General features: G+C 64.5%; 52 protein-coding genes and 2 pseudogenes (2 of these 54 cut by a window edge). 24 read left to right on the forward strand and 30 right to left on the reverse strand.

What is annotated here, in order from left to right; all coding sequences use genetic code 11:
* The 3 genes from FJW10_RS13955 to FJW10_RS13965 all read left to right on the forward strand — a co-directional run.
* On the forward strand, window positions 1–194 hold the 3' portion of the coding sequence (locus FJW10_RS13955) for a DUF6456 domain-containing protein (RefSeq protein WP_140900540.1). Its footprint begins 403 nt before the window's first position; 194 of the gene's 597 nt are visible here — the last part of the coding sequence; the start codon falls outside the window, past its left edge; it ends in the stop codon at window positions 192–194.
* A gap of 88 nt (window positions 195–282) precedes the next feature.
* The gene (locus FJW10_RS13960) at window positions 283–1,233 is read left to right on the forward strand and encodes a site-specific DNA-methyltransferase (RefSeq protein WP_246674255.1); all 951 of its coding nucleotides are present in this window, start codon (window positions 283–285) and stop codon (window positions 1,231–1,233) included.
* Window positions 1,234–1,245: 12 nt separating this feature from the next.
* Window positions 1,246–3,006, forward strand: coding sequence for a DGQHR domain-containing protein (locus tag FJW10_RS13965; protein ID WP_181177527.1), 1,761 nt, complete (start codon window positions 1,246–1,248; stop codon window positions 3,004–3,006).
* Between the two features lie 25 nt (window positions 3,007–3,031).
* Here FJW10_RS13965 and FJW10_RS13970 read toward each other — a convergent pair whose 3' ends face one another.
* From FJW10_RS13970 to FJW10_RS13985, 4 genes are all read right to left on the reverse strand, one after another.
* Window positions 3,032–4,297: a DUF763 domain-containing protein gene (locus FJW10_RS13970; protein ID WP_140900542.1), complete on the reverse strand. Its 1,266-nt coding sequence runs from the start codon at window positions 4,295–4,297 to the stop codon at window positions 3,032–3,034.
* A gap of 106 nt (window positions 4,298–4,403) precedes the next feature.
* Entirely contained in the window at window positions 4,404–4,730 is a 327-nt protein-coding gene (locus tag FJW10_RS13975) for a hypothetical protein (protein ID WP_140900543.1), read from the reverse strand.
* 124 nt (window positions 4,731–4,854) lie between these two features.
* Complete coding sequence (locus tag FJW10_RS13980; RefSeq protein WP_140831756.1) at window positions 4,855–5,199, reverse strand: hypothetical protein; 345 nt, start codon at window positions 5,197–5,199, stop codon at window positions 4,855–4,857.
* 171 nt (window positions 5,200–5,370) lie between these two features.
* On the reverse strand, window positions 5,371–5,688 hold the full coding sequence (locus FJW10_RS13985) for a hypothetical protein (RefSeq protein WP_140900544.1): 318 nt from the start codon (window positions 5,686–5,688) through the stop codon (window positions 5,371–5,373).
* 259 nt (window positions 5,689–5,947) lie between these two features.
* Between FJW10_RS13985 and FJW10_RS13990 the strand changes: the two genes are divergently transcribed.
* Window positions 5,948–7,954: an AI-2E family transporter gene (locus FJW10_RS13990; protein ID WP_140900545.1), complete on the forward strand. Its 2,007-nt coding sequence runs from the start codon at window positions 5,948–5,950 to the stop codon at window positions 7,952–7,954.
* A 365-nt stretch (window positions 7,955–8,319) separates the two neighbouring features.
* Window positions 8,320–8,673 carry a cupin domain-containing protein gene (locus tag FJW10_RS13995; RefSeq protein ID WP_140900546.1) on the forward strand — a complete coding sequence of 118 codons (354 nt, stop codon included), beginning with the start codon at window positions 8,320–8,322 and terminating at the stop codon, window positions 8,671–8,673.
* 147 nt (window positions 8,674–8,820) lie between these two features.
* Here the strand turns inward: FJW10_RS13995 and FJW10_RS14000 are convergent, their stop codons facing one another.
* The 4 genes from FJW10_RS14000 to FJW10_RS30430 form a co-directional block, all read right to left on the reverse strand.
* A complete protein-coding gene (locus FJW10_RS14000; RefSeq protein WP_140900547.1) occupies window positions 8,821–10,782 on the reverse strand; it encodes an acyltransferase family protein in 1,962 nt (653 codons plus the stop codon).
* Window positions 10,783–10,921: 139 nt separating this feature from the next.
* Window positions 10,922–11,143 carry an alkylphosphonate utilization protein gene (locus FJW10_RS14005; protein ID WP_040980560.1) on the reverse strand — a complete coding sequence of 74 codons (222 nt, stop codon included), beginning with the start codon at window positions 11,141–11,143 and terminating at the stop codon, window positions 10,922–10,924.
* An 85-nt stretch (window positions 11,144–11,228) separates the two neighbouring features.
* Window positions 11,229–11,714 carry a RidA family protein gene (locus FJW10_RS14010; protein ID WP_140900598.1) on the reverse strand — a complete coding sequence of 162 codons (486 nt, stop codon included), beginning with the start codon at window positions 11,712–11,714 and terminating at the stop codon, window positions 11,229–11,231.
* Window positions 11,715–11,996: 282 nt separating this feature from the next.
* Entirely contained in the window at window positions 11,997–12,449 is a 453-nt protein-coding gene (locus FJW10_RS30430; protein WP_181177528.1) for a hypothetical protein, read from the reverse strand.
* A 283-nt stretch (window positions 12,450–12,732) separates the two neighbouring features.
* Here FJW10_RS30430 and FJW10_RS30950 point away from each other — a divergent pair, with 283 nt between their 5' ends.
* A complete protein-coding gene (locus tag FJW10_RS30950) occupies window positions 12,733–12,855 on the forward strand; it encodes a hypothetical protein (protein WP_263497842.1) in 123 nt (40 codons plus the stop codon).
* Between the two features lie 166 nt (window positions 12,856–13,021).
* Here the strand turns inward: FJW10_RS30950 and FJW10_RS14020 are convergent, their stop codons facing one another.
* Window positions 13,022–13,249: a hypothetical protein gene (locus FJW10_RS14020; RefSeq protein WP_140831764.1), complete on the reverse strand. Its 228-nt coding sequence runs from the start codon at window positions 13,247–13,249 to the stop codon at window positions 13,022–13,024.
* 508 nt (window positions 13,250–13,757) lie between these two features.
* The gene (locus FJW10_RS14025; RefSeq protein ID WP_140900548.1) at window positions 13,758–14,657 is read right to left on the reverse strand and encodes a LysR family transcriptional regulator; all 900 of its coding nucleotides are present in this window, start codon (window positions 14,655–14,657) and stop codon (window positions 13,758–13,760) included.
* A 134-nt stretch (window positions 14,658–14,791) separates the two neighbouring features.
* Between FJW10_RS14025 and FJW10_RS14030 the strand changes: the two genes are divergently transcribed.
* Entirely contained in the window at window positions 14,792–16,291 is a 1,500-nt protein-coding gene (locus FJW10_RS14030) for an MFS transporter (protein ID WP_140900549.1), read from the forward strand.
* 445 nt (window positions 16,292–16,736) lie between these two features.
* On the opposite strand, the gene FJW10_RS14040 is transcribed toward FJW10_RS14030, so the two are convergent.
* Window positions 16,737–16,988, reverse strand: a complete 252-nt coding sequence (locus tag FJW10_RS14040; protein WP_140831769.1) for a hypothetical protein — start codon at window positions 16,986–16,988, stop codon at window positions 16,737–16,739.
* A 736-nt stretch (window positions 16,989–17,724) separates the two neighbouring features.
* Here FJW10_RS14040 and FJW10_RS14045 point away from each other — a divergent pair.
* Window positions 17,725–17,919 (forward strand): hypothetical protein, encoded by a 195-nt coding sequence (locus FJW10_RS14045; RefSeq protein WP_140900551.1) that lies wholly within the window; start codon window positions 17,725–17,727, stop codon window positions 17,917–17,919.
* A 127-nt stretch (window positions 17,920–18,046) separates the two neighbouring features.
* On the forward strand, window positions 18,047–18,358 hold the full coding sequence (locus FJW10_RS14050) for a hypothetical protein (protein ID WP_140831773.1): 312 nt from the start codon (window positions 18,047–18,049) through the stop codon (window positions 18,356–18,358).
* A gap of 99 nt (window positions 18,359–18,457) precedes the next feature.
* On the opposite strand, the gene FJW10_RS14055 is transcribed toward FJW10_RS14050, so the two are convergent.
* Together FJW10_RS14055 and FJW10_RS14060 are read right to left on the reverse strand one after the other, a co-directional pair.
* Window positions 18,458–19,300 (reverse strand): slipin family protein, encoded by an 843-nt coding sequence (locus FJW10_RS14055; RefSeq protein ID WP_140900552.1) that lies wholly within the window; start codon window positions 19,298–19,300, stop codon window positions 18,458–18,460.
* A gap of 482 nt (window positions 19,301–19,782) precedes the next feature.
* Complete coding sequence (locus FJW10_RS14060; RefSeq protein WP_246674256.1) at window positions 19,783–20,259, reverse strand: hypothetical protein; 477 nt, start codon at window positions 20,257–20,259, stop codon at window positions 19,783–19,785.
* A 130-nt stretch (window positions 20,260–20,389) separates the two neighbouring features.
* On the opposite strand from FJW10_RS14060, the pseudogene FJW10_RS31045 reads away from it, so the two are divergent.
* The 4 genes and pseudogenes from FJW10_RS31045 to FJW10_RS14080 form a co-directional block, all read left to right on the forward strand.
* Window positions 20,390–20,753: pseudogene (locus FJW10_RS31045) on the forward strand (zinc-binding dehydrogenase); the annotation flags it as partial.
* A 330-nt stretch (window positions 20,754–21,083) separates the two neighbouring features.
* Window positions 21,084–22,043, forward strand: a complete 960-nt coding sequence (locus FJW10_RS14070; protein WP_140900553.1) for an AraC family transcriptional regulator — start codon at window positions 21,084–21,086, stop codon at window positions 22,041–22,043.
* A 350-nt stretch (window positions 22,044–22,393) separates the two neighbouring features.
* On the forward strand, window positions 22,394–23,089 hold the full coding sequence (locus FJW10_RS14075) for an outer membrane protein (RefSeq protein WP_181177529.1): 696 nt from the start codon (window positions 22,394–22,396) through the stop codon (window positions 23,087–23,089).
* Between the two features lie 245 nt (window positions 23,090–23,334).
* A complete protein-coding gene (locus FJW10_RS14080; protein ID WP_140900554.1) occupies window positions 23,335–24,168 on the forward strand; it encodes a hypothetical protein in 834 nt (277 codons plus the stop codon).
* A gap of 58 nt (window positions 24,169–24,226) precedes the next feature.
* Here FJW10_RS14080 and FJW10_RS30780 read toward each other — a convergent pair.
* From FJW10_RS30780 to FJW10_RS14100, 4 genes and pseudogenes are all read right to left on the reverse strand, one after another.
* Window positions 24,227–24,457, reverse strand: a pseudogene (locus tag FJW10_RS30780) (VOC family protein); the annotation flags it as partial.
* A 134-nt stretch (window positions 24,458–24,591) separates the two neighbouring features.
* Window positions 24,592–26,889 (reverse strand): xanthine dehydrogenase family protein molybdopterin-binding subunit, encoded by a 2,298-nt coding sequence (locus FJW10_RS14090; RefSeq protein ID WP_140900555.1) that lies wholly within the window; start codon window positions 26,887–26,889, stop codon window positions 24,592–24,594.
* On the reverse strand, window positions 26,886–27,869 hold the full coding sequence (locus FJW10_RS14095) for a xanthine dehydrogenase family protein subunit M (protein WP_140900556.1): 984 nt from the start codon (window positions 27,867–27,869) through the stop codon (window positions 26,886–26,888). Before FJW10_RS14095 ends, FJW10_RS14090 begins: the two co-directional genes overlap by 4 nt.
* Window positions 27,866–28,405 (reverse strand): (2Fe-2S)-binding protein, encoded by a 540-nt coding sequence (locus tag FJW10_RS14100; RefSeq protein ID WP_140900557.1) that lies wholly within the window; start codon window positions 28,403–28,405, stop codon window positions 27,866–27,868. Before FJW10_RS14100 ends, FJW10_RS14095 begins: the two co-directional genes overlap by 4 nt.
* Before the next feature lie 482 nt (window positions 28,406–28,887).
* Here FJW10_RS14100 and FJW10_RS14110 point away from each other — a divergent pair, with 482 nt between their 5' ends.
* Entirely contained in the window at window positions 28,888–29,484 is a 597-nt protein-coding gene (locus FJW10_RS14110) for a TetR/AcrR family transcriptional regulator (protein ID WP_140900599.1), read from the forward strand.
* Window positions 29,485–29,583: 99 nt separating this feature from the next.
* Entirely contained in the window at window positions 29,584–30,414 is an 831-nt protein-coding gene (locus FJW10_RS14115; RefSeq protein ID WP_140900559.1) for an aldo/keto reductase, read from the forward strand.
* Window positions 30,415–30,501: 87 nt separating this feature from the next.
* Here FJW10_RS14115 and FJW10_RS14120 read toward each other — a convergent pair whose 3' ends face one another.
* The 4 genes from FJW10_RS14120 to FJW10_RS14135 all read right to left on the reverse strand — a co-directional run bounded on the left by FJW10_RS14120 (window position 30,502) and on the right by FJW10_RS14135 (window position 34,153).
* The gene (locus tag FJW10_RS14120; protein ID WP_246674257.1) at window positions 30,502–32,097 is read right to left on the reverse strand and encodes an alpha/beta fold hydrolase; all 1,596 of its coding nucleotides are present in this window, start codon (window positions 32,095–32,097) and stop codon (window positions 30,502–30,504) included.
* Window positions 32,098–32,649: 552 nt separating this feature from the next.
* Window positions 32,650–32,949 carry a hypothetical protein gene (locus FJW10_RS14125; RefSeq protein WP_140831796.1) on the reverse strand — a complete coding sequence of 100 codons (300 nt, stop codon included), beginning with the start codon at window positions 32,947–32,949 and terminating at the stop codon, window positions 32,650–32,652.
* Between the two features lie 106 nt (window positions 32,950–33,055).
* A complete protein-coding gene (locus FJW10_RS14130; protein ID WP_140900561.1) occupies window positions 33,056–33,826 on the reverse strand; it encodes a DUF2270 domain-containing protein in 771 nt (256 codons plus the stop codon).
* Window positions 33,827–33,934: 108 nt separating this feature from the next.
* Entirely contained in the window at window positions 33,935–34,153 is a 219-nt protein-coding gene (locus FJW10_RS14135; protein ID WP_140831799.1) for a hypothetical protein, read from the reverse strand.
* Window positions 34,154–34,416: 263 nt separating this feature from the next.
* On the opposite strand from FJW10_RS14135, the gene FJW10_RS14140 reads away from it, so the two are divergent.
* Window positions 34,417–36,648 carry a cation:proton antiporter gene (locus FJW10_RS14140; protein WP_140831916.1) on the forward strand — a complete coding sequence of 744 codons (2,232 nt, stop codon included), beginning with the start codon at window positions 34,417–34,419 and terminating at the stop codon, window positions 36,646–36,648.
* Window positions 36,649–36,933: 285 nt separating this feature from the next.
* On the opposite strand, the gene FJW10_RS14145 is transcribed toward FJW10_RS14140, so the two are convergent.
* On the reverse strand, window positions 36,934–38,142 hold the full coding sequence (locus FJW10_RS14145; protein ID WP_140900562.1) for an MFS transporter: 1,209 nt from the start codon (window positions 38,140–38,142) through the stop codon (window positions 36,934–36,936).
* A gap of 389 nt (window positions 38,143–38,531) precedes the next feature.
* On the opposite strand from FJW10_RS14145, the gene FJW10_RS14150 reads away from it, so the two are divergent.
* On the forward strand, window positions 38,532–38,960 hold the full coding sequence (locus FJW10_RS14150) for a VOC family protein (RefSeq protein WP_140900600.1): 429 nt from the start codon (window positions 38,532–38,534) through the stop codon (window positions 38,958–38,960).
* Between the two features lie 9 nt (window positions 38,961–38,969).
* Here the strand turns inward: FJW10_RS14150 and FJW10_RS14155 are convergent, their stop codons facing one another.
* Window positions 38,970–39,566, reverse strand: coding sequence for a DUF922 domain-containing protein (locus FJW10_RS14155; protein WP_140900563.1), 597 nt, complete (start codon window positions 39,564–39,566; stop codon window positions 38,970–38,972).
* Between the two features lie 118 nt (window positions 39,567–39,684).
* On the opposite strand from FJW10_RS14155, the gene FJW10_RS14160 reads away from it, so the two are divergent.
* The 4 genes from FJW10_RS14160 (at window position 39,685) to FJW10_RS14175 (ending at window position 42,258) form a co-directional block, all read left to right on the forward strand.
* Entirely contained in the window at window positions 39,685–39,918 is a 234-nt protein-coding gene (locus FJW10_RS14160; RefSeq protein WP_140645458.1) for a hypothetical protein, read from the forward strand.
* A 140-nt stretch (window positions 39,919–40,058) separates the two neighbouring features.
* Window positions 40,059–41,156, forward strand: coding sequence for an NAD(P)/FAD-dependent oxidoreductase (locus FJW10_RS14165; RefSeq protein ID WP_140900564.1), 1,098 nt, complete (start codon window positions 40,059–40,061; stop codon window positions 41,154–41,156).
* 117 nt (window positions 41,157–41,273) lie between these two features.
* Window positions 41,274–41,903 carry a glutathione S-transferase family protein gene (locus FJW10_RS14170; protein ID WP_140900565.1) on the forward strand — a complete coding sequence of 210 codons (630 nt, stop codon included), beginning with the start codon at window positions 41,274–41,276 and terminating at the stop codon, window positions 41,901–41,903.
* Window positions 41,904–42,015: 112 nt separating this feature from the next.
* Window positions 42,016–42,258: a hypothetical protein gene (locus tag FJW10_RS14175; protein WP_140900566.1), complete on the forward strand. Its 243-nt coding sequence runs from the start codon at window positions 42,016–42,018 to the stop codon at window positions 42,256–42,258.
* A 115-nt stretch (window positions 42,259–42,373) separates the two neighbouring features.
* Here the strand turns inward: FJW10_RS14175 and FJW10_RS14180 are convergent, their stop codons facing one another.
* From FJW10_RS14180 to FJW10_RS14200, 5 genes are all read right to left on the reverse strand, one after another.
* A complete protein-coding gene (locus FJW10_RS14180) occupies window positions 42,374–43,375 on the reverse strand; it encodes an aldo/keto reductase (protein ID WP_140900567.1) in 1,002 nt (333 codons plus the stop codon).
* 379 nt (window positions 43,376–43,754) lie between these two features.
* Window positions 43,755–44,252 (reverse strand): N-acetyltransferase, encoded by a 498-nt coding sequence (locus tag FJW10_RS14185; RefSeq protein ID WP_140900568.1) that lies wholly within the window; start codon window positions 44,250–44,252, stop codon window positions 43,755–43,757.
* A 106-nt stretch (window positions 44,253–44,358) separates the two neighbouring features.
* A complete protein-coding gene (locus FJW10_RS14190; RefSeq protein ID WP_140900569.1) occupies window positions 44,359–45,552 on the reverse strand; it encodes an NAD(P)/FAD-dependent oxidoreductase in 1,194 nt (397 codons plus the stop codon).
* A gap of 253 nt (window positions 45,553–45,805) precedes the next feature.
* Window positions 45,806–47,095: an NAD(P)/FAD-dependent oxidoreductase gene (locus FJW10_RS14195; RefSeq protein WP_140900570.1), complete on the reverse strand. Its 1,290-nt coding sequence runs from the start codon at window positions 47,093–47,095 to the stop codon at window positions 45,806–45,808.
* On the reverse strand, window positions 47,092–48,618 hold the full coding sequence (locus FJW10_RS14200; protein WP_140900571.1) for a formyl transferase: 1,527 nt from the start codon (window positions 48,616–48,618) through the stop codon (window positions 47,092–47,094). Before FJW10_RS14200 ends, FJW10_RS14195 begins: the two co-directional genes overlap by 4 nt.
* A gap of 245 nt (window positions 48,619–48,863) precedes the next feature.
* On the opposite strand from FJW10_RS14200, the gene FJW10_RS14205 reads away from it, so the two are divergent.
* Entirely contained in the window at window positions 48,864–50,948 is a 2,085-nt protein-coding gene (locus FJW10_RS14205) for a Wzz/FepE/Etk N-terminal domain-containing protein (protein WP_140900572.1), read from the forward strand.
* 55 nt (window positions 50,949–51,003) lie between these two features.
* A complete protein-coding gene (locus FJW10_RS14210) occupies window positions 51,004–52,305 on the forward strand; it encodes a VpsF family polysaccharide biosynthesis protein (RefSeq protein WP_246674262.1) in 1,302 nt (433 codons plus the stop codon).
* 298 nt (window positions 52,306–52,603) lie between these two features.
* On the opposite strand, the gene FJW10_RS14215 is transcribed toward FJW10_RS14210, so the two are convergent.
* Window positions 52,604–53,893, reverse strand: coding sequence for a cellulase family glycosylhydrolase (locus FJW10_RS14215; RefSeq protein ID WP_140900573.1), 1,290 nt, complete (start codon window positions 53,891–53,893; stop codon window positions 52,604–52,606).
* A complete protein-coding gene (locus FJW10_RS14220) occupies window positions 53,890–55,056 on the reverse strand; it encodes a DUF1972 domain-containing protein (protein ID WP_181177533.1) in 1,167 nt (388 codons plus the stop codon). The genes FJW10_RS14215 and FJW10_RS14220 overlap by 4 nt, the downstream gene beginning before the upstream one ends.
* Window positions 55,057–55,433: 377 nt before the next feature.
* Between FJW10_RS14220 and FJW10_RS14225 the strand changes: the two genes are divergently transcribed.
* Window positions 55,434–56,452, forward strand: the 5' portion of a protein-coding gene (locus FJW10_RS14225; RefSeq protein WP_140900575.1) for a glycosyltransferase family 4 protein. 166 nt of this gene lie beyond the right edge of the window; 1,019 of the gene's 1,185 nt are visible here — the first part of the coding sequence; the start codon lies at window positions 55,434–55,436; its stop codon lies beyond the right edge, outside the window.

Genomic DNA, 56,452 nt, shown 5'->3' on the forward strand with positions numbered 1-56,452 from the left:
ATGTCCACGCTGCCGCTGCGCTCGCCCATTGGGAGGTGGCGGAAGTGGTGCGCAAGATCTGCCTCGAGGGCCAGTCGGTGAAGGCCATCGCCGAACGCAGCGGTGAGGGGCGTGACGTGGTGGTGAAGCTGCTGAAGGTCGGGCTGGATTTACTCGCGGTGCACTATGGGATGATGGGGCGGAAGGCGGGGTGAGAGACAAGATAAAGTGGAAGTGTTGGAGAAGTCTGGCGCTGCCCCTATCCCTCGTTTACGCTTAAAGTGAGTCGGGGAGGGGTTTCGATTGACCGCTATAGCCAGAACAGAACAACATCTTGACTTGTCGGGTCATCACAGACTCATTCAGGGGGATGCATTTGCCGAGCTAGACGACCTAGCTGAGGGCTCCTTCAGTCTGGTGATTACGTCCCCTCCCTATAACATTGGAAAGGAGTATGAGCGCGATCAACGTCTATCACTTGATGAGTATTTGCGCTGGCTTGAGCCGATCGTTGAAAAGGTTTGCGAAAAAGTAAAAGCTGATGGCCATATATGTTGGCAGGTCGGAAACTACGTAGCTGGTGGGCAGGTTTACCCACTAGATTACTATTTTTACGAAATGCTAAAAAAGCAGGGTTTCAAACTTAGGAATCGCATCATATGGCATTTTAACTTTGGCCTCCATGCGTTGCGTCGATTCTCTGGTCGCTACGAGACGCTTCTTTGGTTTTCGAAGTCAGACGACTATTACTTCAACCTTGAACCTGTTTTGATACCTCAGCTCTATCCAGGAAAGCGGCATTCATCCAAGAAAGGCGACAAGGCTGGTAGCCCTAGCGGAAATCCGAAGGGTAAAAATCCCAGCGACTTCTGGACATTCGACGCAAATGAAGCATTCTTCGATATGCCGATCTGGGACCTCCCGAACGTAAAAGCAAATCATCCTGAAAAGACAATACATCCCTGTTCGTTCCCGAGTGAACTGGTTGAGAGGTGCGTTCTTGCGCTCACCAAACCCGGCGATGTTGTTTTGGATCCTTTCGTCGGTGCGGGTACAACGGTTATTGCCGCTGCCAAAAACAACCGAATTGGTGTTGGGATTGATAAGAGCGGACAGTATATTGAAGTTGCACGGCAGCGATTAAGTGACTTGGAACTTGGTGAATTGGTCACTAGGCCGATGGGTGCACCGGTTAGAAGGCCTCGCTCTGGAGAGCGGGTTTCAACGATTCCGGAGGAATGGTTGTCCAAATAGGAGGGTATGGGGGTGGCATCCAAAGAAAGGGGTGGGAAGTCGAAAAGCTCAAAGAAAAAGAAGAAGCCAAAGAAGACGCTTACGCCCGAGCAGCGCAAGGCTCGTAAACAGAAAGCTGATCATATCCGCATAGTTCGGACGATGTTTCGCAATGCGGGATTCGACCGCGTGGTGGAAGTTGCCGAGCTGCAAGTGCATTTTGGCGGTCAGGACGGCGAATTCGACGACGCCTTTGTTTATCAAAATGTCATCTTTTTGGTTGAATACACGACATCGCAATCCTCTGACGTAACGGCGCACTTAAAGAATAAGAAAATCATCTTTTCAAAAGTTGAATCCGATCCAGACGGGTTCATTTCATATTTAAGAAATAAAGTGCCAGACTTTGACGCGCGCCTTGGGAACGAATTCCATCCAAAAAAGTTAATATTGAAAATTGTCTATTGTTCTAGATTTGACGTCAATCAGGCAGTTAAGGGAACGGTGGATGAGCCAGTTTATCTTGACTATCCGGTTTTGAAATACTTCGAGAAGATATGTGGCGCTATAAAGATGTCGGCGCTTCCGGAGATATTTGATTTTACTGGAATAGATCCTTCAAAGGTGGCTAGGAAAGGGATATTCCCCAAAATTGACTCCGACGACAAGTTTCATGGATCAATATTGCCAGATTCTGCCTCTGGCTTTCCTTCGAATTACAAGGTTGTCTCATTCTATGCTGATGCCGCCACTCTCCTGGACCGAGCTTACGTCCTTCGGAGGGACGGATGGCGCTCATCATTTCAAGCCTATCAGCGAATGCTCCAGCCTTCGAAAATCGAACAAATACGTCGAAAGCTGAAGTCGGATGGCCAGGTTTTTGTTAACAACATTATTGCGACGCTCCCTTCTGACGTCCATCCGGTTGACGAAAAGGGTCACACAGTCGACATAAAGTCTCTTGAAGAGACCGCCCCTGTGAAGATTGCCCTTCCTTTGAGGCAAAATTCTATTGGGTTAATTGATGGTCAGCATAGACTTTTTTCTTATTACGAGTCGAGAGAAGATGACAAGCAAATAGCTAAGCTTAGGAATGAACAGAATTTGCTGGTAACTGGAATAATATACCCACAAAACACTTCAAAACAAATCGCAGAGCGATTTGAGGCAACGCTTTTTCTTGCGATCAACTCTAACCAAACCAACGCTCCACCCGCTCTGAAGCAAGAGATCGAAGTAATTCTCAAACCATTCAGTCCTACCGCGATTGGCAAGCAGGTCATGCAGTCCTTGGCGGCTACGGGGCCACTGCAGGGGCATGTCGAGGCATATTTCTTCGACAAAGGAAAACTAAAGACGACGTCAATTGTCAGCTATGGTCTAGGGCCATTGATTAAGCTTGGCGGAGTTGACTCGCTCTTCAAGCTTTTTTCTCATTCGGATAAAGATAAGATAGCGTCGGATGAAGCTCAGTCCGCCCTGACGGCCTATATAAAGTTCAGTGCCACCCAGATAGAAATATTCCTCAACGCGGTCAAGGCAAACATGCCAGCGCACCGCTGGACGACCGATGGCAAAACGAAGGACAGGGTGTTAACCGTAACTTATATAAACAGTTTTTTGATAACGATGCGACGTATAATTGAAGACGGTGGAGCGATTGAGTTCAGCCAGCTTAAGGAAAAACTAAGCGGAATCGATTCATTTGAATTTGCAGCTTTTCATTCGTCCCAGTACGGAAGAATGGCGGACGCCATATATGAGAAGCATTTTAAAGGGAAAAAAGTATCGTAGGGAATGCAGCTGCCAGATCGCAATATCAGCGAGATTTTGTGTCTCGTTCCTCGACACCCTCGGGCTTCCCCTCCCACCCAAACACACTCCGTCCCCCCAGCAAATGCGACTGGTCCATCTCGCCGGCGACGATCTCCTTCAAGCTCGGCCCCGTCACGTAGCGCTCCATCCGGCGTGACTCGCCGTCCAGCCGCCTGAGCGCCTCCAGCTCCTCGGTTCGTCCGAACTTTGCCTTGCTCACCGCCGATTTCAGCACGCCGATCGTCTCGTCATAGACTTTCAGCGGCACGGGGAAGGGGTGGCGGTCCTTGCCGCCATGGGCGAGGGAGAAGCGGGCCGGGTCGGAGAAGCGAAAGGGTGCGCCATGCACCACTTCCGAGACCATGGCCAGCGCCCGCACCGTGCGCGGGCCGACACCGGGAACCAGCAGCAAATCAGGAAAATCCTTCGGGCCGCTTTCGATGGCCGCGGCGATGTTGCCGTGCAGGCGGCGCATGACGATGTCGCTCTCGCGCACGTCGTGATGCGCGGGCATGACGAGGTTGGGCAACAGCGGCTGCGCGGCGGGTTCAGGCTCGGGTTGCGGCTCCAGCATGGCAAGCTCGGTCAGGATCTTTTCCGGGCTCATCGTCTTCAAGAGCTGGATCTGGCTTCCACGCGCTTTCTCGGCGCGACGGTCGGTGAGGTTGACGATCTCGCCCTGGCGCTCGCCCTCGATCGCCGCATGCGGCTGGTCGACGAAGCTGGCCAGCCCTTCCGACAGCCAATGGTAGCGGCGCGCTTGGCGGGCGTCGCCGTTCATGCCTTGCTGCACCACTACCCAGCGCCCGTCATCGGTGACGATGAAGCCGTGCAAATAGAGGTCGTAGCCGTCCTGAACGGCGGCGCTGTCCACCTTGGCGACGAGCCGGCTGGCGGTGGCCAAAGCCTCACCGTTCAGCCCGACACGGTCGCCGATGGCCAGCAACTCGCCGGGCGTCTTGCGCGAATGCGCGCCGCGCCCGCCGCAGACATGGATGCCGAGCTCGTTGCTGAGCGGGTTCAAACCGCGCTTCAGCGCGCCGATGACCGATGTGGTGATACCGGAAGAATGCCAGTCCATGCCCATCACGGCGCCAAAAGACTGGAACCAGAAGGGATGCGCCAGGCGCCTGAGCAGCTCGTCGCGGCCGTAATGGTGGATGATCGCCTCGCACAGCACCGCGCCGAGCTTCGTCATCCGATCGCCCAGCCATTTCGGGACCCGCCCGCCATGCAGCGGCAGGTCGGCGCTGCCGCTTCGCTGCGTCACCTTTCGTTCTCCTCAGGATCGGCGACTTAGATGGCATTTCGGCGGAGATTTGCAAGCGGCTGATCTCCCCACAAGGGAAGATCAGCTCGTCGGTGTGCAGCCGCTGCTACCTGCGCCCGTAGAGCCTGTGATGGTGCCGGTAATGGTGCCTGTGGTGGTACCGGTGGGGATAGACGTAGTAGTGTCTATGATACCGATGGTACCGGTAGTGCGGATAGCGGACCACGTAGGCGGGATAATCATCGTAGTAGCGCGGGCCGTAATAGCGGCCGCCGTAATCGTAGAACGGACCGCCATAGAACGGGCCGCCGTAGAACGGATAGCCGCCAAATGGTCCGATACCGAGGCCGAAAAATCCCTGGGCGTTTGCCGGCGCGACCGTGGCCACCGCCGACGCGACGGCGATTGCTGAGGCAAGTAGAAGCTTTTTCATGGCAACCTCCTCCTGAAGGTTCGCCTTGACAACGCTTTACAAGCCGAAAAGCTGCCAAGAGGCTGTGGCGTCACGCGAAAATCACTGTGATTTGAAGCCAGGCGGCTTCCCGACGGCGGATTGGCTAATCGCAAACGCGCACCTGCCGCATAAACCTGTGGTCATGGCGGCGGGTCCTCACCATTTCAATCCGGCAATGGCGGCCGCGGTTTATGCGGGTCGGCGGAGCGACGTAAGCGCCTTCATAGTCGTGGCCGTAGGCTGGGCCGTAACCGGGCCCGTCGTCCAGATAGGAGCCACCCCAATAAGAACCGTAGACCGGAGCGGAGCCGTAGCTGTCGTAAAAATCGCCGAAGGGGCCGTAGTCGAAATAACTGCCGCCGAGGAATACGTTGGCCGCATTCGCCGGCGCGGCGATGGCAACTGCCGAGGCGAGGGCAATTACCGAGGCAAACAGGAACTTTTTCATGGCAACCTCCTCCTGAAGGTTCACCCATGATAACGTCCGGAACGCCGAAAAATTGCGCCGCCGTGCACAATCAGCAACATTTGAAGTCTTCGTGAGCGCTCGCGGCCCAGGCACGCCGAATGATAGCGCGGAGCGGGCGAAAGCCGATCCGCGCTATCCAACCAGGGTGGTTTAGTAGCGGTTGTAGCCGCTGCCGCACACCCGCACTTCCTCCACCACGCGGTGGTGGTGGCGCCAGCGGGTCACCAGTTCGGTGCGGCAATGATGGCGGTGATGGTAGCGCACCACATAGCCGCCATTGTCGTAGTCGTCACTGTAAACGTGACGGTAGTAGCGGTGCGGATAATAGCCGCCATAATCATCGCCGTAATAGCCGTCGTCATAGCCCGGCCCGATGCCGATACCAAGCTGAACGCCGCCGGCGCTGGCCGGCGCGATCGCGAACGCCGAGGCGATGGCGATCATCGAAGCAAGCAGAAGCTTTTTCATCGCTGCCTCCTTGAGTTTGCAGGACGCCCCTTCGCCAACACAACGGTTTCGAGCGGTGCATGTTCCCGAAAACCGTCTGGTTGCCGCCCTTGGACAAGGCACTGGCCGCGGCGCCAGCCGCCTGGTCCGGCGCATTGCTGCCTCTCCGTAAAGGCAATGAGCTCAGATATTTATTAGCGTGTCCTGCAACCGACCGGGCGGCGGCGCGTTGCACGCCGGCGAAATATCTCTGATCATTGCCAGGCAGCAGGGAGGCTCGATGGTGGCGGCCAATCGTCGGAATGGGGTGTCGGAGCCGGGGCTGGCGAGCCTGCTCGCCGTTTCCAGGGGACATCCGCGCACCGTGCTGCCAACAGTGGCAAGCGTGGTCACCACGGTCGCCGCGCTCTATTTCGGGCGCGAGGTGTTCCTGCCGATCGCCGTTGCGCTGCTCCTGACCTTCGCCATCGCCCCCGTCGTGTCCTGGCTGAAGCGCCTCGGCATTCCGCGCATCGCGGCGGTCATCGCCAGCGTCGCCGGCGCGTTCGCCGCGCTGTCGCTGTTCTCCTTCGTCGTCGCCACCCAGGTCAGCGATCTCGCGCAGAACATCCCCGTCTACCAGATCAACATCCTGACCAAGGTCCGCGCGCTCAAGGAAAACGGCCTGGGCGGCGGCATCATCTCGCGCCTCAGCGGCGTCATCGAGCGTGTCGGCCAGGAGATCGACCGCCAGGAACCACAGCTGCCTTCAGCCGGCGAGGGGCCGAAGCGCGATCCGATCCCGGTCGAAGTCGTCTCGCATGAAAAGCCGCTCGAGGTGCTGCAGAACCTGGTCGGCCCGCTGATCAGCCCGCTCAGTTCCGCCGGCCTCGTCATCATCGTTGTCATCTTCATGCTGATGGAGCGCGAGGATCTGCGCGACCGTTTCATCCGGCTGGTCGGCTATGGCGACCTTCACCGCACCACGCAAGCGCTGCAGGATGCCGGCAAGCGCGTCGGCCAGTATCTGCTGATGCAGTTGGTGGTCAACGCCATCTATGCCGTGCCCATCACCATAGGGCTCTGGGTGCTCGGCGTCCCCAACGCGCTGCTCTGGGGCCTGCTGGCGCTGGCGCTGCGCTTCGTTCCCTATATCGGGCCGATCGTCGGCGCGCTGCTGCCGCTGTTTCTGGCCCTGGCGGTGGCGCCGGGCTGGTCGCTGCTGTTGTGGACCGCCGCGCTTTTCATCGTCGTGGAGCTCGTCACCGGCAATGTCATCGAGCCGTGGCTCTATGGCTCGCACACCGGGCTCTCGCCCTTGGCCATCATCGTGGCGGCGATCTTCTGGACCTGGCTGTGGGGGCCGATTGGCCTGGTGCTGTCGACGCCGCTCACCGTCTGCCTGGTGGTGCTCGGCCGGCACGTGCCGCAGTTCGAGTTCCTTGATGTCCTATTCGGCAACGAACCGGTGCTGGAGCCGCATGCAAGGCTCTACCAGCGGCTCTTGGCCGGCGATCCGGAAGAGGCGACCGACCATGCCGAGGAGATGCTGGAAGACAAGTATCTGTTCGAATTCTACGGCAAGGTGGCGATCCCGGCTCTGCTGCTTGGCGAGCAGGACCGCGAGCGCGGCGTCATGGATGAGGAGCAGCGCAGGCATGTCGCCGACAGCGCCATGACGCTCGTCGCCAATCTCGACGACAGCGCCCAGCAGGAAGCCGAGGATGAAGAGGATCAGGAGGCCGCCAAGGCGCAGGAGGGCAAATCCCCCGAAAAGATCGCCGCCGAAAAGAAACCGGAAGACAAGTCCGGCGAAGCCGATGAGGAGGAGGTCGACCTGCCGGACGGTTCAGGCATTGCCGTGCTTTGCGCCGGCGGGCGGGGCGAGCTCGACGATGCCGCCGCGGCCATGCTGGCGCAGGTGCTGGAAGTGCAGGGCGCCGAAGTGACGCGCGCAAGCTTCGCCGACCTCGAGCCCTCGGCGATCCGCCGCCTCGATCTCGCGGACGTCGACAGCGTCGTCATCGGCTTCCTCAACCGCCAGTCCAACCAGCACGCGCGCTTCATGGTGCGCAGGTTGAAGCGCATCAAGCCAAAGCTGCGCGTCGGCATCGTGCTGTGGTCGGAAGTCGGCAATGGCGACGCCGAGGCGGCGGCCGAACTGGCCGGAACCCTCAACGCCGACTTCGTCGCCTTCGGCATGGTCGACGCGGTGACCGGCGCGCTTTCGAAAAAGGCGGCGGTCACGTTGAAACCCGCCCGCCGCCGCCGGCCGGCGCGCCGGAAGCAATTGCAGGCCGCGGAGTGAGGGCGCGGCGCCCGCCACTATGAAAAAAGAAAACTCGCCGGGCTTGCCCCTGGTGCCCAAAGCCCACAGGCCCGGCGAGATTTAAGACCTGATCCCCCGATCAGGACCGGCGGGAGGACACCGGCAATCTCTTTATAGCAAGGCGGATGCCAGTCCCGAAACGGGACAGCGATGCTCAATGCCGCAAACTGCGCGCGACGTCTGTTAAGTGTTGCTAATATGCCACGGCCTATCGCCTCGGCCAGCTATCGGTTCCGTAGCCATCCGTCGCCACTTCGCCTCGCTTTGTCGCATCGCCGCGTGCACCGCATGCCACCATCGGCTATCTCATCCCCAGCCAATTCCGGCGAACCCAGGAGCATCCGATGTCCAGACCCACCATTCTCAAATTCGGCGCCGTCGAGCATGCCGATGGCGGCGATCTGCCGGGCTGGGTCGCGGTCGAAGGCTCGCCGACCATGCAGACGGCCGCGCAGCACACCACCGAGGACGGCAAGGTGATGTCCGGCACCTGGCGCGCCTCGCCCGGCACCTATCACGCCACCTACACCGACTATGAATTCGTCCACATGATCGCGGGCCGCATCATCATCACCCCCGATGGCGGCGAGCCTGTCGAGGTCGGCCCAGGCGATGCCTTCGTCGTCGAGGCGGATTTCAAGGGCACCTGGAAGATCCTCGAGCCGGTGACCAAGCATTTTGTGGTCGTGGTGGGGTGACGGGGAATTTGCGTCATTCTAGGGTCTGCGCGCATCGCTTCGCTCCTTGCTCCGCCCTAGAATGACGAAGCGTAGGTCGGCATCCCTTCACCCCCCGGCCTGCCGGCCATCTCCCCGCAAGGGAGATTACGCGCTCCGCCGTCCCGCCTACCGCCCCATCTTCGAGATCACCCTTTTCTCCACCTCCGGCTCCAGCGATTCCGCGAAGGGAGTCGCCATATGGTGCTGGTCGCGGAAGGCGAGCTTGCCGTCGATGAAGACGTGGCAAATGGTGGCGCTGCAGAAGCGGTCGGTAAGGTCGACGTAAGCGGCGTTGGGAATGCTGTCGACGATGTCGCGTTCCACCGCCGCCATGGCGTCGTTGGCGGCGTAGGCGCGCGTCTGGTCGCAGCGCGAGGGCGTCTCGTCTCGCCACAGCGCCCGCGCCACGCAGGTGTCGACATTCGCGTTGTTGAACGGCACGTCGCGGATGAAGGCGACCTTGAGCCCCGCCTTGCTCAGGCTGGTGAGGGTGGAGCGCAGGCCGGCCCGCCAGTCGGAATCCTGTCTCCGCGTGTCGCCGCCGCGGCCGGCCATTTTGCGGCCGCTGGTCAGCGCCAGCTCCGAGATCACCACCAGCGCCGGTCTCGCCTCGATGATCTCGGCGATCGCCTGCTCGCGCCAGCGGTCGCACTCGCTATAGGGGCGCTTGAGCTCGGACGACCAGACGCTGATGCGCGAGGCGCGGCAGGAATTCTTCAGCCAGGTCACCACCCGGTAGCCGTTCTTCCGGCCCGCCTCGATCAGCGGCGTCGACCAATGGTCGGCATGGGAGTCGCCGAAGAGGGCGATGAGGCGCTGGCCATCGCCGAACACGCAAGGCTTCGGCGTCACGCTCTGGTAATCCTGCACGCAGCCGGCTTTGGTCCGGGCCGTCGACGGTTCGGCGGCGCTGGCGGCGATGATGCGCTGTTCCGGATCGAGGTCGTGCACGGCAAGCCTGGCGTTGCCATAGGCGGCTGCGACGCCGGTGCCGGTCAGGAGGAGGGCCGGCACCAGCGCCCGCGCCGCACTGACCATCAACCAGCCATTGCGACGGATCGGGTTCTCGATGAGATGGTAGCTGAGGGTGGAGAGCGCCAGCGTTACCGCGAAGCACAGCAGCCGCTCGGCCGGCGTCAGGTCCGGCGCCAGCATGCCGGCATAGACGATGACCGGCCAATGCCACAGATAGAGCGAATAGGAGAGTTTGCCGATCCATTGTAAGGGCGGCAGCGCCAGGGTGGCATTCACGCCGTCCCTGGCGCCGGCCGCTCCCGCCTTGAGCAGAAGGACCGTGCCGGCTACCGGCAGAAGCGCCAGAAAGCCGGGGAAGGGAGCGTCCTCGCTGAAGGTGAGATATGCGGCCCCGATCATCGTCAGGCCGGTCAGGCTCAACGCCCGCCCCAGCAGCGGGCGCTCCTGCAACAGCCGTGCCGGCGCCATCGATACGAGGCCGCCGGCGGCAAATTCCCATGCGCGCAGCGGCGAAAAATAGAAGGCCCAGGGCTGCGACACGCTCGTCAGCCAGGCACAGGCGATGAAGGAGACGAGGCCGACGGCACCGATCGCAATCACGATGGCGCGCTTGCCGGGCTTCAACCACGCCGCCAGCATCAGCAGCGCCGGCCAGGCGAGATAGAACTGCTCCTCGACCGACAGCGACCAGTAATGGATGAACGGGTTGCTCGTGGCGTCATTGGCGAAATAGTCGAACGACCAGCGGATCAGCCACAGATTGATCATATAGGCCGAGGCGAACATCGCGCCCTTGGAATAAAGCGCCTGCTCCTCCGGCGACAGGATGAGCGCGCCGGCGCAGAGCGTCGCGGCGATGACGAAAAGCGCCACCGGCAGCAGGCGCCGCGCGCGCCGGGCGTAGAAGCGCAAAAGGTCGAGCCGGCCGGTCTCGGAAATCTCGGCGGCGAGATGGCGGGTGATCAGATAGCCCGAGATGACGAAGAAGATGTCGACCCCGGCAAAGCCGCCGGGCAGCGCGGTGAGGCCGAAATGGAAGGCGACGACGCCCGTCACGGCCACCGCCCGCAAGCCTTCGATGTCGGGCCGGAAATCCTGCGCAGGTGTTGACACGAATACGAACCTCACGATGCTCGTTCGTATCCCGCCTGCCCTAAAGCCTCGGCCCTATACGCCGATATCGCAATGCAACAAATCTAACGCGGTGCAACATAAGGGGAGGGCGAGGGCGGCCTCCCGATCTTCCCCGCCATCACGCCTTCTTCAGGAACTCTGTCTTCAGCACCAGGCCCTTGACCTGCTTGGTGTTGCATTCGATCTCGCCGGGATTGCCGTTGAGCCGGATGTTCTTCACCAGCGTGCCGCGCTTGATCGTTTCAGACGTGCCCTTGACCTTGAGGTCCTTGATGAGGGTCACGGAGTCGCCGTCTTTCAGCGGCGTGCCGTTGCTGTCTTTCACGATAGGGTCCGTCATACCGGTCTTTCATCGGTTGGGTGGCCTCGGCCCGCCTATCGTGCCGACCACGGCCTGGTCAAGCTGCGCTGGAACCAAGGGAGGCTCACCCCTCAATCATCACTTCAGCCTCGATCTCGACCGGGAAATTCAGGGGCAGGGCGGCAACGCCGATGGCGGTGCGGGCGTGACGGCCGATCTCAGGGCCGAAGACCTCGAGGATGAGCTCCGAAAAGCCGTTCATCACCGCCGGCGTCTCGGTGAAGCGCAATGCCGAATTGATCATGCCGTGCACGCGGCACCAGCCGATGATCCGGTCGAGGCTGCCGAGCTCGCGTTTCAGGCTGCCGAGCATCGACAGCCCGACCTTGCGGGCCGAAGCCCGTGCCTCGTCCAGCGACACGCTCTCGCCGACCGCGCCGAACGGGCCGGCAAGCGAGCCGTCCGGCCCCTGCGGCCCGTGGCCGGAGATATAGGCGCGGTCGCCGCGCACATTCACCCCGGGAAAGGGCAGCACTATGCCCGGCGGCAGTTTCAGCGGCGGTGGCAGTACGATGCCGAGCGCGGCAAGCTTTTCGTCGGCACCCGGCATGGCACGGCCTTCCTTCTCGCACAGCGCCATCACGGCGCCGTGGCCGAGCTTTCCGGTTCGCCGGCCATTCGTCAAGAACGGCTTGGATCCGAAGAAGAATGATCTGGGGCGACTGGCCGGAAGCCTGACCCGCGCGGATCGCGGCCTTGCATCCGCGCGGGCAGGCGCCGCCCCCGCCGGCGGCGCCAAGGCCCCACAGGCGCACAGATCACATTGGCTGGCGAAGCCTATAGGCTTGTCAGCCAAATTTACGCGCTCGCCAAATTTATCCTTCCGCCAAATTTATCCCTCCGCTTGACGCGGCGGTCGCCGGGCATATCTTGCTGTCCTGATTTCATCGTCGACCGGGCCGAGACAGCCGATGAAGAAGCCATATCGCAAACCGACGCTTGCCAGACGTGACAGGCTTTCGGCGGTGACTGCCGCCGTACCATCCTCCGGCTTCACGTTCTGAGTTTCTGAGGAACGCGCCGCCAGCTTGATCGGTTTTGAAGCAGGCACTTTTAAAGCTGAAAGCTGGACCGGCCAGGAGCGGGCGGCGCACTTCGAAGGTGCCCGCCCGTCCGGCGCCGCCGCCAAGCTGCTGAAACCCCGTCCGTCCCCAACAGCAACGGTCATGGCGTGACCAGTGGTTGCGGAGTGCCATTGGCGCGGTGCCCTGTCAACGCCGTCGGCGAAGGCCCGCAAGCGCCTTTTAGCCGCCTTTTTCGCGCCCGAAGCACGCTTTGCAGCCATGCCGGGGTCGCGGCGAAAGCCACGAAATGGCGGAATTCCGGGCTTTTCCGATGTCCGCCAGGCCGCGCCGCAATATATGCCTATCTGCTTGAATAGGCTGATTTTTCGCTCGCCGGCATGTCACTTCGACCCCGACTTTTTTTGGGTGCAATTCGGCAGTGCAGCATTGGCGCCCGGCGAAGGCGGGTTACGCCTTGAAAACGGCATCGGATCCATTTGTGTGCCGTTTTATGATCCGCTCACGAAAGACGTGATACAATGCCAATGAATGGGGGAAGTTGCGATGGCCAATCGGTTGTTCGAGGTTCTTGCCAGACGGCGGTCATGGCTGGATCGGGTCGCATTGGGGCTGCTTGTCTTCTTGGCAACCCTGGTCGCCGCGCTGATGGGCGGCGCCAGCACCTAGAACATGCCAGGAAAGTGTGAGCGGTTGGGCTCGGCGACTTCGCCGCGGGCTCCGTCCGGAAGTGCGTAAAAACAAGGAGATGGGTCATCTTGCCGTTTCCGTAAAACGGTGAAACGCATTAAAAGCAATTCCGGGAAACGTGCGAAGCGTTCAAAGCCCCGGTTCGCTATTTCCTCTGTCCAATTGCTTTGAATTCGAAGATCATCGGCCTGAGCCTGACCGGCCTCGGCCGCTCGGTGAGGTCGACGACGCGGACCCACCTGTCGGCGCCGGCACGCAACGTGACTTTCCGGCCAAGCGCCTTCTCGGCCGCCTCGAAAGGCGTCTTGGCTTCCGCCGAATGCACCGCGACGACGGCCTCGCCGTCTATTTCCTCGACGCGATAGGTTTTCATACGCGTCTCCAGGGCGCTCGCTTGGCGTTTCTCGCGTGGGCACCTTTATATTAGGAATTCCGAATAAACGGCAAGGTTCCGGGATGGGCGCGTGAGCGTGGGGCGGACTATTCCTGCAGAACAGGGGGCGTGCTGTAGCCGCGCAGGCCGGTTCCATTGCAGGCCTGGCAGGTAACACGCTGACCCTGGCAATTGTCGCGCAATGCCCCCGAGGGGCAGCATGTGCCGTTGGAGTGGGTCCATTTTTCACAAATAAACACCTTGCCCGCACCCTGGCAGCGAGAGCAGGCAAATTTCCTGAAATCGTTCAATCCGCCTCCCGCCTCCCTCCCAAGCGCCCAGCAACGTCCATGGCCGGCATTGGGTTCCGCGCAAAGGAACATTGGCGCTGGCGATATCATTAGCGCCATCTAATGCACTGGCGAGTGACTTTCGTCACGACCCCGGGGGCGGTGGCGGAGATGGCGAATTGGCAATCCTCTCGGGGTCTTCATGTTGAGCAAAAGGATCAGGCGCGTCGGCTCGCACAAACTTCCCGCACCAGCCCGCGCAGCCAGCGATGCGCCGGATCGGCATCGAGCCTCGGGTGCCACAAAAGCGAGATCGTCAGCGCGGCGAGCTTCACCGGCAGCGTGAAGGTGAACAAGCCCTCGCGCAGGGTGCCCGTATAGCGCTCCGGCACGGTGGCGATGAGGTCGGAGCCGCGTGCCAGCGCCAACGCCTCGGCGAAGCCGCCGACCACGGTCGTGACTTTCCGCGTCAGCCCGGCGCGTTCCAAGGCGTCGTCCACCGGGCCGCGGTCGAGGCCGCGGCGCGAGATCAATATGTGCCGGCCGGCGGCGAAGCGGGCGGCGGTGATGCGGCCTTCGCTCAAGGGATGGCCGGCCCGCGCGACGCCGACGAAGCGGTCGCGGAACAGCGCCTGCGTGCGTATCTCGGGTCCGGTCGATCCGCCGACCACGCCGGTCTCCAGATCGATCGCGCCCCCGCGCATCGGGCCGCTGTCCTTGTCGGGCTTGGGCACGAAGCGCAGTTGCACGCCCGGCGCCTCCTCGGCCACGCGGGCGAGCAGCGCCGGACCGAAATTCTCGACGAAACCGTCGCTGTTGCGGAGCGTGAAGCCGCGGTCGAGCCGCGCAAGGTCGAGCCGTTCGGCCGGCCGCAGCACCGCTTCGGCCTCCGTCACCAGCCGGCCGACCTCGGCGCCGAGCTCGACGGCGCGCGGCGTCGGCACCAGGCCGCGTCCGGCGCGCACCAGAAGCGGGTCGCCGGTTGTCTCACGCAGCCTCGCCAGCGCCCGGCTCATCGCCGAGGGGCTGAGCTTCAGGCGCCGGGCGGCCTTGGCGACGCTGCCTTCGGCAAGCAGCACATCGAGCGTGACGAGCAGGTTGAGATCGGGTCGCGACATGGCGCGACCATAGCATGGATCCGTCGAACAGACATGGCGTCTGATGCACTATTCAAGTGCAAAGGCTGCGCGTTCCGCCATGTCAGCCGCGCGCTTATCTTCCCCGGCAAGTTCAAACCGACGGAGAAGAAATCATGGCCGACATCGCCGAAACCCGCGCCGCGCCTGAAAGCCATTCGACGGCGGGCGCGCTGGCCAGCCTGTCGCTTGCCATGCTCGTCTCCTCGCTCGCCACCAGCATAGCCAATGTCGCGCTGCCGACGCTGAGCCTAGCCTTCGTCGCGTCCTTTGCGGCCGTGCAATGGGTGGTGCTGGCCTATCTGCTCACCATCACCGCGCTGATCGTCAGCGTCGGGCGTCTCGGCGATCTTGTCGGCCGCCGGCCGCTGCTGATTGTTGGCCTGGCGCTGTTCAGCGCCGCCTCGTTTGCCGCCGCGCTCGCGCCGTCGCTGGCCTTTCTGATCGGCGCCCGCGCCGTGCAAGGCCTGGGCGCAGCAGTGATGATGGCGCTGACGATGGCCTTCGTCGGCGAGACGGTGCCGAAGGAACGCACCGGCAGCGCCATGGGTCTGCTCGGCACCATGTCGGCGGTCGGCACCGCACTGGGGCCTTCGCTTGGCGGCGTGCTGATCGCCGCCTTCGGCTGGCGCTCGATCTTCCTCGTCAACGCCACGCTCGGCGCCGTCGCGCTGCTCGCCGCCTGGCGCTTCCTTCCAGCGGCGATACCCGCCAGCGAAGCGGTTGGCATCGTCCGCCGAGCGATACCCGCCAGCGAAGCGGCGAGCATCGTCCGCTGGGCGACAGGCGTTCGTGGCGAGGCGAGGGGGCGCTTCGACACGCTTGGCACGCTGCTGCTTGCCGCCACGCTTGCCGCCTATGCGTTGTCCATGACCATGGGGCGCGGCCATTTCGGCGGCCTGAACATCGCGCTGCTCGGCGCGGCCGCGGCCGGCGCGGTGCTGTTCGTCATCGTTGAGGCCAAGGTGGCGTCACCCCTGGTCAAGCTCGCGCTGTTGCGCGACCCGGTGCTGGCGCCGAGCCTCGCCATGAACGCGCTGGTTTCGACGGTGATGATGGCGACGCTGGTCGTCGGTCCGTTTTTCCTGTCACGCGCCTTGGGCCTCGGCGACGCGGCAACCGGGGCCGTGCTGTCGATCGGCCCGGTCGTCTCGGCACTGTGCGGCGTCATTGCCGGGCGCGTCGTCGACCGCCTCGGCGCAGCGGCGATGGTCACCGCCGGGCTGGTGCTGATGGTCGCCGGCTGCGCCGCGCTGGCCGCGCTGCCAGGTCTCTTCGGCGTTGCCGGCTACGCGGCGGCCATCATCCTGCTCACGCCGGGCTACCAGCTTTTCCAGGCGGCCAACAACACGGCCGTCATGGCCGATGTCGACAGGAAGGAGCGCGGCGTGGTGTCGGGCATGCTCAGCCTCTCGCGCAATCTCGGCCTTGTCACCGGCACGGCGGTGATGGGCGCGGTGTTCGCCTTCGCCGTGGGCGCCAAGGATGTCGCGGCGGCAGCGCCGGGAGCCGTCGCGCACGGGATGGGATCGACCTTTGCGGTCGCGGCTGGGCTGGTGGTGGCTGCGATGATGATTGCGCTTGCCAGCGATTTGAGAGAGCGCCGCAGCACCTGATCCTAACAGCCTGATCCTGGGAGCCCGGCCTGCGGCTCTGACACAGGCCGGGCCGATGCCCTTGGAGGGGACATCGCTAACAGATGCAAGTATCGAAAGCGAGAAGTGTGGGCGGCGTCACTCAGGCCGGTGCACGACTGAACTATAACGTCTCCACAGGCAGCGCGAGTTGCAGGGTAGCGGTTCTGCCGGACTACCGGGCTGGCGCGGTGGGGAGGTCGAAACGATGCACGAAACGTGGTGGCGGCGGCGACAAGCTCAGCCTCTTATTCCGGAATGTGAGCTTCGCTTTATGATGAAGCTCGGGCGTCTGGAACGCGACGAGGCAATGGGATTGCTTGGGCGATACCGTGGGGACCGCGAGGCGGTGTATGCCGCGTTGCTGAAGCGCGCTCTGGTCAGGGAGCGCAACATGCATCCGGTCTGACCGTTTCATTCTTGCCCTTCAGGAACTCATAGCCCGAGTTGTCCAGCCGGCCGCCGTTTCAATCCTGACTGGCCTGAATGGCACAGCGGCAATAGTCGGCGGATGGGTCGCCTCAACGAAAGCGGCTGCCGCCATCTCGACGGCATCGGCGGAATGATCGACTTTGTCGAGACGCTTTACCACGCGCTCATGCAGCATCGACAGCCTTGCGGCCCGGTGGCGATCGGCGCGGATCTCGCCGTTCATATCGAGGGGCGCGAATTCGAACATAACCATCCCCGCAAACGGCGACGCCGAGCGTTTGTTCCGATCGGTCCGCGTGACAACGATGCGTCGGGATGGTTCGGGTCAAAAATGCTTCCGCGATCACGTAATTTCGCCGCCGCCCATGAGGTCTATCTTTGGCTGGCGGCGGTGCCCATTCCGCCCTTCGGCCGGTGCCTCAGCTACCCCAACGAACCCCCGCCCACTGCGGCACCGGCCTCACTCTCCCGCCCCTCACGCCGTCACCGGCCGCAAGGCGCTCGGCCTTCATTTCCAGTTCCGTCAGTTTCGACTTGATCTCATGCGGTTCCGCATGCTCGAGCCCTGCACCACGGCGGTGCAGGCGACCATGGCGACGACCATTCCGTAGGAGCCGGGCAAGCGTGACAGGAAGTCGGCGGCGCGAAAGAGAAGGTGGTTCATCGCCCGCCTACCCAAGCAATAACCCGGCTATCAGCACGGTGAGCAGCATCGATGCCGGCACGGCGAGAAGCCAGCGCGCCTCCAGAACACTGTTGCGGTCGTCGTTCATGTCCGTTGCTCCAGTTGGCAGCCGTGATGCTGCGGATTCGATGCCGGCAAACGAGCGCCGAGAAGCTTCGTTCCGCCGATCGGGCGACGGTCGCAAGGCAATATCGGACTGAAGTCGGACCGGCCTGCGAAGAGGACCGAGCGTCGCAACCAAAGCCAGGGCTTCGCATTGGCAAGCGCCAATTTTCTGGCGCCGCCGACAGGAGCTCTCATGAACCTCGATAGACCGACAGACGATCAGGACGACCAGCCATACGAGCCGGCCTTCTTCGCCGACAAATACGGCCTGCCGCCGCGGCTGGCCAAGACGATGATCGAGGCCAATGGCGGCAGGCGGCGCGCCTGCGACGCCGCGGCCACGACCTACCTGAGATATGTCGCGCTTCGGCGCCAGCGGGGAGGTTGAACACCGCTGACGGCCGTGCTCGCCCGCCTGCCGCGATCCCACGCCGGGGCGCGGATCACACCGGAACCAAAGCAGTGAACAACGGTTTACCCCGGCGAAGGGATGATCGGAAATTAGGAAAAGAGCAATGAAAACAGTGCTTCTCGCTGCCCTGGCGCTCTGCGTCGCCGCCCCCGCCGTGGCTTCCGCGGCCGAGGCCGATATCGTCATCGGCACGCATCACAGGCATCACTATCATCACCGCCCGGCGGTCATCATCAATGAGGAAGGCCACCGCCTGCATCACCGCCATCACGGCACGGTCGCCTTCTATGACAATGGCGAGCGCGGCTGGCGTCACCGCCATCACCGCCGTCACGACACCGTCGTCGTCACCGGTTCGATCGGCCACCGGCACCATCATCGTCCGGTCGTGGTCGAGGACGGCTCCGACTACTGAGGTTCCATCGATCATTGAAGACAAATCCGGTCCGGCTGGCGCGTCATGGCGCATCAGCCGGACCGGATTTTTATGATGCGTCGGGAGGATGCAATCTCCCTACGCTGCGCTTTTCAGCACGCCGCCCTGAACCAGTGCCGCCGCCGGGTTGAGGCTGTCCACCAGACCGGTCGGGATCAGGATGGTGGCGCCGCGCTCCTTGGTCGTCTCGTAGATGATGTTCATGGCGCGCAGTTGCAGCGCCGCCGGATGGTCGGCATAGGTGGTGGCCGCCTCGACGAATTTTGCAGCGACTTCCGCCTCGGCTGAGCCCAGGATGACGCGCGCTTCCTTCTCCCGCTCGGCCTGTGCCTGGCGCGACATGGCGTCCTGCAGCGCCACGGGGATGGCGACGTCGCGGATCTCGACCGACATCACGGTGATGCCCCATTGGGCCGTCTTGGCGCCGATGACGTCGCGCAGATGCGCGTCGGCGGCTTGGCGGTCGGCAAGCAGCGAGGAGAGCATCGAGGAGCCGATCATCTCGCGCAGCGAGGTCTGCGCCACGCGGTCGATCGCCTCGCGGTAGTTGGTGATTTCCAGCGCCGCCTGGCGCGCGTCATGAACGTGCCAGAAGATGACGGCGTCGACATTCACCGGCACTGTATCCCTGGTCAGCGCCTCCTCGGCGTTGAAGGCGGTGGTCTGGATGCGCTGGTCGATGACCGCCACGACATTGTCGAGGACCGGCACGATCATGAACAGGCCGGGGCCGCGCACGCCAAGCAGGTTGCCGGCGCGCAGCACGACGAAGCGTTGCCAGGTGTTGGCCATCTTCAGCGAGGCGGCGATCAGCGCCGCGATGACGAAGAACGGCCCGCCCGCCCATGGCCCGGCAAGCGCGCCGACGCTGGCGCCGATGAGCGCAAAGACAGCGGTGAGGAAAAGGGTGATCGGATTCATGGATAAAGCTCCTGTGTCGCGGCCGGTGACAGGGTCGCGCGATGCCGCAACGGGCCTCGCGAGGAGCGTCGGCGGCCCGGGATGGGCCGCCTGGCCGGCATTCTGGGATCGATCACGCTTGTCGCGAGGGCAATCATCGCCGGCGGAGATTCATATGGTGCGGGATGAAAGGTTTCGCCATGGGGCTGGTCACCGACGCGCAACCGCATAACAACCGCAACTGGCCGGCCTCGTCGTGCTGCACACGCAGCTTGTCACCAACGAGCGTGACCTGCTGCGCGCCGCCGTCGCCCAGCCGCCGGACTTCTGCTACATCAAGAATACGCGCGGCCAGTCCAGGCGGACAAGGCGCTCTACGCTGCCAAGGCAGGCGGACGCGACGCCACGCGGCTGGCTGTGCCGGACGTTGGCTTCAAAGCAACTCGGCTTCCACGCAAGGCGTCAAAAGCGATGGAACGCGGGCGCCGGCGCGCGCCCAGGCATCAATCCGCCTCGCCGCCTGAACCCTTGCCGCACGCTGCCAGCACCTTGCCGATTGCGGCGCCTGAGCCTTTCAGCGGAAAGCTTGCCGCGCCATATTTGTCGGCGGAAACCGTCACGTCGCCCTTGCCGCGCAAGAGCGCCAGCAACGGGTCGGCGGGACCGGAGAGCTCGGCGGTGAAGTAATTGTACATCGCCTCGAGCTCGAGCTTTTTGGTCACGCTCTTGCCCCCGGCCTTGAAGGTGAAGGAGCCGCTGATGCCGGGCTCGAGCTGTCCGCCGGCGGCGCCCAGATCATAGCTCAGCACCGGTCTGTCGAAGCAGGCCAGCATCAGATGCGCATCGCCCTTCGGCCCGCCGCAGACCGACGCCGTCATCACGCTGCCGCCCTCGTCTTCTTCCATCTTGGCGGACCAGGCGCAGGAGGCGGCATGGGCGGGCGCTGCGGCCAGCAGGGTGGCCGCGATGGGAGCAGCCATGATGAATCTTGCCAATCCGTTTTGCATGGTCGCCCTCCGAGACATGTGGCGACCATACAGGACTTATGATGGCGTGGCATCCTCGGGAATGCGAAGGAAATGGCGCTCTACACCTTCCGAAGCCCGGATTGCAGCCTCGACCTTGCCGAGGCCGGCAGCACTGCTTGGAACGCGCTCCGCGCCGCCGATGTCGGGCCGGGCTCGGTCGTCGTGCTGCTCGGCACGGGCGGCGTCTCGATCTTCACGCTGCAGCTCGCCAAGGCGGCCGGGGCCACCGTCATTACTTGGTCCTCGGACGAGAAGCTCGATCGGGCCAAGGCGCTCGGCGCCGATCACCTGATCAATTACCGCGCGACCCGACTGGGACGGCAAGCTGCTGGAGCTGATCGGTCGTCGACAAGGTGTTTTCGCAGAACGAGGCAACCGAGGCCTACACTCACATGGCCGCCGGCGGCCTGCATTTCGGCAAGCTGGTGTTCGGGTTGGACTGGTAGCCGACGTTGGAGATTGGCGAAAGAGAATGGGCGACTGATCTCCCCCACGAGGGATCCCACGTGGGGAGATTGGCGGCTTTGCCGCCGGCTCCACAACCTGGATCCGCTTTCCGCTACGATCGGCAGGGCGCCGCCGATTCGAGCTGACATTTCCGAGTATTCTTGAAATTTTCCGATCGGGTCGATGAAATTCGGGTGAGTTCTTGTCCAGAACAGCAACGGAATTGTCCTGGCATGCATAGATATTTTGCGGCTCTGGACAAGATGTGAACTGGTCCAATACGGTGCCCGTGCAAGTGAAGACGCGCGCGCAGAAAGGCCAGGTTGCCCTTGAAAAAGAACGTCTTCTCGTCGCTCGACCTGCCTGGGCATCTCGACGACCGCGCGCGCTTCGCGCTCTGGCAGGACATCCACGTCGCCGAGATATGGTCGGTCGAATATGCCATCTCGGCCAATCAGCCATTCGCGGCCGAGATCGAAGCCACGCCCGTCGGGCCGGTGGTGCTGGGGCAGATGGCCGGAACCATCCGGCATGCCAGCCGCAAGGCCCGCAACATCGCCGACGATGGCCGCGACGGCTATCTCCTCCTGATCAACCATGGCGACACCAGGCTGAGCGGCGCCCAGGCCGGCCGCGACTACAGCGTGGGCAAGGGCGAAGCCGCGCTGGTATCTGCCTCGGAGGCGCTGGAAATGAGCGGCGGCGACAGCAATGTCTGGGCCAACATCGTCGTTCCGCGCGAGATCCTGGAGAGTGCCTTCGCCCATGTCGAGGACCGGCTGGCACTGACCGTGGCGGCCGACAATGAGGCGCTCGGCATGCTCAGGCGCTATTGCAACTTCCTGGAAGCTGGTCCGGCTCTGGTGTCGCCGGACCTTGTCACCCATGCCACCGAAACGATCGTCGATCTGATCGGCCTGGTAACCGGCGCCAAGGGCGAGCCCGCCGAGCTCGCTGGCATGCGCGGCCTGCGCGCGGCAAGGCTGCAGGCAATCCTCGACAAGATCAGGGACAATTTCGCCGATCCGTCCATCTCGGCCCAGCGCGTTGCCCAGCAGTTGCGGCTCTCGCCCCGCTATGTCCATGACCTCTTGCAGGAAAGCGGGGTGAGCTTCGCCGAGCGCGTTCTCGAATTGCGCTTGCAAAGGGCCCATCGCATGCTTTCCGACAGGCGCAACGACCGTATGCGCATCAGCGAGATCGCGCTGCTGAGCGGCTTCTCAGACGTCTCCTATTTCAACCGCTGCTTCCGCCGCCGCTTCGGCTCGACGCCGAGCGGCGCCAGATAGTTCGACGGCCAGGGCTAGCGCGTAGCAAGCTGATCTCTGTTTGCGCGAACAGGTAGGAACCCGGCCTCGCGCCGGGTTTCTTGCTTGTGCCGGAAACGAAAAAACGCCCGCGACGTGAGCCAGGAGGCGCCAATGCCGCGGTCGCCGGGAGTGAGCGCACCTGTCGGCTGATGCCGAACTGCCACACTGGCCGGACATGCGCGGCAGCACTTTCCCGGACAATTCCAGTGCGGTCCAGCCCAAGACGCGGGCTGCGAACAATGCAACATCGTGGCTCTCGACGTTAACTGGATCTCCGCTGAGCATTTCCGCAGCGAGCGAACGCAACACCCATGGGGCAGCAAACAACAATGAAAACGATTCTTCTCGCCACGGCCGTTATTCTCGCATCTGTCGGCATGGCGCCCGCGGCGGACATCAATGAAACCTTGCCCATTGCCGCCGATTACGACTGGTCCGGGCTCTATGCCGGCGTTCACTTCGGCTACGCCGCCGGAAAATCCAATCTCTTCATCTCCGGCGGTGGTATTGGGGGCACCGATATTAACGCTCCTGTCGATCCGGACGGTTTCATTGGCGGCATCCATATCGGCTTCAATCAGGAGATGGCGAACCGCTTCGTGCTCGGTGTTGAGGCGGACATTGCGTACAGTAACGTCGAAGGACTGACGACCCTTGCCAATGGCGGCAGCACTATCCTTAAGAGCGAGCTCCAGTGGTCGGGGTCGGCGCGGCTGCGCGCCGGCTATGCGTTCGATCGGACGTTGCCTTACATCACTGCGGGCGTGGCCGCGGCCAAGTATGAAATTATCGGCATCACCGGCACCTCCAGTGGTGACATACCGCTCCACGACGACACCCATGTTGGCTGGACGGTTGGAGCCGGCGTCGAGCACGCCTTCACCGATAAATGGATCGCTCGCGTCGAGTACCGCTACTCCGATTTCGGCAGCAAGGCTCTCTCGATCGCATCCGGTCTTCCCACGGCGACGAGTGTCGATCTCAAGACGCACGATCTGCGGGTCGGCCTCAGCTACAAGTTCTGATCCGACAGACCGCACGAAACCCTGGCCTCGCACCGGGGTTTGCTTGTGGCGGGGGGAAAGGCGACAGGAATGAGCAGGCCGGTCGGCTGGTGGCCGGATGGCCACATTGGCGCGTCAAGTGCGGCAGCGCTTTCCAGGACAATTCCGCTGCGGTCCAGCCCAAGACGCCGGACGGCGAACAATGCAAGACCGACCACGGCATTCGTCCGGACCGCAGGACGCATATTCGAATTCGGGGGCTCCTAATGCATCGCTTTTCAATCATCGCCGCGTCGCTGGTCGCCACGACGTTCGCGTACGCCGCCGACGCACCGCAGCCGCTGGCCGGAGGAGAGACGGTGGTGACGCCGCATATTTCCGGCTACGGCGAGATCTATCTGGGCGGGCTTCGCTTTACCAGCATCGGCGACACCGTGCACGCCGCAGGGGGCGCCGCCCGCGTCAACATTCCGTTCGCCCAGCGCTGGAACTTCCAGGGCGACCTCACCTATGACCGGATCTGGGACGACGATTTCGCTCATTGGGGCGGCGTCGGCGGCGCGATCCACGGATACTACCGGGACCCCGACAGATTTGCCGCCGGTGTGTTCGCGACTTATACGTCGGTGGACTTTGGCGATTTCGACGGGAAGGCGAGTTCCTGGACCGTCGGTCCGGAAGCCCAGATCTACTTTGGCAATCTTACCCTTTACGGGCAGGCTGCCTTTGGCCGGGCAAACGAGGATTCCCTCAACTCCGACCAATGGAACGTCCGCGCCGTCGCACGCTACTTCGTCCAGGATAACCTTCGCCTGGATGCGGAACTCAGCTTCAGCAGAACGGACCAGGGGGTGAACCTGGACGTATCCGGCGGCGCTCTCCAGGCCATGTACCGGTTCAACGACACACCGTGGTCAGTGTTCGCGCGCTATCAATTGGAGCAGATGAAGATCGGTTCAACCGACCTCGGCGAGACCCACAAATACCTGGTGGGCCTGCGCGCCTCCTTCGGCAGCAAGTCGCTGTTGGAGGAGGATCGCAACGGCGCGGCCATGGACACCTACCGGCCCAACGAGGTGAAGAATTTGAGCGTGAAATGATCGGTGCCGCCCACATCGCGCGGGGTGCTGTTCCGCTGTCTTCCGGCGACAAGCACCCTCGCCGGACCGGCTGAAACAGCTCCGCCAGATTGTCGGACGGATCGATCTTCAATATCTGCGATCCGCCTGAACCCGGGACGATTTCATTGCGGAAGCTGAGACCCGCCGCCCGCAACCGGTCAACCTCCGCCGCAAGATCCTCGACGATCAGATGGATGCGGTTCCAGCCTCCAGGGCCTGGCCGCTTGCCGTCGGGCATTGGCCGGCCCGCCGAACTGGTCGGACTGTTGTTGCGGGTTCTGTCATCGCCCCAGCTGTTTCGTTGCCAAAGCAGGTTTCTTCGATCTGGTGGAACGGCCGACCGCCAGGTCGTCGGGATTTGGCGAAAGCGACGGAGCCGTAGCCTCTACCTTGAGCGGAAAATTACTCGATCAATTTCTCCAGCGTGATCGGCAAATCCCTTATCCTCTTGCCCGTCGCATGGAACACTGCGTTGGCAATCGCCGGCGCGATGCCGACGATTGCCAGTTCGCCCACGCCCTTGCCCCCAAGGGCGGAGGAGTGCGGGTCGGGGATGCCGACCGAGATCGTCTGGATATCGGGGATATCGGCGTTGGTCGGCAGCATGTAGTCGGCGAAATTGCCGTTGACGATGCGGCCGTGGCGGCGGTCGACGATGCCTTCTTCGAGCAGTGCCTGGCCGATGCCCATGATGATGCCGCCCTTCCACTGGCTTTCCGCCAGCTTGGGGTTGTAGAGGCGGCCCGAATCCAGCGCCGACACCACGCGCGACACGCGCACCGTACCGAAATCCTCGTCGACGCGCACCTCGACGAAATGCGCGCACCAGGAATGGCGCGAATAGTCGCCCTCGGTGTGCGGGATCGACATAGCGATCGTGGTATAGTTCTTGTAGCGCTCTTCCGGCGTCGTGCTGGCCGGCAGCGTGTCGCCCTTGGCTTCGATCTGGTCGCGGCCGACGGCGGACATGAATTCGGCGATCGACAGTTCCGGCCCTTCGCCGCGCGGCGAGGCGATGCGCCCGTCCTTTACCGACAGTGTGTTTGCCTGCAGCTTCTGGAAGGGCGAGCGCGGGTCGGAAAGCGCCAGCCCGATCAACTCGTCCAGCGCCTGGCCGGCCGCCTTGTAGACGGCGCCGGTCATGACGCCGGCCAGCCGCGAGCCGCCGGTGACGCCGGCGCGGGCAAAATGCGAGTCGCCAAGCTTTACCGACACATGCTCCACCGGCACGCCGAGCGTCTCGGCCGCGGTCTGCGCCAGGATCGTGTAAGTGCCCTGGCCCATGTCGATGGAGGAGCTTTCGACCTCGACCGAACCGTCGGCCATGAGCTTCACCACCGCCTCGCCATGCGCGCGCCGCACCGGATAGGTGCCGGCCGCCATGCCCCAGCCGATGAGCTGGCGGCCGTCGCGCATGGAGCGTGGCTGAGGCGAGCGCTTCGCCCAACCGAAAGCTTCGGCGCCGGCGGCAAAGGCCTCGCGCAACTGGCGTGTCGACCATGCCTTCTTCGCATGCGGATCCTGTTCGGCATAGTTGATCAGCCGCATCTCCAGCGGATCGATCCCGAGTTCATGGGCAAGCTCGTCGATGGCGCATTCGATGCCGAAGGCGCTCGGGTTCTCGCCCGGCGCGCGTTTTGCTCCCGGCACCACCGTGTTGACCCGCACGACATTCTGCTTCGAGGAGAAGTTGGGCGTGGCGTACATGATCGAGGTGACCGAGCCGAGCGGCTCGACCCACATGCCGTCGACGGCCGTCTCGTTGACGCCGCGGTGCACGATCGACTGGATCCTGCCGTCGCTGTCGGCGCCGATGGCAACGGTCTGCCGCGTCGCAGCGCGGCCGCCATAGGACGTAAAGTTCTGCGGACGATTGAGCACCAGCTTCACCGGGCGCCCGAGCATCCTGGCGGCAGCCGCCGCGACCGCGCTATGGGCGAGCGCCAGCGCCTTGGAGCCGAAGCCGCCGCCGATATAGGGCGACACCAGCCGCACATTCTCGAACGGCACGCCGAACCACTCGGCGTAGGTGCGCGCCATGCCGTCGAGCCACTGGCTCGGCTCCCAGATGGTCAGCTCCTCGCCCTCCCAGCGCGCGATCAGTCCGTGCGGCTCCATCGCCGCCTGGAATTCGCGCGGCGTGTTGTAGGCCACGCAGACGCGAACGGGTGCAGCGGCGAACGCCGCCTGCGCGTCGCCCCATTCCTTGGTCATGGCGTCGATCGGGATACCGTCGCCGGCCTTGCCGTCGCTCAGGTCGACGATGGCCGGGCTCTCGTCATACCAAACCTTGACGAGTGCGGCCGCCGCCACCGCCTGCTCGAAAGTCTCGGCCATCACGGCCGCGACATGCTGGCCGGAAAAGGTGACCTCGCGCACGAGCGGCGCGTAGGTCGGCTGCGACGGCGGGTTGCCGAGCCAGTCCGATGCGCCCTTCAATTCCATAATGGTGTCGGGCGTCAGCACGGCAAGCACCCCCGGCGCGGTTTCGGCCGCGCGGGTGTCGATGGCAGTCACCTTGCCTGCCGCGATGGTCGCGCCGACCAGCACCGCATGCACCAGCCCCTCAAGCTGCTGCTCGAAGGCGTATTTCGCTGCGCCCGTGATCTTGGCCGGGCCGTCGACGCGTGACAGGCGCCCGCCGACCGCCTCGAGGCGCGCGCTGTCGGACGCGGCGTGTTTCATGTCATGAACGGTCATGCCGTCTCTCCCAATTTGAGGATGGCGCGCGCGATCACGCGCGGCGCCAACGGGATCTTGTAGTGGTTGGCGCCATGGTCGACGGCGCCCTGCATGGCGAGCTCGCTCGCCTCGCGGATCATGTCTTCGTCGAGCGCCTTGCCCTTCAGCGCTTCCTCGACGGCGCGTACGCGCCACGGCTTGGTGGCGACGCCGCCGAGCGCGACGCGGATGTCGCGGACAGTGCGGCCATCGCCTTCGAGCTCCAGCCCTACTGCTGCGCTGGCTGCGGCGAATTCATAGGACTGGCGGTCACGCACCTTGATGTAGGTCGAGCGCCGGGCTGCGGCCGAGCCGGGGATTTCGATGGCCGTGATGACCTCGCCGGGGCGGATGTCGTGCTCCTGTTCGGCGGTTGCGCCAGGGGCGAGGAAGAAGTCCTCGACCCTGAGCTTGCGCTCGCCGAGATCGACCTCGGCGTCGAAGGCGACGAGCGCCACCGCCAGATCGCCCGGATAGGTGGCGATGCAGGCTTCGCTCACGCCGAGCACCGCATGGCCGCGCGTCACCCCGCCGATCGCCGAGCAACCGCTGCCCGGCGCGCGCTTGTTGCAGGCCGGGAAGTTTTGCGGATCGCGGAAATAGGGGCAGCGCGTGCGCTGCATCAGGTTGCCGCCGATGGTCGCCATGTTGCGCAGCTGCGCCGAGGCCGCCTGCCACAGCGCCTCCGACACAGCCGGGAACAGGCTTTTCACCTCGGCATTGTCGGCGACATGGCTCATCTTCGCCAGCGCGCCGATCACCGCGCGCTCGGCGGTGACATCGATGGCCTCGAGCCCCTCGATGTGACTGATGTCGATGACGGTCGAAGGTTCGGCGACGCCGCATTTGGCGAGGTCCACCAGCGTCGTGCCGCCGGCCAGCAGCATGGCGCCGGGAAGGGCGGCCGCGTTGCGCGCGGCTTCCACACTGTCGGCGCGAAGGTAGGAAAAATCTCTCATGTGCGCAGCTCCTGTGCGGCTTGGCGGACCGCGGCGACGATGTTCGGATAGGCGCCGCAGCGGCAAAGATTGCCGGCCATGTATTCGCGGATCTCTTCGTCGGAGCCGGCATGGCCCTCGCGGATGCAGGCCACCGCCGACATGATCTGCCCCGGCGTACAGTAGCCGCACTGGAAGGCATCCTGTTCGAGGAAGGCGGCCTGCACGGCGTGCAGCGTGCCGTCCTTGTCGGTGAGCCCTTCGATGGTGGTGATCGAGCGGCCTTCGACCTGGGCCGCCAAGGTCAGGCAGGCGAGCACGCGCTCGCCGTCGACATGCACGGTGCAGGCGCCGCATTGGCCCTGGTCGCAGCCCTTCTTGGTGCCGCTGAGATGCAGCCGGTCGCGCAGCGCGTCGAGCAGCGTCACGCGCGGCTCGATCTCCAGCGCGTGGTCGCGGCCGTTGATGGTGAGGGTGAGGGAAAGTGTGGCGGGACGGGCCTTCCCGTTCAAGACGTGGCCGTCTTCGGGAGGATCGATGATTGTCTGGCTGGTCATAGGGCGTCGGGCTCCGATTGCTGGACGCTAGGCGGATGGAAATGGGGCTTGGGAGGAGAGGGGCAAGGGTAACGGCAGCTTGGACGCAACCTCTGCGGTCGTCATCCTCGGGCTTGACCCGAGGATCCATGCCGTGGCGTTTGCCGAGGATCGCAGCGGGCCAGAATTCTGCACCGTAGCCGCGCTCGCAGGGTAAGGCATGGATCCTAGGGTCTGCGCCGCGTCGCTTCGCTCCTTGCTTCGCCCTAGGATGACGAACTCACGAGCGGATTCGCCAACCACAGACGTCGCAGAAAGCGCCTCGCTCCAGCGGGCAGGGTAAGCTTCCCGTCCTTCTCTACGTGACATACCGCTTCCCCTGGTTATATGATAAAGCCACTCCACTAAAGCGGAGGTGCCTCCGTTTATTTAACTGGGGTCTGGCCAGCCATGGTTCAACCCCCCATATTGCATTGGTGGAGAAAAAAGTGCCCGACCGGGAAATGACCGCTGAAGCGATGCGCGACGCGCAGGCGCCAAAGCCGTTGCGCGCCGATGCGCAGCGTAACCGCGACAGGCTGGTCGAGGTCGCGGCGCAGACTTTCGCGAGCGACGGCGTCGATGCCTCGCTGGAGGAGATCGCCAAGCGGGCAGGGGTCGGCATCGGCACGCTCTATCGCCATTTCCCGACGCGCGAGCATCTGGTCGAAGTGGTCTACCGCCGCGAGGTGGAAGGCCTCTGCCACGCGGCCGAGGAGCTGGTGCGCGACCATCCGGCCGATATCGCGCTGGAGCTCTGGATGCAGCGCTTCGTCGACTACATCGCCACCAAGCGCGGCCTTGCCACCAGCCTGCGCCTTTTGCTCACCACCAACTCGACGCTGTTCTCCGACACCTCCGGACGCGTCTCCGGCGCCATGAGAGGCCTGATCGAGGCCGCCGCCGCCGCGGGGAAAATCCGCGCCGACGTCGACGCTTCCGATGTGATGCACGCGCTGGGCGGCATCTACTCCGCGCCGAACACGCCAGAGTGGCGTGAGCGTTCGGGGAGGCTGGTAAAGCTTTTGATGGACGGGTTGCGGTTCGGGGCGAGGGGCTGAGGCGCCGCAGCTGCCGGCGCCACCAGTTCCCCTCGACTGGCATTCCCCAACCCGCGGCCTACATAGTCGGCACCACCCTCCCTCCCAAAAGGATCCCCCATGTCCGAACATCTCACATTGAACGACGGCGCCGCCATCCCGCAGATCGGGCTAGGCGTGTGGCAGGTCGATCCCGACATCACCGCCAAGGTCGTTCGCTGGGGCGTCGAGGCCGGTTACCGGCTGATCGATACCGCCGAGGGCTATCGCAACGAGGAAGGTGTCGGCGAGGCGATCCGTTCGGCCGGCGTGCCGCGATCCGAACTCTTCATCACCTCCAAGCTGCGCAACGGCGCGCATCAGCGTGATGCGGCATTGCGCGCCTTCGACGATACGATGCAAAAGCTCGGCATCGACCGGATCGACCTCTTCCTCATCCACTGGCCGGTGCCCAGCCAGAACAAATATGTCGAGGCCTGGAAGACGCTGGTCGAGCTGCAGAAGGCCGGCCGGATAAAATCGGTCGGCGTGTCGAACTTCAACCAGGACCATCTGGAGCGCATCATCGGCGAGACCGGCGTGACGCCGGTCGTCAACCAGATCGAACTGCACCCGCGTTTCCAGCAGCGCGACAAGCGCGAGTTCCACGAGAAGCACAACATCCATATCGAGAGCTGGAGCCCGCTGGGCAGCGGCCGGCTGCTTTCCGACCCGACGTTGGAGAAGCTGGCGAAGAAGCACGGCAAGTCGGTGGCGCAGGTGATCATCCGCTGGCATTTGCAGGAAGGGCTGGTCGTGATCCCGAAGTCGATCCACCAGGAGCGCATCGCCGGCAATTTCGACGTCTTCGGTTTCGAGCTGGACGCGGACGACATGCAGACCGTTCACGGTCTGGATTCGGCCGACGGCCGGACGGGACCCGATCCAGCCACGGCGGCATTCTTGTTCTGAGACGCTGCGCCCCTATTGGTGCGGCGTCGGAACCTCCAATCTCCCACTGATGGGGAAATGAGCAGTTCTGCCGACGACATGCCGCCGTCATCCGGTGAGCGCAGAGATGGTCTTTCGGGACGTCAATCCGGCGACGAAGCTTCGTATCTCGTCAACCAGGCGGTCGCAATCTTCACCCCAGATCACGTGGTCTCGGCCGGCCAGCTCGACGTATCTGGCGCCTTGGATGTGGGTTGCCAAATAACGCCTTTCCTCTGGGCGTACCCAACGGTCGTCCGTCCTCTGCACGACCAGCGTCGGGACTAGGATCGCCGGCAGGATGTCGCGGACGTCGACTTCGGTACCCCAGCGCCAGAGCGCGATTGCATCGGCGGGCGAGGCCGAATTCCGGAGATAGGCGGCGAACCATTCGCGTTCGACCATGTTTTCGGTCAGGCTCGGTGCTGCGTTGCTCATGTCGGCGGGCTTGCCCCATTGCCGCTCTACGGCCGCTACATCATCGTCCACCTGCGCTACAGTTCTTGCCCAGGGATACTCCTTTGACCAAGTGCCCTTGGCGTAGGTTCCGTTGAGCACCAGCGCGGACGTACGCTCGGGATAGGTGGTGGCGAAAAGCATGCACATCGGACCGCCCTCCGAGCTGCCGAACAACACCGCTCGCGTGGAGCCGACTGCGTCCAGTACCGCACGCACATCCTCCATGCGCTCTTCCAGCGTCGGCAGGCCGACATTGCGGTCGGATAGACCGGTGCCGCGTTTGTCGAATCGGATCAGGCGTGAAAAGGTGCCGAGCCGCTTGAGCACATGCGCGAAGCGCGGCGAGCCCCAGGCAAGGTCGAGATTGGAGACCCAGCCGGGCACGTATATGAGGTCAATCGGCCCTTCGCCGGTCACCTGATAGGCAATGTTGATTCCTGCCGATTTGACGTAATGGGTGGCCGGTGGCATCGGCTCGCCGCCGGAAAGGCTCCGTCCGGCATTTGCCCCCGAACCGGCCGCCGGCTCGCCGGCCGCAACCGGACGCTTCGAGTAGGGCGATGAGCCCATCCGGCGTGTCCGCAGAGCCTCGTACAGTTGGCGCGTTTCCAGTTCTGGCGGCAGCCCGAGATCTCTCTCCAGCGCCTCACGGCAGAGCTCATACTGTTTAAGAGCAAGGTTGATGCGGCCCTGCGCGGCATAGGCCCTCATCAATGCCCGGTGGATATCTTCGCGCAGAGGCTCCATTGCGAGCAGTCGCGCAGCCGTGCGCGCACAGGATGAAAGGTCGTTCGACGCGCCGTAATGCGCCACCAGCCTTTCCAGCGCTGCAACCGCGATCGTTCTCAGGCGCTCGCGTTCAACTCGAAGCCAGTCCTCGAACGGCTCCTCTTTCAAGCCAAGACCGTCGAGCAGGTCGCCGCGGTAGACGGCGAGTGCCTGCTCGAGGTGTTCGGGCGACGATCCTGTCGCAAGCGTCTCGAACCGGGCGACATCGAAGTCGATCTCGTCGAGATACAGGGCGACACTGGCGCCGTCCGTCACAAACCCTCCACTGCCGCACTTGTGCATGGCCTTTCGGACGGCCGAAACGGCTTGCCTGAGGCTCATCCGGGCCTGCGTTTCGCCATTCAAGCTCCAGAGCAGGGCGGCCAGCTTCTCGCGCGATTGTGCCTGTCCGGCTTGCAGGGCGAGATAGGCCATCATCGCCCGTGCCTTACGGCTCAAGGTTGGAGCAGCCGCGCCACTACTGGCGAGATCAAATCCGCCCAGAAGATAAAGATGAGGCCCTATCATTGGGTTCGGCCCCGGCCACGGTTATGGCAATTCTTTCGCTTCGCCCCTGCTAATTCAACCGCTATCTGTCCCAAGCGGTCTTTTTCACGTTTCGATCACGCTGCCTTCTCCAGCTTTATCACGGTCGCGCCAGAGAGTTGGCCGAACCTGAAACGTGGGAGAACCTCAATGCTGCCATTCAGCCCGACCGACTGGCCCTTCCGGCAAGATGATGGTTTCTACCGGCCCCAAGGCAACCCACCCGCAATCTTTCGTCACGACATCGCCCAGGCGCGGTACTTGGAGCGGCAGCTAGCTCAACGGTTTCCCGGCGCTCCCAGAACAAGTCTGCCAATGCTCGTGAGCCGGCTTCTTGCCTTGGCGGCGTCGGCCCGCGCAGCGCTCTCTCGCCGGCGTGCCGGGCGAGGACCCGCCTCGTTTCGGCTTTGAAAGCCTGCCTTCCGATCCACGGCGGGCTTCACCCTAAATCCCGTCTCCGTCCACCAGCGGCACGTCCTCGCCCTCCCATGGGCTCGGCATCGACCCGCGTCCGGCGGTCGGCAGCGGCATCCAGCATCTGAGCTCCGGCTCGGCATATTCGACGACGCGGCCAGGCGAGGAGTCCGACGCCCGCCAGCCTTCCTCGCCGAACTGGTCGGCGCGCGACCAGTAGGCCATGTCGACCTCGGCCGGCCCCTGTTCGGAGGAGCGCACCGTCACCAGGATGCGGCTGCCGTCCCGCGGCGCGCTCGCCATGTTGCGCCATTGGTCGGTGTCGTCCATGCGATCTCCTCCAGAAACAGACACTTGGCCCGGTTCGGCGATTCAAGGCGTGAACCGGTCCCTGATACGGATAGTCGCTGTCCGCCGGGGAGGGGTCAACCCGGTTTCACACATGCACGTCGCCGAACGACAACTCGCCGTCATCGGCGCGGACCAGGAATGCCGCGGCAAGCAGCGCGAGATAGCAGGCGGCCACCCCGCACACGACGACGACGCCAGGGATGGGGCCAAGTGTCGCCACCCGGAACGTGTCGACGAGCGAGGCACCGAAGCCGATGGGTGAACCGTCGCGCGACAGGCTTGGCGTGGTGATCTTCAGGATCCAGGCAAGCAGCAGGATCGTGTACATGAAGATGTAGTTGCGGCGCAGCCGCCTGATCAGCGCCGCGCGCTGCGAGATCAGGAAACGAGGCGAGCGGAGGCCCTCGCCGAGGATGGCCAGCCAGTTGGAGGCATAGTCGGGCTGCGGTGAAAAAATCTGCGCGAAATAATAGCGCTCGAACTGCCGCACGCGGGCGCGGTAGACGTCGAAAAAGCGGTAGCGCCGCGCCTCGATCCACAAAAGCAGGGTGATCAAAAGCATGGCGAACAAAAGCACGCCGTGATGCGCGGAGGGCGTCGACAGCGACACCGACAGCATCGCCGCCACCACGGTGATCGCCCAGTTGCTGGTGCGGTCGAGCCGGTCGCGCCAGCCGGCCATGCGCGCGATCTCGGCGCGATGGAAATGCGACAGCGTCGTGGTGAATTCGGGAGAACTAAGCTTCAGCGCCAGCGCATCGGAAGCGCGCGGCGGTGCTGCCTTCTCGGTTGATGTTGCCGGCGCGTTCGCCTCGGTGGCCGCGTCGGTGGATTTTGCGGCCTTCGTCTGGGACATTGTGCCACGCGCCTCCCGCCGCAATGGCCGGCCGCGTCCCGACTAAGAACAGCCCGGCCACACCCCGTATAACACAACGTGCGGCCGACCCAAAATGTTCCCGCCTTTTCAGGCGGATAAATCAGGATGCAAGCGGGGAAGACCACCATTAGCGCGCCGCGGAAAGGGCAGCACATCGGCTATCGGCCTGGCATGCTGGGCTACCGCCACCGCCTCGATCACAAGGTCGAGCGCCGCAAGCGCCGCGCGGCTCGTTTCATCGTCGCCACGCAGGTAATGGCAGGCCCGGTCGAGGTGGAGGTGGGCGGCGGCAAAGTCGCTTTTCATTAGCTTCTCCTTGTTGCCCGCCACGGCGCGACCATCGCCGAGTCGCTTTACCGGGAAGCAAAGATCGGCGGCGGCATTTGAATAGAATTGTAGGGAAGCGCTGGAACTGCTGTTCTCCCCTTGTGCGGGAGATTAGCAGCTTCGACGCCCTGCAACCGAACCACCGGCCAAACCGTTATGACGCGAAATCGAGGGGAGACAGCTTGTCCAAAATACTCAATCGGCGTTGGTCGATCGCGCTTGGTGCTGCGGCGCTCGCCCTGATGCCCGCCGTCGCCTTCGCCGCCGAGAAGACAGGCATGTCCTCGGAAGGCATTTTCGTCGCCGAGGTGATCCTGCTGCTTGTCGTCGGCCGCGGCATCGGCGAGGTGCTGGAAATACTGGGCCAGCCGGCGGTGATGGGACAGCTGATCGGCGGCATCCTGCTCGGGCCCTCGCTGCTCGGCTGGGTCTGGCCGGCGGCCGAGCGGCTGATCTTCGCCGGTGACCCATCGCAAAAGTCGATGATCAACGCCATCGCCCAGCTCGGCGTCCTGATGCTGCTCCTGCTCACCGGCATGGAGACCGATTTGAGGTTGGTGCGCCGCGTCGGCCGCGCCTGCTTTTCCATCTCGGCCGCGGGCGTCGCCATACCCTTCGCGCTTGGCTTCGTCGCCGCCCAGTTCATGCCGGCCACGCTGCTTGCCGCCGGCAGCGAGCGCATCGTCGCCGGGCTGTTCCTCGGCACCGCGCTCTCCATCTCCTCGGTCAAGATCGTCGCCATGGTGGTGCGCGACATGAACTTCATGCGCCGCGACCTCGGCCAGATCATCGTCTCCTCGGCCATCATCGAGGACACGATCGGCTGGGTGATCATCGCCATCACCATCGGCATCGCCACCAAGGGGCGCATCGAGATCGGCAGCCTGGCCTTCACCATCGCCGGCGTCGCCGCCTTCATGGCGTTTTCCTTCACGCTAGGGCGCCGCATCGTCTTCGACGCCATCCGCTGGACCAACGATACTTTCCGCTCGGAATACGCGGTCGTCACCGTCATCCTCGCCATCATGGGCGCCATGGCGCTGATCACCGACCTGATCGGCGTGCACACCGTGCTCGGCGCCTTCGTCGCCGGCATATTGGTCGGCGAGTCGCCTATCTTGTCGCGCCACATCGAAGGGCAGTTGCGTGGCATCATCACCGCGCTGTTCATGCCGGTCTTCTTCGGCGTGGCCGGCCTGTCGGCCGATCTCACCGTGCTTATCGATCCGCAACTCGCGCTGCTCACCGTGGCGCTGGTGGTGATCGCCTCGATCGGCAAGTTCGGCGGCGCCTTCATTGGCGCGGAAGTCGCCGGCATGAGCCGCGCCGAAGGCATCGCTGTCGGCTGCGGCATGAATGCGCGAGGTTCCACGGAGGTCATCGTCGCTTCGATCGGCCTGTCGATGGGCGTGCTTTCGCATAACCTCTTCACCATGATCGTCACCATGGCCGTCATCACCACTTTGATCATGCCGCCGACCTTGCGCTGGGCGTTGCGCCGCCTGCCGATGGGCGAAAAGGAAAAGAAGCGGCTGGAGCGCGAGGAGGTCGACCAGCGCGGATTCGTCGCCGGTCTGGAGCGGCTTCTGGTGGTGGTCGACGAGGGCGTCGTCGGCCGCTTCGCCGCCTATCTCGCCGGCGTCATCGGCGCCGGCAAGCCGACGACGGTGCTGCATTCCAGCGGCGAGATCGACGCCGAGCCGACCGAGGGGCTGCATCTGGAGGAGATCGAGAAGGGTGCGGAGGACAGCCGCGAGGCGGCGAAAAAGGGCGACGAGACGCCGGCGCGCGAAGCGCCGGTCACCCGCCGCCAGCACGAGGTGCTTTCGGCCGAGGCGGTCGCCAAGGAGGCGCGCAAGGGCTACGGCATGCTGCTCGTCGGCCTCGGCCGCGCGGTCACCCCCAAGGGCGGCTTCTCGCATCGGCTGAATGAAGTCGCCGGCGCCTTTGACGGGCCGCTCTGCCTGGTGTTGAAGCCGGCGGCCGCTGGCCGCCAGATGCCTCGGCTCGGCCCGGGATCCGGCAAGATACTGGTGCCGGTCAACGGCACGGCGGTTGCGCGCCGAGGCGCCGAACTGGCTTTGGCCATCGCCGCTGTCACCGGCGCGCCGGTCAAGATGCTCTATGTCGCCAGGGTCGGCCGCGACGAGCCGCGCGACACGGTCTCGCATCGCCGCCGAGAGGCGGTGCTGAAGGACATCGTGGCCCTTGCCGACCGCTACGGCGTCGAGATCGAGACGGCCATCCGCTCGCGAGCCGCCGCCGCCGATGCCATCGCCCGCCAGGCCGGCCGCAGCGTGGCGTTGATCGTCATGGGCGTGGCGCGGCGCCAGGGCGAGGAGCTGATTTTCGGCGAGACGACGACGGCCGTCCTGCGCCGCGGCCCATGCCCGGTGGTGCTGATCTCCGACGAGCGGGTGAAACGCGACGAGAGCGACCGCGAGGCCGTACGCACGGGCACCGGTAACGGATGAGGCGGCCGGATGGCTGTCGAAGCGGTATCTTCAGCTTGCCGATCGCCGACGTTTGGCACGGGGCCGCGAGCCCTTTGGACGAGGACCTTGCTGCGCCAGGGGAGGCGCCTCGACGGCGGGCGATACCGTCCCTGTGGGCGGTTCCGACTACACGCCAATGGTGATGGACAATCTATCGGCCTGAAACTCGACGCCATCGGTCTTCCGCATCGCGCGCGCCAGGCGTCGGCGGGCGCCAGTTGCAGCGGCCGCCTTTCCGCCAGGCGGCCGCTTGCCCAATCAGCGTCACGCCATCTGCAGCTTCTGCCGGCTGGGCTGCGGCGGGAAGGCGATGGCGATGCCCGCGGCGCCCAGCCCGATCAGCGCCGAGCCGATGAACAGCCAGTGATAGCTGGCGGTGGCGTCGTAGATCATGCCGCCGGCAAGCGGCCCCAGCGACATGCCGAGGCTGGAGAGCATCGTGGCCGCACCGAGGATGGTGCCGATGATGCGCAGGCCGAAATATTCGCGCGCCAGCACAGCGTAAAGCGGCATCACGCCGCCATAGGTGGCGCCGAAGATGACGGCCAGAAGATAGAACTGGTCGAGTTGGCCGACGGTGAGATAAGCGGCGATCACCAGCCCCTGGATGGCGAGCCCGGTGACCAGCACCGGCTTCACGCCCAGCCGGTCGCCGAGCATGCCATAGAGAATGCGCCCGCCAAGGCCGGCGAGCCCCTCCACGCTGTAGATCGATACGGCCGCCATCGGCGCCACGCCGCAGGACATGGCATAGCTCACCATGTGGAAGATCGGGCCCGAATGCGCCGCGCAGCAGGCAAAGAAGGTGAGGCCCAGTACGATGAATTGCGGCGAGCGCAGCGCCTGGCCGACGCTCATGCCGGGATCGTCGGTGGCTGGCGCCGGCGTGCCGTCGCTTGCCGCGACCGCCGCCGGCGGCTGGCGCACCAGGAAGACGGCGGGCAACAGCAGCACCCAGGCCATGACGCCGATATCGAACATGGCGGTGCGCCAGTCATAGGCCGTGATCAGCCAGCGGGCGAAGGGCGAGATGGTCATCGGCGCGACACCCATGCCGGCCGAGACCAGCGAGACGGCAAGGCTGCGGTTGGTGTCGAACCACGCGGTGGTGAGCGCGATCATCGGCGCGAAGAAGGCGCTGGCCGCCAGTCCGACGATGACGCCGTAACTGAGCTGGAAGACCAGCAGCGAATTGGCGCGGCTCGCCACCACCAGCGACAGTCCAAGCAGCACCGCGCCCGCAAGCACGACGGGCCGCGCGCCGACCCGGTCATAGATCGCGCCCCAGGCGAAGCCGCCGAGGCCCATCACCAGGAAATTCAACGTCATGGCGCTGGAAATGCCGGTGCGCGACCAGTTCGTGTCGAGCGACATCGGCTCCAGAAAGATCGCCAGCGAAAACATGGCGCCGAGCGCCACGCAGGTCATCAGCGCGCCCGCCGCGACGATGACCCAACGATAGGAATGGTTCATGGTTCTGCTCCCATGCCGACAAGGCATCCTGTTTGATGCGGCACGGTTTTTCCAGTCCACCGGGCCGTTTGCGTCCGAAGGACGCCAGGGCGGGAGCCGATCCTACAATCTGGTTGCATTTTTTATCCGGATTTTGGCGCCCAAGAGAGTGGAAAGGCGCCGACGGGGAAAGTCAGCGCTCCGCGAAATCCCCCTCTCTGGCATCTTCCAAGCACTTGCTTGGGGATAAGTCCGCTCGCAAATGCAGGAAAATGCTATCTCCCCCCTCGTGCGGGAGATATCCGGCAGGACGCTGTCCCGCCAGCGTCTCCAACTGTCAGCAGCCTGCAGACCCCCGCGTTGACCGCACAGCAGGCGCTTCTAGATTGAACCGCAGCATTCAGAAGGAGGTGTCACCCATGGAACTCTATCGCGGCCGGCTCATCGACCATCTGCACCTGGTGGTGCGCGACCTTGAGGCCAGCCGGCATTTCTATGGCGCGGTGCTTGAGGTGCTGGGCATCCCGATCGGCGGCGAAGCCGAGGATTACTTCTGGGTGGACGAGCTGTTCATTTCCGGTATCGACAGCCGCGCGTCGCGCGGCGCGCTCACCGGCCGCCACCATTTCGCTTTCCAGGCCAAGGACCGCGCCATGGTCGACGCTTTCTACCAGGCGGGGCTCGCCGCCGGCGGCAAGGACAATGGCGCGCCGGGCGAACGCCACTACCATCCCGGCTACTACGCCTGCTTCCTGCTCGACCCCGACGGCAACAACATCGAGGCGGTGTTCCATGGCGAGGCGAGGCGAAGTGCCGCCGCGGTAGTAGTGAGTTTTTGAGAGGCCGCGCTAGCCGCCCAAAAACGCCGCGATCAGCTTCAGCATGTTGCCGTCCCGCCCGAACTCGACCTTGTCGAAGTCGCGGCTGTCCTGGCGCTGCGCCTTGGAGAGCTGGTCGAGATAGGCCGTCAGTTCCGCCCTGACCTTCTTGCAGCCGGGATCGTTCTGGGCGGTAAGGCCGGTGCTGAAGGCGACGATCTTGTCCACCATGTCGACGATGCCGGCGCCATGCACCTTCTCATGCGCGATTAGCCCGGCGGCGAAGGCGTCCCAGCGCGTTTGCAAGGCTGAGCCAAGTTTTCCCGCCGGCTTGGGCAGCGTGTAGGTGATGATCAGCTTCGGCCGCGCCGTCTTCAGCACGCAGGCGCCGCCTTGCGGCTGGTAGTCGCGCTGCCATGTCAGCTTGAAGAAAGTATGCGCGATCACGCGCCGCGCGTTGCCGGCCGAATCTTTGCCGATCACCGGCCCTTTCTCCCCGATCGAGAGATAAAGCTGTTCGGCGCTCTGGCCTGAGACGGCATAGGTCTCGATTTTCTCGATGGGTTTCCAGTCGGCGAGCGCCGGCGTGGACGAAAGCAGGGCGGCGAGGAGGAGGGCGGGCTTCATGGGGCGAGCCATAGCATCGGGCTTCGTTCTGAAGAAGCCGGCCCGCGGATTTTTGGAACCCGCTTCGCCCATCGCTCGTTTCCTTGGGCAATCATCCCGACCCATGGGGGAGGACAAGATGACCCGCAACGATATCATCTCCGTGCTTGGACCGGTCGACGAGGCCGTCATCGCCGACATCGCGCTGACCGGCGCCAGCCTCGAGGAACTGCGCGAGGCCTTCGCCTGGATCGGCGCCGACGAGGCGCTGGTCAACGAGGGCCACGCCATGCCCGGCGTGCGCGTGGCGAAACTGATCGAAATTCTCGACCCTCCCGAGGACGAGCCCGAGACGCCGGGCGCGATAGAGTAGAGCAGCGACGCTTTATCTCCCCCACTTGCGTACCCTTGAGGGGAGATAGGCGGCGTGCCGCCCCCTCTAGGTATTCTCACCTACTTGTCGCTCTGCTCCTCTCGTCATAGCCTCCGTCGCCTGGGCGGGAGGAGAGGTTCTTGGACACCAATGTCGTCATCGTCGGCGCCGGCCCTGCCGGGCTCGCCGTCGCGGCCTGCCTCAAACAGGCGGGGCAGGATTTCGTCATTCTGGAAAAGGCCAGTGAGGTTGCGCCGGCCTGGCGGCGGCATTACCGGCGGCTGCATCTGCACACCGTGAAATCCTTCTCCTCGCTGCCCTTCGTGCCGTTCCCGAAAAGCCATCCGCGCTACGTGCCGCGCGAAAAAGTAGTCGATTATCTCGACGCCTATGCCGGGCGTTTCGGACTGAAGCCGCGCTTCGGCGTCACCGTCAAATCGGTCCGCCGCGAAGGCGAGCGCCTGTTGGTCCAGACCGATGCGGGGCTGTTCGATGCCCGCAAAGTGGTGGTGGCCACCGGCAACAATGCCGAGCCCGTCACGCCACGTTTCCCCGGCATCGAGGCCTTCAAGGGCAAGGCGCTGCACAGCGCCGCCTATACTGAGGCCGCGCCTTATGTCGGCAAGGACGTGCTGGTCGTCGGCATGGGCAATACGGGCGCGGAAATCGCGCTCGACCTCGCCGAAAGCGGCGCCAGGCCCACCATCTCGGTGCGCAAGGGCGTCCACATCGTGCCGCGCCAGCTCTTCGGCGTGCCGATCCAGATGGTGGGCATCGCCAGCCGGCCGATGCCGCAGGCGCTGAATGACTGGATGTTCCCCAAGATACTCGATCTGGCGCTGGGCAGGCTGGAGAGATACGGCATCGTGCGGCCGAAACAGGGCATCCTGCAAGGCATCGAAGCCGGCCGCATTCCGGTGATCGATGTCGGCACGGTGGCGGCGATCAAGGCCGGCCGGATCGGTATCGCACCGGATATCGCAAACTTCACCGCGGACGGCGTGAAGTTCGCCGATGGCGTGGAGAAAAAATTCGACGCGGCGATTTTCGCCACCGGCTACCGCCCGGCCTACGACGGCTTCCTCCCGGCTGAGCTCAGGCCGGACAAGAGCGGCGTGAATGCTCGCGCGACGGAGCTCGGCGTCTATCTCGTCGGTTTCTACAACCCTGTCACCGGCCTGCTGCGCGAGATCGGCATCGAGGCGCAGGCGGTGGCGAGGGATATTGCGAGGCGGTGAGGGCGAAGCGTCGAAGCTGCTGGTCTGCCTGCTCGAGGTTGAGATGAGGCACCTGAATCGGGTGGCTCTCACATCGCCCTCCATGCGAAGCCATCCCATCACACCGAGGACCGCTCAATGCTCATGCTCTACGACTATCTCCCCTCGCAAAATGCCTGGAAGGTTCGCGTCCTGCTCGGCCTGCTCGGTATCGCCTACGAAACCCGTATCGTCTCGATCTTCGAGGGCGAGAGCCACACGGAGGCCTTCCTGAAGCTCAACCCGGCGGGTGCCGTTCCGGTGCTCGCCGTGGAGAATGGCCAGGCGATCGCCGAGTCCAACGCGATCCTCGTCCTCGTTGCGGAAGGCACGCCCTATCTTCCGGTAGACCGGCTTGTCCGCGCCAAGGTGATGCAGTGGCTGTTCTTCGAGCAGTATTATGTCGAGCCGGTCATCGGCTCGCTGCGTTTCTGGACGCTGACCGGCCGCCTGGAGCGCAACCAGGCGCTAGTTGCCGGCAAGCGCGAAGCGGGCGCGCGGGCACTTGGCGCGCTGGAGCGCAGCTTGGTCGACACACCTTTCCTGGTCGGCGACGCGCTCACCATTGCCGACATTGCTGTCTACGCCTACGCCCACCGCGCAGAAGATTGCGGTTTTGAGCTTGCCGATTATCCGGCGGTCGGTGCCTGGATGGGGCGCGTCAGCGAGGCGATCGGCCCGGATTATCCGGTGCATCCTTACAGCATCGATCCGCATTCGGGCGCCTGAGCCGCCGGAACACAACAGCGGACGGTGCGTTTTCCCTGGCAGGATGCCGCACGCTTCAAATTGGCGCAGAGAGTTCTGTCCTGCGCTCCAACCGGAGCAATGGAGATCCGCAATGGTTCGCACCGTCGCCATCGCAATCCTCGCCACCATAGTCCTCGCCCTCGGCATCGCGAGCCCGCCCGCCATGGCGGCCGAGCAATACTGGGTCGCCAAGGACGCGGTCTCGAAGCAGTGCGAGATCGTGCCGAAGAAGCCCGACGGAACGCTTGTCATCGACCTCGGCAAGAAGAAATACGCCAGCGAGGGTGAGGCGAGGAAGGCGATGGAGGCGATGTCGGACTGCAAGAAGAACTAGAGCAATTCCAGGAAAGTGTGAGCGGTTTTCCGTCCGGAATTGCGTAGAAACAAAGAGATAGAGCGGTTCGCCGTTTCGGTGAAACGGTGAAACGCGCTAGCCGCTGGGATAACGCCTACCGGTCCACAAGAGACATCGTCCGCTCGTTGTAGCGCGGCCCCGACACCTTGTCCGGCGTCAGCGCCATGTCGAGCCCCAGCATCTCGGTGGCGTCGAGCGCGATGTCGGCCGCCGCGACATTCTTTTCCAGATAGGTCCGGCGCTTGGTGCCGGGGATCGGCACGATGTCGATGCCGAAATCGGGGCCTTTGGCGAGCAGCCAGGCGATTGCGATCTGGCCGGGTTCCACCCCCTTGGCGTCGGCGATGTCTCGCACCGTGGCGGCCGCGGCGACATTGGCGTCGAAATTCTCGCCTTGGTAGCGCGGGTCGCCGCGGCGGAAATCGCCCTCCGGATAGTCTTCCGCGCGCCTGACGTCGCCAGCGAGGAAGCCGCGGCCGAGCGGCGCGAACGGCACCAGGCCGATGCCCAGCTCCTTCAGCGCCGGGATGATCTCCGGCTCGAGGTTGCGCTCCCACAGCGAATACTCGCTCTGCAGCGCCGAGACAGGATACACGGCATGCGCGCGGCGGATGTTGGCGATGCCCGCTTCCGACAGGCCGAAGAAGCGCACCTTGCCCTCGGCCACCAATTCGCCGACCACGCCCGCGACGTCTTCCATTGCCACCGACGGGTCGACACGGTGCTGATAGAGCAGGTCGATGCGGTCGGTGGCGAGCCGTTTGAGCGAAGCGTCGACCACCTCGCGTATATGCTCGGGCCGGCTGTCGGTGCCGGACTGCTTGCCGTCGGCGATGCGGAAGCCGAACTTCGTCGCGATCGTCACCTGGTCGCGCCGGCCTTTCAGCGCACGTCCAAGCAGTTCCTCGTTGACGAACGGCCCGTAGACCTCGGCGGTGTCGAGAAAGGTGCAGCCGAGCTCGATCGCCCGGTGCAGCGTCGCGATCGACTCCGCCTCGTCGGCCGGCCCATAGGCCTGGCTCATGCCCATGCAGCCGAGGCCGATGGCCGAGACTTCGAGCCCCTGGCTGCCGAGTTTGTGTTTGCCGAGGCTCATATGTCTTGCTCCGCCGAATTTTCGATCCGGCTAAATTATAGGGCCGGGCGTGAATGCGTCCAGCGCTGGCCCTATTGACGGCGCAATCGTCGCCATCGTTGCCCGGCGATGACTCCGTTGCGATGACGGTCCAATGCGGCACGACGGACTTGTCCTGCTAAAGCCGGAGCTGGGATGCGGCCCAACCGGCCGAAGCGGGCCGGGCGCCCGGCGCTTTCGAGGAAAGCGTCATGTAGGCGCTGCGCAGGCGGGCCGCTGCCTGATTTCGATCAGGAGCAATTTCAGGAAAGTGTGAGCTTTGGTCGTAGCGTTCCGTCCGGAATTGCGTAGAAACAAAGAGACAGAGCGGTTCGCCGTTTCCGTGAAACGGTGAACCGCTCTAAGCCCTCGGCAGCATGCGGCGCATGATCAGCGATGCATGCCCGCCGACGCCGTGTGCCGCTTCCCGGCGTTCGACCACTTCGAAGCCATGCTTGAGGTAGAAGGCGATCGCGCGGTCGTTGCCTTCGATCACTTCCAGCGCGATGCTGGGGATGCCGGCATGCGCGGCAAGCACCGCGTGCAAAAGGTCGACCGCGAGACCGCTGCCGAACGCCTGCGGCTCGATATGGAGCCGCTCCAGCATGACGTCGCCCTTCGCGTCCATCGCCGCCATGGCGTAGCCGGCGATCGAGCCGTCGGCGCCTTCGGCGACGAAGGACATCTTGTCCTCGTCGTCGAGCTCGGCCGCGAGCTGGTCCGGCGCATGCCTTTCGTCGGAAAGCCGTGCCACGGTTTCGTCGCCCATGATCGGCGCATAGGTAAGCCGCCAGGATTGGCCGAGCAGCCGCGATACATCGGCCAAATCGTTCCTCGTCATCGCCCAGATGCGGGTCATCTTCGTGGTCCTTGTTACAAGCTGAAGATAGGGCGAAGCGCGGGGCGCGGCCAACCCCGCGCGAGCGGCTCCGGGATGCGGCAGACGTAAGAGGGATGCCTTCGGCTCAGGCGACGCTGGGGGTCGGAAATTCTTCGCGATCGCGCATCTTGCGCCCGAGGATCATCAACTGGCGCGCGGTGTTGTTGCGCAGGCGGCGCAGTCGCCATTCGAGCCCCGTCTCGATGGTGATCCGCTTGGCGTAGATGCTGGAGCGCATGCCGGCTTTGTCGGTGGCGACCTTCACCGGATCGTCGTAGAAGGCGCAAATCTTTTCGGCGTCCATGCCGGGCGTCGAGAGCCATTGCGGGATGTAGATCGAAGCAAGCCGGTCGACGTCGGTCACCACCCGGTTGATGCCGATGCCGGGCGTCGGGCACGTCGTCCAGAACGCGTCGCCGATGGTGACGACGCCGGCGCGACGATGCTGCCGGGTCGTCGTCAGGCTGACCTGCCTCACTTCGACGGGCCCGGCGACGGCGAAGTTGCCGCATTGCCTGGCGATCTCAGGCATCAGCTCGCAAAGCATTTTCTGCGGATTTTCGCGGAACGCCCGCGTCCATTCCTCGGCCACGGTGCGATAGGCGAACATGTTGCCCCGCATGCGGTCGCCGATCGGGAAGACGCTGAGATAGGCGACACGATCCGCCGGGTTCCTGGCGTAGCAGGCAAGGGCCGGGTAGGCGCATTGTTGCGGCGTGATCGCGAGGTCGAATCCGATCGATAGCGAATGCGCCTTCGATTCCTCGACGCGTTCGATGCCGATGGCGCGCCGCACCGCCTCGCCGTAGCCGGTGGCCACCACGAGCAGTCGGGCATCGATGACGGAACCGTCGGTCAGCACCAGGCGTTGCCGGTCCGGCCCGGTCGAAACCTCGGCAACCTTGCCCACCGTCAGCGGCACCTGCCGAGGCAGGGCCTGCCGCATGCCGTTGACCAGCGCGCCGTAGGAGAAAGCAAATTCCCATGTCCGTTCGCGCCGGAAGAACTGGCCGAGGCGGAAGACGTGGATGTCGGTCATCGGCGTGACCAGGGGCCTGATGGCAGGGCCAAGGCCGAGCTTCTCGAACACCTGCATCTGCTTCATGCCGATCTTCTCGGCCCGGAACTCGTCGTGGTGCACCAGATGCGGATCGACCAGCGCCACCTTGCGGCCAGCTTTGCCCAGCACCGCGGCCAGGCTCGTGCCCGCCAGCCCGGCGCCAACGATCGCCACTTCGAATTCGGCCGCGGGCGTTTCGCGGCCCTGTGCGGTGCTCATTGCTCTGCTCTCCACAGCCCACGGCGAAATATCCAGAGTAGCTGAAACAATCTCAAGCAACCCAGGCGCGAGCAGGGTAGCAATGGAAAATTAGGTTAATCCGCGGCACAGCGGCGGCACGTGCCGCCGCTCGATAGCCCGCCGCCGAGCCGATAGAGACGGCAGCGGGCCATTGGTGCGACGGGAGTGCTGTCCCGCCGAGCAGGAGACACTGCTCGCCACGATCTAAGCCAGCTTCGCCAAGGATCGCGACTTACGGATTGGTAAGATCGCTCACGATCATGTTCCCAGCCCGGGCCGGCGTCTTGCCGGTTTGGTCGAACGCAGTTTCCCCTGGGGCACGCCCGGCGCCACTCGGTTTTCCCGCCTCGCGGAACCGTCGGCCGAAGATCATCAGGTGCCGCGCGATATTGTTGCGCAGGCGGCGCAGGCGCCATTCAAGCCCGGTCTCGGTGGTGATCCGCCTGGCATAGATGCTGGCGCGCATGGCTCTTTCGTCGGCGGCGATCTTGATCGGATCGTCGTAGAAGGCGCAGATCTTGTCGGCCGCCATGCCGGGCGTTTCGAGCCAGGTGGGGATGTGCGTCGAGCCGAGGCAATCGACATCGGTAAGCACCCGGTGGATGCCGTCGCCTTGCGCCGGGCAGGTCGTGGCGAACGCATCGCCGATGAAGACGACGCCGTCGCGGCGATGGCCCTGCGTCGTCGTCAGACTGACCTGCCTCACTTCGACCTCGCTGGCGACGGCGAAGTTGCCGCACCGCTCGGCGATCTCCGGCATCAGCTCCATGAGCATCTTTTGCGGGTCTTCGCGGAACGTCCGCACCCACGGATCGGCGACGGTCCGGTAGATGAACATGTTCGCGCGCAGCCGCTCGCCGATCCGGAAGATGGTAAGAAAGGCAATGCGGTCGGCGATCCGCCTTCCGTAGAAGGTGAGGGACTGGAGGCCGAATTCCTGTGGCGAGATCGCGAGATCGAATCCCATCGTCAGCGAATGCGCCTTCGATTCCTCGACGCGCTCGACGCCGATGGCGCGCCGCACCGCCTCGCTGTAGCCGGTGGCCACCACCAAGAGCCGGGCTTCGATGACGGAGCCGTCGGTGAGCACCAGGCGCTGGCGGTCCGGTCCCGTCGAGACCTCCGCGACCTTGCCAATCGTCAGCGGCACTTGCGGAAGCAGCGCCGCGCGCAGGCCGTTGACCAGCGGCGTGTAGGAAAAGGCGTACTCCCAGCCTTGCTCGCGCTCGAACAGGTGGCCGAAGCGGAAGACATGGACGTCGGTCATCGGCGTGACGAGAGGCTTGAAGACCGGGCCGAGGCCGAGCTTCTCGAACAGCCCCATCTGCTCCGCCCGGGTTTTCTCGGCCCGGAACTCTTCATGGTGGATGCGATGCGGATCGACCAGCGCGACCTTGCGGCCCGCCTTGGCGAGCGTCATCGCCAGAACGGTGCCGGCGAGCCCGGCGCCGACGATCGCCACTTCGACCTCGGACCGCCCAGGCGGCGCGCCAGCTGTCTCGCGGTGCTCTGCGATGCTCATTTTCCGTCTCCAGGGGCCGGGATGACATCATGCCGCCGCGTCCTCCAACGCGGCGCCATTGCCGAACCATCTATGAATTCCAGTCCGCCCGCCTCGTTGAGTGTATGCAGCTTGCGGCCGGCCCAGCCGGCGCCTGGGTTGAGGATCGTTTCGACGGTCTGTTCCATACCGCTATCGTCGAGTCGGGTGACCCGCGCTATGCCGAGCGCGGCGCCATAGCTCCTGCGGCAATCCTGCACCGGGCGCAGGAGCTGGCCGCCGCGGCTGACCATGCGGCCCGCCGGCCGTGCCGAGGCGATGTCGATCAGCAACGGGTTCTTCGGATGCGGCGTCCACGGTCCACGGAAATCCGGCGCCGACCACAGATGCAGTTGGTCCGAGAAGGAGCCGCCGCCGTCGCGCACGGTGGCGAACATCCACCAGCGTCCGCCATGCTCGGTGAGCGTGGCGTCGCTGGCGACGATGTCCGACAGAAGCGTCGCTTCCTTCACCCAGCCGCCCGGGAAGGCGGTGGCGCGGTAGAGATCGACGCTGCGGTTGGCGCCACTTTCCGGCACCATCCACATCTGGCCATCGCGCTCGAAGACGAAGGGGTAGGAGAGGTGGTAGGGCAGTTCCAGAACCGGTTTCGGGGTGCCGGCCGGTCCGTTCGGACCGAAAGCCACGGCCGAAAGGATCGCCTTGCCGGTGCGGTGGATGTAATCCTCGACGAACAGCGTCACCTGGCCGCGATAGAGCACCGGGAACGGGTCCGCGTAAAAGCGGCTGCCGTCGTCGGGCAGATCGCGCCAGCCCGATTGCGGATGGGCGCGCAGCTCGTAAAGGTCCTTGCCTCCGGTCTCGCGCCAGCCGACCCGCCAATGCGGGGCGTTGTAGCAGAGATGGTATATCTGCTGCACGATGCGGCGCGCCGTCGCCTTCGCCGCACGCACGCCGAGCTTCGTGGCCGACGGCATGGCCGGAGCCGGCGCCTCGGATGACGGTCCGGGCAGCACTGGAAGCGACGAGCGCGCGGCACCGCTGACCGCCGCGACGATCAGGCTGGCGCTCCGCGCCAGCATGTCCTGGAAGGAAGCCAGCGCGATCCCGTGATATTCGGTGCCGAGCCGCCCTTCGGCGACCGTCGCACCGTTCTGTTCCAGACGGGCGAGCGGGGTGCGGCCGGCAAGGATCAGCGCCAGCAGGGCCTCTTCGCCGCAGGCGCCGTCATAGGCCAGGCGCCAGACCCGTCGGCCCTGCGGCAAGACATCGCCGATGAGATCGACGGTGATATCGGCCGGCGCGGACGCTCTCGCATGGCCGGCCAGTGTCGAAAGTGGCACACGCCTTGCCGTGCCATTGGCGGGCAGCCGATGGATCAGCGTCTCAAGCTGGAACAGCGCCTCGGCGGCGCGCGGCACGCCGCCCGCCGCCGGCCGGGCGTCGACGGCAAGCTCGACGCCGGGCAGCTGCGACAGCCGCTCAGTCAGCGCCACATGGAAAGCGCGCACGCAATCGCCGTCAAGGCGCAGGGTCAGGCGCATCGCCAATCCCCGGGCGACTCATATCCGGTGCCGGCGGACCGGCCGTCCAGGTCAAGCTCCCGACGCATGCGCACGATGTCTCCAATTACGCTGCACTTAAATTCTACTGCGCTGGTGCAAACTTCGTGCCAGTACCGCTTCAATTTATGAACATAATTAACAGTGTTTTAATCGTTGCCGGGAATAGCTAGGTCAACGCCGCATTTCTCGTCTTGCCGGCCGATGGAGCGTTGTCGGAGCGACCTTTGCAATCACCCCTGCTCATGGTGCCTCAGCAGAACGCTCCGGAGGCGATCGCGCCGGCGCCGACCTATTACGCGCCCGCGCCCGCCACGGTCGAGCTTGGCGATCTCGGCCGCATCCTGTTGCGCCGGCGCAAGCTGATCTTCGCAACCGTCGCGCTGCTCACCATTGCAACGCTGATCTACGCCTTTCTGACGCCGGCGCTCTATTCCTCGACCGCGCAGATCATCATCGATCCGCAAGACCTCCAGGTCGTCACCAACGATGTCAATCCGAGCCGCATTTCGCCCGATGGCGGCATCACCCAGGTCGAAAGCCAGGTGAGCGTGGCCCAGTCGAACGGCGTCCTGCTGCGCGCCATCAAGGCGACCAACCTGACCGAGAACCCGGACTTCAACGGGCAGGGCGGAGTTGGCCGCTGGCTGGGCATGTTCTTCGGCTCCGGCGACGGTGACAGGACGGCTGAGACGCTTGATGCGCTGCGCCGCCGCCTGGCGGTGAAGCGCGACGACAAGGTGCTGGTCCTCAACATCATCATCACCGCCAAGAGCGCCGACCTAGCGGCGGAACTCGCCAACGCCATCGCGCAGGCCTATCTCGACGACCAGGCGGAAGCGCGCTCGAAAGCCGCCGCCGACGCTTCCGACGCGATCAGCGCCCGGCTTGACGACCAGCGCAAGCGCGTCGAGCAGGCGGCCAACGCCGTCGAGACCTACAAGGCTGAGCACAACATGGTGATGGCGGCTGGCAATCTGGTCAGCGACCAGGAACTGACCGACCTCAACACGCAGCTGACCGCCGCGCAGACCCGCACCGCGCAGCTCAAGGCGCAGGTCGACCAGCTGCGCCGGCAGGGCGGCGCGCCGGACGCGACGTCGGAGGCGATGCGCTCGCCGGTGATCGCCAGCCTCAGGGCGCAGGAGGCGACGCTGGTCGATCAGATCGCGCAGTTCGGCACCGAGTTTGGACCGCGCCATCCCTCGATGATCTCCGCGCAGCAGCAGCTGAGCGACCTGCGCAAGCTGATTTCCCGCGAGCTCGGCCGCCTCGTCACCGCCGCCGAGACCGATTACGAGCGCGCCTTGGCCAACCAGAAGGCGCTGGAGGCCAAGGTGGCGTCGCTGAAGGGCAAATCGCTCGACACCGACCAGGCGTCGGTCAGGCTGCGCGAGCTGCAGCGCGATCTCGACGCCGTGCGCACCGTCTATGCCAATTACCTGCAGCGCGCCCAGGAAACGCGCGAGCAGACCAACGTCAACAGCACCAATGCCCGCATCATCTCGCAGGCCATGCCGGCGCTGAAGAAGAGCTGGCCGCCGAAGGGGCTGCTTGTGTTCGGCGCGATCTTCGGCGGGCTGGCGCTGGGCGTCGGCATGGCGCTGATCGCCGAATATCTGTCGCCGACCGTGCTGTCCGCCAACCAAATGCAGTCGGCCATCGAGGCGCCGGTGCTGGGCGTGTTGCCGGGTAAGGCGCGGCGCCGCTCCGGCGCGGCGCAAAAGACCGACGCGGTGGCGGGGCTCGCGCTGCAGCGCATCGCCGCCGCCACCAGGCGTCCGCCGGACTGGCCGCTGGTCCCCTCGATCCTGGTGGCGTCGCCGCCCGAGGACAAGGCCCAGCGGTCGAGGGTTGCATGGCAACTCGCCAACGCGGCGGCGGCCAGGGGGCGCCGCGTGCTGTTCATCGACATCAATGCCGGCAAGGGCCAGAAGGATCCGCAGCCCGGCGTGCTCGACGTGCTGCGCGGCGAATATCCGCTCGATGCGGTCAGCCGCTATGCAGCCGGCAGTTCCGTGGCGCTTATCGGCAGGGGCCGGCCGACCGCGGTGTTCCAGGAAGCGCAGGCGCTCTATTTCGCCCACCGCATGCTGGCCGAGGCCAATCACAGCTTCGAGCTCGTCGTCGTCGACGGCGGTGCGCTGGCGGACGACCTCAACGCCCTGCCGCTGGTCGCCATGGCCGACGAGATCCTGCTCGTCGCCAGGCTGAACGCGACGCCGATGCGCGACGTCGCCTCGACCTCCGAAGCGGTCTCGGTCATGGGGCGGCTGCCGACCGGCGCCATGCTGGTCGACGAGGCAGCCTGACATGGCTTCGATCGTGGCTGGTTCCGCCGGGCCTGTTCCTGCTTCGGGCTACGGCATGGCCGGCGCGCGCACTGTCCCTGTCGACACGCTGACCCGTCTCGGCATCACCGTCGCGGTGCTGCTTCTGTTTTCCGTCTCCGGCGGCATGCTGTGGCTCGCCGGTTATAATTACGACGGCCTGCAGGGCAGTCCGCTGAGCAAGATCCACCCGTCCACCTATCTCTTCGTGCTCGTCTTCGTCTGGCGCTCCTGCACCTTCGGCAATCCGGTCGGTTATGCCGTCTACGTCGCCAACAAGCGGCCGGCCACGACGCTGATGGCGGTGATCTCGACGGTGCTTCTCTTCGTCGTCATCCTCAGGCAGCGCCCCGGCATGGCCGGCATGATCGACACGTTCGTCGCGCCGGCGCTGCTCGTGCTGCTGCTCAGCGAGGATGACGAGAAGACCTTTGCCCGGCTGCAGACCGTGATCCATGTCGTCATGACCGTGAACGCGCTGCTGGCGCTGTTCGAGTTCGGCACCAAGCATCTCGTGTTCCCATATCGGTTCGACGGCGCGGTGTTCGTCAACGACCTGCGCTCGACGGCGTTGCAGGGGCATCCGCTGTCCAATGCCACGGTCACCTCCATCTATGTGCTGTCGCTGCTGTCCGGCTCGCGTTCCCTGTCGACGCCGCTCAGGCTGACGCTCGTCGGCCTGCAGTTCTGCGCGCTGGTCGTCTTCGGCGGCCGCTCTGGAATGGTCCTGACGATCCTGCTCGGCGGCGTCTATTTGCTCATCCGCGGCGTGGCGCAGCTCACGACCGGACGCGTCAACCTTCTGGGCGCTGCGCTGGTGATCATGCTCGCCGCGCTGCTGCCGCTGGCGCTCGCGCTCGCCGGTTATTACGGCTTCTTCGACGCGCTGCTCGAGCGTTTCGTCTCCGACAGCGGCAGCGCCAATGCCCGCGTCGAGATGTTCGATCTCTTCAGGCATCTGGAACTGCGCGACCTGATCGTCGGACCCGATGTCGACCTGCTCGACAGCATGCGCCGCATCAGCGGCCTGGAGCAGGGCATCGAGAACCCGGTGCTGCGTCTGACGCTCTACCAGGGGGCGTTCTTCACGCTTCTGATCTTCTTCGGCTTCGCGCTGTTCATGCACGAGGTCGCGCGCCGCTGCCACCCCGGCATCTGGCTGCCGATGCTGGGCTGGCTCATCCTGCTCAACACCTCCGAAAGCATCGCCTCCAAGACGACGCTGATGACCAAATTCGTGGTGATGGCGCTGGCGCTTTATCGGCCGGCGAGGCCGGGAGCAGCCAACCTTTCCCTTCGTCATTCCAGTGCGGAGCAAGGAGCGAAGCGACGTGCGTAGACCCTAGAATGACGACCGCGCTTGTTTGCGAGGTCATAGCGAAGCCTCCTGGTCACGGCGTCAATGTGGGCCTGAAAGCCGCGATGCGGTAGAAACATGTGCCGATGACGCGTCAGTTCTGCATCCAAAACTCAGCGAGATAGCCGACACTGGCGGCCGGGTACTGAACGTTATCCGGCAGCCAGAGCGCGAGGTGATCAACCGGGACTTCGTTGAGGATGTCAGGCTGCGCGCTTGGCTGGGTGCGTGATCATTATCGAGTATTTCGAATGACCGCTGGGCGCCTGTTCCGGGGCGTTCACTCCGCAGGCATCGTCAGCCCGAGCGCTTCGACCATCGCCGGGTCGAGCGAGCGCGTGGTGTCGTCCATCATGCCCATGCCGTCGAACAGGTCCCAGAATGCCCAGGGGAAGCCGGCGGCTTCGGCGCTTTGCCGGACATCGGCGATGTAGCGGGCACGGTCGGCACTGGGCGCTGCGAAGTATCGGGCATCGGTGCGCAACGCGCCGAACTCGCCCATGATGATGCGCTCAGGCGCGATGCCGTTTCTGACCGCCCAGTCGCTTACCTGTTTGAGATAGCCGTCGATGAAGCGGCGGTCGGGCTGCGCGTCGAAATAGACTTTGAGCAACTTCTCGGTCTCGGCATAAGCGGCCCTCTTGGCTTCGTCGGACCTCTCCGTGTCCATAGCCATCCTTGCCCTGACCGAGGCCAACGTCTGTTCCAACGTCCCGGCCGAGGCTGGCCACGGCACATTGTTCAGCGCGCGGTACACCGGCTCGCGCATCCATGGCGCGCCCTGATGGCTGAACAGATAGGGCTCGTAGAAGTGGAAGGTGAACAGGATCGGCTCGAATTCCGCCAGCAGTGCGGGATCGAGCGCGGTAAGCCCGCGCACCATAGAGCCGCAGCCGCCGGTGGTGAGCAGCGGCAGCTTTCGCGTCGAGCCCCGCGCGGCGGTCAGCAGCGCGGCCTGAACCTTGGGCCAGACATCGGAAGAACAGTCCTGCGGCGGTTCGTTGACCGGCTCCAGCGCGACCCTGCCGGGTGCCATGCCTTCGAGCATGCCGGCGACCTCGCCGACGAAGACCTGGTAGCGCGCAAACTCAGGCGCGCTGGTGCTGGAGTACATGCGGTCGGGATTCCAGTAATGCGTGGCGCCATTGGCTTGAACGTTGACGACGACGCCGAGGTCGGCGGCGACGGCCGCCTCGACCGCCGCGCTCAGCATCGCCATGAGGTCGGCGCGCTGGCCCGCATCGGCTGCAAGAAACGGGCCCGGATCGACGGGCAGGCGGATGAAATCGAGGCCGCTGGCGCGCAGCCGGACAAGGTCGGCCGGTGTCGGCACCGGCCGCTGCGATTGGAAGGGCGGCCAGTCATAGTCGGTGCGGGGCGCGGGAAATTCGCGCGTCAGCGCAAACCACGGCCAGGTGTTGACGCCGCGCCTGAAAGGCCATGCGCCGGTTGCGGCCTGCGCCGAATATGAGAGTGGCGAGACCGCTGTCGCCAGTGGCGCCGTTGCCGCGGCCAGTGCCGCGCCGAGGATACGGCGGCGCGACCAGCCGGCCGTGTGTGGGCCAGTCATGCGTGCTTGGCGCGGTCGGCTTTCGCCGGCGCGGCGGTGGCAACGCCGAGCTGCCGCAGCGCTTCCTTCTCATAGGCGTTAAGCACATCTTCCCAGCGGAAGGCCTCCCGGGCGCGGGTCCGCGCCGCCTTGCCGCAGCGTGCCGCCAACGCATCGTCGGCCAGTGCCTCGTCGATCCGTTGGCTCAGGCTCTCGGTGTCGCTGAAATAGATCGCCGCATCGCCGGCGACCCAGCGGTTGTAGCGGTTGTCATGAGCGATCACCATGTTGCCGGCGGCCAGCGCCTCGACCAGCGAGGGGTTGGTGCCGCCCACAGTGTGGCCGTGCATATAGGCGCGCGCATGATAGCGCAGCGCCTTCACCACCGCCTGCTCGTAGATCGCACCCGGCAGCATCACCATGGGACCTGCCGCTTCGCGCACGGCGCGGTGGTAAGTAATGTCGTCATTGAGCGTGCCGAGCACCACCAGCTTCATGTCGCCGCGATCGCGGCGGCGGAAGGCTTCGATGATCGGCAGGATATTGTTGTCGGGTTCGATCCGCGCGATCGAGACCAGATATTTGCCGGGCTCGAGCCCGAGCGCGCGAATGGGTTCCTCCAGCGCCGAGGTTACGGGGTCCGCGCCATAGGCGATCGTGGCGATGGCGCCGCGCGGCCGCCGTGTCGCCAGATGGTCGGCGATCGCCGGGTGATCCGCGACGAGCCGGTGCGAGAGCCAGGCGCCGATCCATTCGTTGAGCCAGAACCAGCTGCGCGCCGCCGGCCCCCATTTCGGCCGCCGCCACTCGATGCCGTCCATATTGGTGATGATCTTGCGCCGCATGAGCCTGAGCCAGGTCAGGAACACCGCGCCGTTGTAGCCGAGCACCAGGCACACGCCCGGCCGCCTGGCGGCGTCGAGCACGCATTGCCAGTCGAATTCCAGTGTCGCGCGCGGACCCTTGGAGGCGACCTCGATGGTGATGAGCTCGATGCCGCGCCAGGTCTCGCTCGTCACCCTTTGCCCGACGCGCTCGACCTCCTTCTGGCAGTAGACGCCGACCTTCCAGCCGCGTCCGGCCAGGAAAAGCGCCAGCCGCTCGGCGAAGGTTTCGAAGCCGCCGTGAGAAGCCGGAATGCCGCGCGTCCCCAGGATCAGGATCGAAGGCTTTTCGATCAGGATGGAAGGTCGTTCCGGTTTCAAAATAAAGGATTCCCCGGGGTCCGGTCATGGTTGTTGTTAAGTCAATGACACGCCCAGCAACTTCCGTGCCAGGGTACCCCCAGGGCGAATATTCACATGAAGGTGTAAAATTTCTCTTCAAGCCGCATGCGTTGCTTCATTATCGGTCAACTTTCGCCACGTATCTGTATCGATACGGGGCACGGGCGGGGTTCCTGGATCGCAACCGGGCATTCGGGACCCGGCATGATCCTTGCTCCCAGGCCTGAAGTGGCCACCGCTGGGTAGAGCGGCGTGCGGATTTGGCATGAAGTTCCTTCCGCGCTTGAAGGGTCCGGTGCTGAGCGGACCCCGGGGTGCAAGGTGGAAAGATAGCAATGCGCATAGCCTGTGTTCATCAGGGCTACGAGCTCTATGGTTCGGACCGCAGCTTCGCGGAGAGCGTGGCTGCGCTGCGCGCCGCGTTTCCGGCCGCCGAGATCGAGGTCGTGCTGCCGCGCGAGGGGCCGATCGTCGATATCCTCAAGCCGCATGCCAGCCGCATCGTGTTCGAACCGCTCTGGGTGCTCCGGCGCCAGGCGATGCTCAAGCTCGCCACCGTTGAGATGGCGCGGCTGCCGGCGGCGCTCTGGCGCGCCTGGCGGCGCATGCGCGACAATGAGCTGACCTATATCAACACCTCGATCATCGCCGACTATGCGCTGGCCGCGCGGCTTCTGCCGCGCAAGGCGCTGCTGCATATCCACGAAATCCCCGAGGGCGTCCTGCGCAAGGTGCTTGTCGCGCTGATGCGCTGGAGCAAAGCGGATATCATCTTCAACTCGCGCGCAACGCGCGCCACCTTCGGCGATCCGCCGGCCCTCGATGCCAAGGGGCGGCGCACGCATGTCGTCTACAACGGCGTTGCCGGTCCCGCCGCGGCCCTGCCGATGACCTATGATGGCAGCCGCCCGCTCAAGGTCCTGCTGCTTGGCCGCGTCAACCGTATCAAGGGGCAGGAGGTGCTGCTTGATGCCGTCGCCTCGCTCCCCACCGAATTGCATGATCGCGTCCAGGTCCGCCTTGTCGGCGGCGCCTTCGAAAGCGTCGAACGCGAGCAGGCGTTGGCTGACCTGGTCGGGCGCTTGGGGCTGACCGGGCATGTCGAGGTGCTGCCCTTCGTCTCCGACCCCGCCGACCATTATCGCTGGGCCGACATCGTCGCGGTGCCGTCGCGCCGCCCGGAATCGCTCGGCCGCGTCGCCATCGAGGCGATGGGCTGGGGACGGCCGCCGCTGGTGTCGGCGATCGGCGGGCTGGTGGAAGTGGTGGCCGATGGCGAGACCGGCTGGCATGTGCCGCCGGGCAACGCGGCCGCCCTTGCCGGCAAGCTCGGCGAGATCATCCTGCGGCCCGA

The organism is Mesorhizobium sp. B4-1-1 (genome assembly GCF_006439375.1).
Taxonomy (GTDB): Bacteria; Pseudomonadota; Alphaproteobacteria; order Rhizobiales; family Rhizobiaceae; genus Mesorhizobium.

Excerpts from the sequence above, each read along its gene's own strand:
- FJW10_RS13975 (WP_140900543.1), bottom strand. The coding sequence starts at position 4,730 with ATGAAAAAGCTTCTACTTGCCTCAGCAATCGCCGTCGCGTCGGCGGTG.
- FJW10_RS13980 (WP_140831756.1), bottom strand. The coding sequence starts at position 5,199 with ATGAAAAAGTTCCTGTTTGCCTCGGTAATTGCCCTCGCCTCGGCAGTT.
- FJW10_RS13985 (WP_140900544.1), bottom strand. The coding sequence starts at position 5,688 with ATGAAAAAGCTTCTGCTTGCTTCGATGATCGCCATCGCCTCGGCGTTC.
- FJW10_RS13990 (WP_140900545.1), top strand. The coding sequence starts at position 5,948 with ATGGTGGCGGCCAATCGTCGGAATGGGGTGTCGGAGCCGGGGCTGGCG.
- FJW10_RS13995 (WP_140900546.1), top strand. The coding sequence starts at position 8,320 with ATGTCCAGACCCACCATTCTCAAATTCGGCGCCGTCGAGCATGCCGAT.
- FJW10_RS14005 (WP_040980560.1), bottom strand. The coding sequence starts at position 11,143 with ATGACGGACCCTATCGTGAAAGACAGCAACGGCACGCCGCTGAAAGAC.
- FJW10_RS14010 (WP_140900598.1), bottom strand. The coding sequence starts at position 11,714 with ATGCCGGGTGCCGACGAAAAGCTTGCCGCGCTCGGCATCGTACTGCCA.
- FJW10_RS30430 (WP_181177528.1), bottom strand. The coding sequence starts at position 12,449 with ATGGCTGCAAAGCGTGCTTCGGGCGCGAAAAAGGCGGCTAAAAGGCGC.
- FJW10_RS30950 (WP_263497842.1), top strand. The coding sequence starts at position 12,733 with ATGGCCAATCGGTTGTTCGAGGTTCTTGCCAGACGGCGGTCATGGCTG.
- FJW10_RS14020 (WP_140831764.1), bottom strand. The coding sequence starts at position 13,249 with ATGAAAACCTATCGCGTCGAGGAAATAGACGGCGAGGCCGTCGTCGCG.
- FJW10_RS14025 (WP_140900548.1), bottom strand. The coding sequence starts at position 14,657 with ATGTCGCGACCCGATCTCAACCTGCTCGTCACGCTCGATGTGCTGCTT.
- FJW10_RS14030 (WP_140900549.1), top strand. The coding sequence starts at position 14,792 with ATGGCCGACATCGCCGAAACCCGCGCCGCGCCTGAAAGCCATTCGACG.
- FJW10_RS14040 (WP_140831769.1), bottom strand. The coding sequence starts at position 16,988 with ATGTTCGAATTCGCGCCCCTCGATATGAACGGCGAGATCCGCGCCGAT.
- FJW10_RS14045 (WP_140900551.1), top strand. The coding sequence starts at position 17,725 with ATGAACCTCGATAGACCGACAGACGATCAGGACGACCAGCCATACGAG.
- FJW10_RS14050 (WP_140831773.1), top strand. The coding sequence starts at position 18,047 with ATGAAAACAGTGCTTCTCGCTGCCCTGGCGCTCTGCGTCGCCGCCCCC.
- FJW10_RS14055 (WP_140900552.1), bottom strand. The coding sequence starts at position 19,300 with ATGAATCCGATCACCCTTTTCCTCACCGCTGTCTTTGCGCTCATCGGC.
- FJW10_RS14060 (WP_246674256.1), bottom strand. The coding sequence starts at position 20,259 with ATGGCTGCTCCCATCGCGGCCACCCTGCTGGCCGCAGCGCCCGCCCAT.
- FJW10_RS14075 (WP_181177529.1), top strand. The coding sequence starts at position 22,394 with ATGAAAACGATTCTTCTCGCCACGGCCGTTATTCTCGCATCTGTCGGC.
- FJW10_RS14080 (WP_140900554.1), top strand. The coding sequence starts at position 23,335 with ATGCATCGCTTTTCAATCATCGCCGCGTCGCTGGTCGCCACGACGTTC.
- FJW10_RS14090 (WP_140900555.1), bottom strand. The coding sequence starts at position 26,889 with ATGACCGTTCATGACATGAAACACGCCGCGTCCGACAGCGCGCGCCTC.
- FJW10_RS14095 (WP_140900556.1), bottom strand. The coding sequence starts at position 27,869 with ATGAGAGATTTTTCCTACCTTCGCGCCGACAGTGTGGAAGCCGCGCGC.
- FJW10_RS14100 (WP_140900557.1), bottom strand. The coding sequence starts at position 28,405 with ATGACCAGCCAGACAATCATCGATCCTCCCGAAGACGGCCACGTCTTG.
- FJW10_RS14110 (WP_140900599.1), top strand. The coding sequence starts at position 28,888 with ATGACCGCTGAAGCGATGCGCGACGCGCAGGCGCCAAAGCCGTTGCGC.
- FJW10_RS14115 (WP_140900559.1), top strand. The coding sequence starts at position 29,584 with ATGTCCGAACATCTCACATTGAACGACGGCGCCGCCATCCCGCAGATC.
- FJW10_RS14120 (WP_246674257.1), bottom strand. The coding sequence starts at position 32,097 with ATGATGGCCTATCTCGCCCTGCAAGCCGGACAGGCACAATCGCGCGAG.
- FJW10_RS14125 (WP_140831796.1), bottom strand. The coding sequence starts at position 32,949 with ATGGACGACACCGACCAATGGCGCAACATGGCGAGCGCGCCGCGGGAC.
- FJW10_RS14130 (WP_140900561.1), bottom strand. The coding sequence starts at position 33,826 with ATGTCCCAGACGAAGGCCGCAAAATCCACCGACGCGGCCACCGAGGCG.
- FJW10_RS14135 (WP_140831799.1), bottom strand. The coding sequence starts at position 34,153 with ATGAAAAGCGACTTTGCCGCCGCCCACCTCCACCTCGACCGGGCCTGC.
- FJW10_RS14140 (WP_140831916.1), top strand. The coding sequence starts at position 34,417 with ATGCCCGCCGTCGCCTTCGCCGCCGAGAAGACAGGCATGTCCTCGGAA.
- FJW10_RS14145 (WP_140900562.1), bottom strand. The coding sequence starts at position 38,142 with ATGAACCATTCCTATCGTTGGGTCATCGTCGCGGCGGGCGCGCTGATG.
- FJW10_RS14155 (WP_140900563.1), bottom strand. The coding sequence starts at position 39,566 with ATGAAGCCCGCCCTCCTCCTCGCCGCCCTGCTTTCGTCCACGCCGGCG.
- FJW10_RS14160 (WP_140645458.1), top strand. The coding sequence starts at position 39,685 with ATGACCCGCAACGATATCATCTCCGTGCTTGGACCGGTCGACGAGGCC.
- FJW10_RS14170 (WP_140900565.1), top strand. The coding sequence starts at position 41,274 with ATGCTCATGCTCTACGACTATCTCCCCTCGCAAAATGCCTGGAAGGTT.
- FJW10_RS14175 (WP_140900566.1), top strand. The coding sequence starts at position 42,016 with ATGGTTCGCACCGTCGCCATCGCAATCCTCGCCACCATAGTCCTCGCC.
- FJW10_RS14180 (WP_140900567.1), bottom strand. The coding sequence starts at position 43,375 with ATGAGCCTCGGCAAACACAAACTCGGCAGCCAGGGGCTCGAAGTCTCG.
- FJW10_RS14185 (WP_140900568.1), bottom strand. The coding sequence starts at position 44,252 with ATGACCCGCATCTGGGCGATGACGAGGAACGATTTGGCCGATGTATCG.
- FJW10_RS14190 (WP_140900569.1), bottom strand. The coding sequence starts at position 45,552 with ATGAGCACCGCACAGGGCCGCGAAACGCCCGCGGCCGAATTCGAAGTG.
- FJW10_RS14195 (WP_140900570.1), bottom strand. The coding sequence starts at position 47,095 with ATGAGCATCGCAGAGCACCGCGAGACAGCTGGCGCGCCGCCTGGGCGG.
- FJW10_RS14200 (WP_140900571.1), bottom strand. The coding sequence starts at position 48,618 with ATGCGCCTGACCCTGCGCCTTGACGGCGATTGCGTGCGCGCTTTCCAT.
- FJW10_RS14210 (WP_246674262.1), top strand. The coding sequence starts at position 51,004 with ATGGCCGGCGCGCGCACTGTCCCTGTCGACACGCTGACCCGTCTCGGC.
- FJW10_RS14215 (WP_140900573.1), bottom strand. The coding sequence starts at position 53,893 with ATGACTGGCCCACACACGGCCGGCTGGTCGCGCCGCCGTATCCTCGGC.